Here is a 57,671-nt window from a genome sequence, read left to right on the forward strand (position 1 = left end):
TCGTGGATATACAACATTAGACTCTGGATAAAGTTGGTATGCCGTTGTTTTATTTTATCCAGAGTGATGAAAGAGCGGTAGTAACTCATCGGCGGAGTCCCTCTAGTAACTGAGAAAACGCAATGCTCTGATAACTTGCACGTCAAAGTGCGTGAAGCGCCGCTATCCCGTAGGGAATCGCGCATTAACAAAAAACATGGGAGCGTAACTCAACTGGATAGAGTATCGAGCTTCTACCTCGAAAGTTGTGGGTTCAAGTCCTACCGCTCCTGCTGTCTGGGTTCGTAGCTTAATTGGTAAAGCATCTAACTGGCTGTTAGAAAGATATCGGTTCAAATCCGATCGCAATCCACCACACAAATTTTAGATTTTAGATTTTAGATTTTAGATTTACTCCACAGGTGAATCTTTTACGCGGGGTCATAGCTCAATTGGTAGAGCGCTTGCTTTGCACGCAAGAGGCCAGGAGTTCGATTCTCCTTGACTCCACTTCCGGTGTCTGAAGTCGAAGCGGTCGAGACGCTAGCCCGTGAAGCTAGTTATTAGCGGGTTCAAGCCCCGTCAGACACCCCTTGGAAGATGCCGCTAAATGGTTGGCAACCAGTCTTGAAAACTGGGGTACAGGTAACTGTAAGGGTTCGATTCCTTCATCTTCCTTTTAACCACCGGAAGTCGAAAAGCGAGACACCGTGCTGATAACGCGGGGATAGGAGGGGCAGTACCTCCTCGGTGGATTGCTTATGATTTTATATATAAATAAGGGAGAATCATGGTCAATTTTTTACGAGATTTGCTATCATAGACTGAGAAAAATTGCGGGGAGGTCGCCTAACTGGAATGGCACCGTAAAAACTTTGGAAAAGCGGCTCCCAAAAGGACGATCGGGTTTGTTGAGTAGGGTAAAAAGTTGCTTCGCGACGTTCCCTGAAAACGCAAACTGGCAGCGGGTTGCGGAGGCACTGAAAGGAATTAACAGTCCGAGATGGGGGCAGTTCTCATCTGCTTGCGGGCAGTAAGGAAGCGCGTTTCCTGAAAGTTGCTGCCGATCGATGCGGGTTCGAGTCCCGTCCTCTCCATTTGTAGTCTTGTCAGTTTATCAAAAGAAAGGTTAAATATGAGAAAACTAAAATATTACGTTGCTTGCACCGTTGACGGATTTATTGCTCGCGAAGATGGCTCATTTGATTGTTTTCCTATGGAAGGAGAGCATTTCGCTGATTTATTCGATTCCTTTCCTGAAACTTTTCCCGCTCACTTTCAGCAAGCACGAGGCATTCGTGCAGAGAACAAGCAGTTTGATGCCGTTTTGATGGGACGGAAAACCTATGAGGTAGGGCTAAATGTTGGTGTAACTAATCCTTATCCCAGCTTGAAGCAGTATGTTTTTTCGCGCACTATGGAAGCCAGTCATGATGAGAATATTGAACTTGTTTCGGACAATCCTGTCGCATTGGTTAAGGAATTGAAAAAAGAAACGGGTAAAGACATCTGGCTCTGCGGTGGTGGCGCTTTAGCAGCAACTCTTTTTTCTGAGATTGACGAGATGATTGTGAAGTTGAATCCGGTAGTAATCGGAGCGGGAATTCCTCTTTTTTCCCGTGCACTCGATCCGACAAATTTGGAACTTGCCGATCGCAAAATCTATAGCAACGGTTTCATGTTACTTCATTATCGAGTGAAGCATTAGCAATCGGGACTTTAGGCGTTGCAATTGCTGGGGGCAAAAAAGGACTGAAGTGTTTACTACACAATAATTTTTTAGGAATTACACAAACGCTGAATTTTTAAGGGTGGTTAGCAAAGCGGTTATGCACCCGGCTTTTAACCGGTACCAGATAGGTTCAACTCCTATACCACCCACTTTCAATCTATCTGCCTTAATCAGCGTTTATCTGCGGTTAAAAATTCCAAAACTTGGAAAGTGCGGCTGTGTGGACGGCAACTGGTTTGGAATACCAGGGTGCAGCGAAAGCTGTAGAGGTTCGACTCCTCCACTTTCCTTTTTAATCATTAGTCATCAGTCCTTAGTCATTAATAACAGGCTAAGGACTCAAAACTCATGATTAGAAACCAAAAACAACTTTTAGAGGAGAATCAAATGTAATGTCACGCACCAAATTTGAACGGAACAAACCCCACGTCAATGTCGGTACGATCGGTCACGTTGACCACGGCAAAACAACCCTAACAGCGGCGATTACAATGACGCTGGCTGCACAGGGTCGGGCCAAGGCTAAAAAATACGATGAAATCGATGCTGCACCGGAAGAAAAACAGCGGGGAATCACGATTAATACGGCTCACGTTGAGTATGAAACAGGCGATCGCCATTACGCTCACGTTGATTGTCCGGGTCACGCTGATTACGTGAAAAACATGATCGTGGGTGCCGCTCAAATGGATGGTGCAATCCTCGTCGTGTCGGCTGCAGATGGTTCGATGCCTCAAACTCGCGAACATATCTTGTTAGCGCGGCAAGTGGGAGTGCCGAAGTTGGTTGTCTTTTTGAATAAGAAAGATATGGTGGAGGATGCGGAAATTTTGGAGTTGGTCGAGTTAGAAATTCGCGAACTCCTCAGTTCTTACGGTTTCCCCGGCGATGATATCCCAATTGTCGCAGGTTCGGCACTGAAAGCGCTGGAAAAGATGACTGCTAATCCGAAAATTCAGCGCGGCGAGGATGAGTGGGTCGATGGCATTTACGATTTGATGGATGCGGTAGATGACTGGATTTCTACGCCCGATCGCGATATTGACAAACCTTTTCTGATGGCTGTTGAAGATGTGTTCTCGATCAAAGGTCGGGGAACTGTCGCAACTGGCAAAATCGAGCGGGGTAAAATCAAAGTCGGCGATACTGTGGAATTGGTGGGAATCCAAAACACTCGCACGATAACTGTTATCGGCGTTGAAATGTTCCAGCAACTTCTGGATGAAGGAATGGCTGGAGATAATGTCGGTTTGTTGCTTCGCGGCATCCAAAAAGACGAAATTGAGCGGGGGATGGTGCTTGCTAAACCCGGTTCAATTAAACCTCACACTGAATTCGATTCTGAGGTTTACGTGCTGTCGGAAAAAGAAGGCGGCCGCCGAACTCCTTTCTTTGCGGGATATCGGCCTCAATTCTACGTGCGGACAACGGATGTTACAGGTACGATCGCATCTTTTACGGCTGATGACGGGGGCGAGATCAACATGGTAGTTCCGGGCGATCGCGTTAATATGACTGTGAAGTTGTTGCAGCCGATCGCGATCGAACAAAATATGCGTTTTGCCATCCGCGAAGGTAATCGCACTGTCGGCGCCGGTGTCGTCTCCCACATTCTCAAGTAGACGCTTTCGGAACCAATTAGAATCAGTAGGGTGGACAAAAGTCCACCTTACTCATTAATTCACAGCAAGTTTTTCTGTGTGGATGCAGTAGATCGCCAAGATGGAGTCAAGCGAATTGTCGAGATTGGAGATGGCCAAGTATCAGATTTGATTGGATAGTCGGCCACAGGTTTTGCACAACTCTGGCGCAGATAAGGTAGGATGGGAAAGACTCGTTATTTTATAATGTTGAGCCTTGGCGCTCGGTAGAATAAATTGTATACTGAAAAAATATGATTCAACTAACAGCGGTTAAATGCCTACCAACGCACAATTGAGGGGTTTGTATCGAATTGGCTACCAGTTGACGTATTTAATGTTTCAGCCCATTCACCTCATTTGCATTGACGATCGCACTCAAAATTTATTCATATTGGCAGGAAATAACGAGGAAATAGAGTTGGAAATTACACCGAATGGGGAGGTGCTGTAATGAGTCAAATTAACTACAGTGCAATGTCTTACCCAGAGTTAAGGCGGTACTTTCTTGACCACCGAGACGATCGAGCTGCTTTTCAAGCTTATCTAGCAAAACGTCGGGAACGATCGCCGAGAGTCATTACAACAGTTGACGATCCAGACTTTGATGTCAAAATTCAAACAGCAATTCGCCAGCAAATGGCACAGCATCAGAAGTAGCGCAGTACAGCGCCATAACACCGCATTGCAGCGAATAAACGAAAGCCGCTACTTAAGTTGCTTGAGCTTGTAATTGCGCGATCGCACTTGCGTTAAATATTGACCCTGGGCGATCGCCACAAATTTTTACAAAAATAGTTGAGTTTTCAGAACGGTTGTGTTATACTAGCTTAGATGCGGGAGTATAGCTCAGTTGGTTAGAGCAGGTGACTCTTAATCTCAAGGTCGAAGGTTCAAGTCCTTCTACTCCCATCCCAAATAACATACTACTCACAAGGCTTTGAGGCTTTAAACTGTCTCTAGTATGTCGTTTTTCGCCCATTTTGCGCTCACGATAGCAGCCAATGGCGGTAGCGGTTGGATTACTGTGAGTGTTAGCGTTGTCGGATTTTTAATGCCGATCGACCGATCGGATCAGTCGATCGATAAAAGTGCGATCGCCCAAGCTATTTTTAAACTGAATAAGAACAGGGAATGGTGATTAGCTATGATGGCAAGTCTCTCGGCGCGCTGCTATGCGGGCGATCGCGATTTAGATGCGATCGCCCATTTAATCAATACTTGCGAAGAAGTCGATCTGCTCGACGAAGGTACTTCCATCTCGGAATTGCAACAAGAATTTAACCAACCGTCCCTAGACAAAGCCCGCGATATTCGCCTTTGGGAAGATGTGGAGGGAAAATTAATCGGTTTCGCTCGGTTGTGGATTTCTGAACCTGGGGAAGTAATTGATGGTTGGCTGTGGTTTCGCGTTCACCCCGACGCGCGCGGTGGTGATGTGGAAGCAGCCGCGATCGCCTGGGGTGAAGTGCGGATGCGCGAGGTGTCTGCGATGCGGGGCGCGCGCGTGAAGCTGCGAACCTACGCGCGCGCTGAGGATTGCGATCGCATTTCTGTGCTGACAAGTTGCGGTTTTAAGGTCGATCGCTATTTTTACCGAATGGCGCGATCGCTTTCTGAACCGATCCCAGAACCGCAATTCCCACAAGGTTTTGCCCTCATTCAGTTCCCCGGCGAACAGGATGCGGCAGCTTGGGTAGAAATGTTCAACCAGTCGTTTATCGATCACTGGAATCATCACGATTTAACGGTAGATAAATTTAAGCACCAGTTAGCTAAACCCGATTACAGAAATGATTTAGACTTGATTGCTGTTGCTGATGATGGCACATTTGTCAGTTTTTGTTACTGCGAGATTAGTGTGGAAAAGTGCGATCGTACCGGGCGCAATGAAGGCTGGATTGCTTGTCTCGGCACTAGGCGCGGCTTCCGCAAAATCGGATTGGGACGAGCGATGTTGCTCGCTGGTTTGCATCGGCTCAAAGCTGCCGGTGTCGCTACTGCTATTCTCGGCGTGGATGCTGAAAATTCATCAGGTGCATTGCATCTTTACGAGTCTGCTGGCTTCCACAATATTCGCGATAGCATTTCTTATGTTAAGGACGTTTGATCGATGTTACAGTTCGCGATCGCGCTCGCACCCAAGAAACCGGGTTTTTTACTGAATCTGCGGGTTGCAACGAAGTATTTTCGTGAAAAAACCCGGTTTCTCGCCCCTCGTGTAAGTTTTATCTAAAAAACTTTTGCTACCCCCTTGACACCTGTGTAGTATTTATGTAGTATAAAAATATGGAAAGCGCAGGACAAGCAAAAACTTGTATTTTCCGTGCAAATTCTGAACCTTGACAACTGAATATTGCTCAAAATTTCAAGGAACATCAAGTTGGAAGTCTTGCAATACAGACTCGATGGTCATGTTGTTACTTTATACGAGACTGTTCGGTTACAAACTGACTCGACCAGAGTCAGATGCTGTAGGAAATCAGTCTAATTTCAATGAATTTCATGCGGATTCAGAACAGACAAGTTCGGCCAGAGTTCAAGCAACCAAAAAGGCTGAGGAAATCCGCAAAATCAAACAAGCTTATCACCTAGAACGGCGCTTCTTTCAGTAAAGGTTATCAGATTTCGTGAATCTTTACCGCTACTGGCAATTTGCTAAGTCTCACAAAAAGCCAAAGTCAAGAGCAGATAAGCTACCAATTCCAAATCCAAAATTGCTCTAGGAGGTATCGGTAATGGTTCACATTCGTTTTGAAGGACGTTCCTATGACTTGGCGGAAAACCAACTGGGTATCGCGGCAGGAATGAGCGACAAGGCTATTAAGGAACGTCTGGCAAAGCATTTTGATGTCAAGGGCGAGCGCTTCGAGTCTTACGTGCTCGATCGCCGTCCCAGCGGTGATTTAATTGTCCGCCCAGAAGCTGTTTACGGCTAGAAATTAACTTAAAGCACGTATTAGACAGCGCACCCCAACTAAAGAAGCTTACAAACTGGAAACGTTCAAGTTAAAATCCAATTGTAGGTTCAATTCCTACCGGCCCCTAGGCTGAAAAAAAGCTTCTCTGACTTGTGCGCTGCCTTTTATAGCTGAATTTTTTATATTTTTCAGGCGCTTAAAAGTTCCACTTCGCGCCCCAACAAAGGAAGCTTACATACTAGCTCATTGGTAGAGCATTTCTCTTTAACAGAAAAGGTCGCGGGTTCAACTCCTGCGTATGTGCCAACGGCTTTCTTAACTTGCGCGAAGTGACTTTTAATGCTATAAAAGGCAAAAATAATTGAGCAATTTAGAATAATCAAAAGTCAAAATTTTCTAGTTTAGAGATTAGAAAAATTTTGTTCCGCACCCTAATGAGTGAAGCGAATACACACATTCTAATCGATTTGTCGCAGGTTCAAATCCTGCCAGCCCCGTTTAAGGGGCTGTAGCTCAGGGGTAGAGCCATCGGACAGTCAAAACGCTTCGCAAACTTGTGCGGAACATCTCATCTTTATAAAAAGTTAGATATAAAAGTGGTGTGTGAGGAGCCTTAAATCATGACCAAAAAAACTATAATTTACCTATCGCCCAAAGGTAAGGATTCAGGTCACTGAACTCCTTGCTGGGCAAAGACTTTAGATCTGGAGCTTGATGCTAAATAAATCTCTATTCTCAATAAAAGACAAAAAATGACAGTTTTTCGTCCTTTATTGACAATCAACCACGAAAGGCAAAAACCCTTATTTTGCCCTACAACCCTTGCCAGACAAGCGTTGGAGCCGCAAGTTTTTAGACCTGAATCCTTACGCCCAAAGAGATAGACAGTGTGATTCATGCCTTCCAAGAATGCAACCTGTCGCGAAGTCAATGGACGCACGAGGCACATTTAACCGTTGCCCTTTGGTATCTGTTTTATGACTCCGAGCAAGAAGCAATCAATGCGATTCGCAATGGCATTAAACGTTACAACTCGGTTCAAGGAATTGAAACCACAAAAAACAGCGGGTATCACGAAACGCTAACGCTGTTTTGGGTGCGAACTATTCACCGATATCTCGCCGATGAAAGCCGGAATCGGTCGATCGTACATCTGGCTAACGGTTTGATTGCAAAATATGCCGATCGCACTTTACCCTTTCGCTACTACACGCGCGATCGGCTGATGTCTTGGGAAGCTCGAAATAACTGGGTTGAACCAGATTTGAGAGCGATCGAATTAGAAACAGTTTCCCTGAAATAGTTAATTTCAAATCGCAGTTTTTGCCGCGCCCCAATCGCGAGAGCTTACATACAGACCCTATTAGGTTTAGCCATAGGTTTACTAAAAAAAGCTCCCCAAACTTGCGCGGTGATTTTTAAATTTCACTCGCTAGCGTGCAACAACTGCCAACCACCGATTTTGAATACTTCTCAAATCCAACATCCAAAATCGAATAGGAAGGTAACACCAATGAATATGAATACAGCAGAACGCGATTTGCGTTTGGAAATGCTCAACAGTCTGCTCACCACTCCTCACCGTGTATTAGAAAAAGTAGCAGAAATTCACAAGTTAATTATCGAATTAGACCCCATTTTTTACGGTCATTTAGCAGTGTGGTATCAACGTAACGGCGACGTGCGCGATCACAAGGAAGTTTTTGCCGGAAATTTGCTGACTTCGGCGCTGACGGAACACCGAGATGCCGGTTTTATGATGCTGCAAGAGTTCCCTCCCTACGAGGTTTCGCGCATTGTGGACTTTATGAAGCGGCACCAGAATAAGATGCCCCGCAGCGCGCGCACTGCTGTCACTCGCTATCTGAAGTCGCGGGAAAAGAATCCGCAGTTTTTCGATCGCGCCGCCCTCCGCAACCGCAAGGCGATGAAGCATTTGTACGCAACGCTGCACGTCAAGCCGAGCGATCGCGCTAATGCTATTCTCTTCAAAGACAATCCCCCAGAAGACTCTCTGGCATTCGTTTTGAAGCAGTTGGCCAAGGCGACGACACCTGGGGAACAGGCGAATTTGATTGTTGAGTACAAGATTCCGTATACGATCGCAGTTGGTGCGATCAAGCAGCTAACGCCAACGGTTTTGGCCGCGCTGATTAACTCGATGTCGCCGCAGGAAGTCATCAACAATTTGAAATCGATTCAGTCGCGCGGGGCGATGGATCACGCGGAAGTCAAGCAGTTGATTGACTCGAAGCTGGATGAAGCGGCAAAGTGCGATCGGGTTTCTGCTTACAAAGCGAGTGTTGCGGGCGCGGGCGCGAACTTCGACGCAGCAACGGCGGCGAAGCTGGAAGCGGTGACAAACGAACAGGTGAAGAAGCGCGGCAAGATTGCGAAAGCAACCGGTTTGTTGATTGACAAGTCTGGTTCGATGGAAAGTGCGATCGAAGTCGGGAAGCGTCTCGCTGCTTTGATTTCGGGCATTTCCGAGGCTGCACTGTTCGTTTATGCCTTTGACACGATACCGTATCCAGTGCAAGCAAACGGCAGCGAATTGACAGACTGGGAAGGTGCTTTCAAGCACCTTCGCGCTGGCGGCGGCACAAGTTGCGGTTGCGCGGTGGAAGCAATGCGAATTAAAAAGCAGGTTGTCGAACAATTCATTATCGTAACAGATGAAGGCGAAAACGCTGCACCTTATTTTGCAGATGCTTATCAGAATTACTGCCGCAGTTTGGGGGTAATTCCTGATGTTGTGATTGTGCGAGTTGGCGCTTGGTGCGAATATGTCCAGAAGCAATTGAAGGACAAACAAGTATCGGTGGAAACCTTTACGTTTGCGGGTGATTATTACTCCTTACCGAATTTAGTGCCGATGTTGAGCCGTCCTTCGCGGCTGGAATTATTGATGGAAATTCTGGATACGTCGCTGCCTGTGAGGGATGATAAGTAAATTGTAGGGTGCGTACTCCGCACCTTACTTATTATATAGCTAAAATTGGCACGGAGCTGAAGGACAACACACTATGAAACTAGCTGAAGCTTTAATTTTAAGAGCTGACTGTCAAAAAAGAATGGAACAACTGCGAGCCCGATTGACAAGAAGTGCTAAAGTACAGGAAGGAGAAGAACCTCCCGAAAATCCCCAAGCACTGATTAGGGAATTAGATGCAGGGATGCAAGAACTGGAAGACTTAATTAAGAAAATTAACAAGACTAATTCGCTGACAACTCTGGAAGATGGAGTAACTTTATCGGATGCTTTAGCCCAGAGAGATGCTCTCGCGCTTAAGCGCGGCATTTACAATTCTTTAGTTGACGCAAGCGCTTTGAGGCAAGACCGCTATACTCGATCTGAAGTCAAATTTTTCAGTACGATCGACGTTGGTGAACTGCAAACGCAAATCGATCGAATGTCTAGGCAGTATCGGGAGTTAGATACTAAAATACAGCAAGCAAACTGGAATACTGAACTTATAGATTGAGCAAGTTGGTAGCCAATGCAATAGAAGCGAGCACAACCCCCAACAGGGTTAAGTTGGATGGTACGGATGAGGGGCCATAACCAAGCGGGTTCAAACCCCGTATCACAAATCAAGCCTTGCATTGTTACAAACGTACAGGGCATTGTTAAACTTACTACCGCGTGCTGGTCTATTGATATTGGTGAGGGTGGGGTAGGGGTTTATTGCTCACTTGCAAAAGGTATGGGGAATTCCTGAAGGCTGTGAGACTGTTAAAATTTCGATTTTTTTCATCTTCAACCGAAAGCGTTTTCCCTATTTTAAATTATTCTCTAGTTTGAGCGATAATTTCTTGTAATTCTGGATTAGCGATGGATGACACTAACTGGGAATCCGCACCAGCCAAAGCAGCGCGTAACTTTTCCGAAGTCAGTGCGGGATATTTTTCTAACACCTGCTGTTGAGTCCATCCCGCAGCAAAGAGCCCTAGCAAAAATTCTACAGACAATCGAGTTTCTGGCGCTGCTGGTTGACTTGTTGAAGCTTTCGGGTTGGGATGAATGAGCTTTCGCCAGTCCATTGTTTTACTTAAACGATTTGGGAATATTCAGCCAATTATACTGCATTTGGGCACAGTAGAAACACGGATCTCGTTGACTGATTGTGTAACATGATACGGCAGGTAATACCATTTTAGATTTTAGATTTTAGATTGGGAATCACTGATGCCAACCAGGGTTTGGAGTTTGGCGACAGTGGTATTTTTTTTGAGCTGGTGTCATTTCCCCATTTTGCGATTAAATTGTTATTACGATCGCAGTACAGCGCTTTCTTATAGACTAGAGTGATGGGGTAGCGACGGGGCGATCGCCCTTTTTGCTTCAGTCCGTTTCAATACCAAACGGCGAGCGCACTAGATCTCAACCCACTGTTCAACGAACTGTGCAACCCGCTGTGCAATCCACAATACAACTACTTTAACTTCTTAAAACTATGGGAAAAAAGTCGAAAGCCAAAAAATCCCAGGTCAAAAAATCCAGTTTGCTCTGCCAGCGACTCCAAGAAGCTCTCGATCGAGGCAGCAAAGTTTGGATTAAAACTAATAATAGCAGTTTCGGCGGCATCCCGATTAATTTGTTCGGGGAGTTTGTGGAACTTTTGGTGATAGTTCCCCCTAACGAACAGGCGGAACATATTGATGCTTACGGACAAGTTACGTGGCTGATTCGACTCTCTGATATTATTGCACTCGCTTACCCTACTGAATATTGGTCTAAAGATAGATTAGAAAGTTTGCTGCCACCCGATGCAGTTACTTCCGAAGTAGGAGATTAACTGCGTAGGGTGTGCATTGCGTACCCTAATTTTAGCTGAGTTGTATTTGGTATGGTGTGCATTGCACACCATACATTTACTATTTTTTAAGCTGTTTTAGCAGCAAACATATACACCTGTTCCACCGATTTTTATCCGTTTAATTAGTTGTTGCAAGCTGAAAGCTGCACTTTACAACTGCCGCCCTCTAGTTCGCTGCAACCGGCGAGAGCTTGAGCTTCTGCTGCGGCTTGATCGTCGCCCCAGCCCGCACCTGCTCCTCCTTTGCCTACTGCGATCGCTCCACAATTATTACTATTAGATGTCAGGGGTTCGCAGTCGTTCGCACCTCCGCTTTGTTCATTGCACACCGCTACTGCTGCGTTTAGTGCTTCTTTCTCTGTAGCATGATCCCAACTAATACCAGTGGCGTCAGAAGTCGGAGAATAAGCAGTAGCTCCATAGCTGTCCTGAGCTTTAGCTACCTGGACTGAGCCAAAAAGAGGAAGTGTCAAAGCTGTGACTACAACCCACTTAGAAAAAAGCTTTTGCAGCATATTTACTTAAGATATCTACAAGGTTAACTTGCGAGGTTCGCTCAATATTAGATTAGGATATTAATTCCTGTCAATAGTGTTGAGAAATCTTTATATTCTCTTAAACAAAAAGTGTCTTCGGTAACAAAAACTAAGATGACGGAGGTAAATTCAGTGGCAGATATCCGCAAAATCCTCAGCCAACTCGCTGCCCAAGAAGCGCACCTACTTGATACCCAATTTCTTGCGCCCTGCGTGCGCGGGGGAAGCGTGCGGATAAGAGTTAGCTCAATGATTTATACTTTTCAACCGCAGCCACGCAACTTTGAAGGATGGGCTATTTTTGGGCCAGTCAATGAGAAAATTGCTGCGGTGATTGAGGAACCTAGTTTGCCGCAAGTAGCCGAGTATTTGCAACTGCTCGTACCCGTTCGCTTGCAGTTGGCTTGCGTGCTGCAAGGGCAAACTTGGCTGGCTTATCCTGTTAACGAATCTGATGCTAAACAGCGCACGGGTGTTGCTAAACCCGTACCCGTGCATTTAGTAACTGAAGGTTCGCAGTTTGAGCCGATTGTTGCGCGCTGGGATGGTCATTGTTTGTGGTTTGAAGAGATTGACAGACGCGCCGATCCGCAGCCGTCTGAGGAATTGAAAGCAGCTTTGAAAAAGTTGATTTTGCCTCAAGAAGTTCGCTTTAAAGGGATGACACCGGAAATGCGAACAGTTTATGAGTTGGTGTCCCGAAATATTAAAGGTTTCGATCCGAAAGTGCGGGCAGAAAAGCGCTTGCAGGGGGCGTTGAAAATGGGTGGCGGTGAATTGCGAGATTTTTTCGATCGCGACAATTATTGGCTGGTTGAATGGACTAGCGGAACGGGAGAACACCACACTTCTGCGATCGCCAAAAATGACTTGACAGTTATGAGTGCGGGGATTTGTCTCAGCGGATTGGACAAAGACTTCGACTTGCATTCATTGGTTGGAGTCGTCGAAAATCGCTAATTCTTGATTACCATGAGTATATTTTTTCACGAACAACTTTACAGAAGTCCGGCAGTGATGTCGCTGATCAAAAATTTCCCGGTAACGGTGTGTGGCGCGGGCGCTTTGGGTGCGAATATTACAGAAAGTCTGGCGCGATCGGGCTTTTGTCAGTTAAAAGTCATCGATCACGATCGCATTGAGGAACGCAACCTTTCCACTCAACCCTATTATCGATCGGACATCGGCGCATTCAAAGCAAAAATTCTCGCCAACAACCTCTACCGCGCTTTGGGAGTCAGCATTGACGCGCACTCAAAAGAATTGACGCCCGCAAATGCCGATCGGCTGCTTGCCAACAGCGCCGCTGTCATCGATACTTTTGATAACAGTGTCGGGCGGCAAGCAGTCAAGGATTACTGTGCGAGTGCCTCCCTTCCATGCGTGCACGTCGGATTAGCTGCCGATTACTCTGAAATAATTTGGAACCAACACTATCGGGTTCCTTCAGCGGCGAATGATGACGTTTGCGATTACCCGCTGGCGCGAAACTTGGTAATCCTGACAGTTGCTGTTGCCTGCGAAGTTATTGTTACCTTTGCTGCTACCAAAGAGCAACAAAATTTAACTTGCACGATCGGAGATTTTGCAGTAAAGCCACTTATATTGTAGAATGTCGGTTGACTGTTGCCAGAAACCCGGTCAATCAAGATTGGATGCCCCCATCCTATAAACCCGGTTTCTCACCCTCAAACAATCGTCCAAATTACAAAAAACGCTTGAAAAATTAACAGGGAAAGTATGGCCGGATCGCAGACTTTTTATTATTTACTAGCAGTTCTCGCCCTATTAGTTTTGACGGGAACAAGTAGAGCAAACTATGCAGCGAGCTCCGCAGTTTGCTACACTGATGATTGCCATCGACCAGCAGTAAGACACCATAAAAGGATTTTAAAATGCGGCTCGAAAGGGCACGATGTGAAGAAACTGCAAAAGTTGTTGAACGCGCGGGGCTTGTCCCCACACCCGATCGTAATTGATGGCGTTTTCGGTCCGACAACCGAAAATGCAGTGAAAAGATTTCAGCGACAAGCGGATATTCCTGTAGACGGAGTGGTGGGAGGCAAAACTTGGGACAGACTGTTTGCTAGTTCCTAACTTTAAGCACTGCACAACAAAGGTTCCTAAGTCATTATTGCTAATCATTAATCGCTGTGGTTGGTAGTTGCACAGATAGCACGTTTTGTGCAACTACAGACACAGAAGCTTTAATCAACAATCAATCGCATACTAGATTGCTAATGAATGAAGTTTTAGATTTTTGGTTTGGTCGATCGCACTATCCAGAGTTTAGCAAAGTCCAAAAGAAATGGTTTGAAAAAAATGCGGATTTTGATGCAGAAGTGCGATCTCGATTTCTCCCGCAATACGAACTCGCCGCCTCCGGTCAACTCGACTCATGGCAAGATTGCCCCGACAACTGCCTAGCATTAATTCTACTGCTCGATCAATTTCCGCGTAATATGTTTCGGGGAACGCCCCAAGCATTCGCCACAGACAGCCAAGCTTTAGCCACCGCCGAATACGCTGTTAATCATAACTTCGATCGCGAATTGCTGACTGTACAAAAATTATTTGTTTATCTGCCTTTTCAACACAGCGAAAACTTAGAAAACCAGCAAAAATCTGTCGAACTATTTAGCCAACTCAGCGGCGAACCTGACAGCGATTCATTCATTGAATACGCGATGCAGCATTTGGAAATAATCGAGCGTTTTGGGAGATTTCCCCACCGCAATGAAATTCTCGGACGCGAAACAACCCCCGAAGAAGCCGAGTTTCTGAGACAACCCGGTTCTGGATTTTAAAGCGCGATCGCAAAATCTCGATCGTTCTGATATATTCGAGGTTGTAGAGGCGGTTTGAGGGCGCAATCAGAATCAACAGCAGACAATCTCTGTACAAAACCCGCCCCAACCCAGCGTATCTCAAATTGAATAGTGAAATTAGAAAAGAAGATAAATTCTTGATTCAACAAAAAGTATACGGGGGTTAAGAATTTATCTATCGCCCAATCCTCAGCCGCGATACTGCACTCGATAAATCCGGTTATTCGCTTCCTCGGTAAATAGCAAACTCCCGTCAGGTAAAACCAGCAAACCAACCGGCCTTCCCCAAGTTTTCGGGCCCGACGGATCTGTCAGAAAACCCGTCAGAAAATCCTCATAATAACCTTGAGGGCGTCCGTTCGCGGCATTAAAAGGTACAAACACGATTTTATAACCAGTTCCAGCGTTCCGATTCCAACTGCCGCGAAACGCCACAAATGCCCCGTTGAGAAATCTTTTGGGAAACGTTTTGCCGTCGTAAAACTGAAGCCCCAAAGCGGCAGAGTGCGCCTGAAACAGCACGTCCGGCATTAATGTTTTAGCCGCTAAATCAGGTCGATCGCTATTGCCATTTCTGGCGTGGCGCGGGTCGAGCAAATTCGGCTTAAAATAAGTGTAAGGCCAGCCATAAAACTCGCCTTGACGAATCCTTGTCAAGTAATCCGGCACCAAATCATCTCCCAAACCATCGCGTTCGTTGACTGTTGTGTAGAGTTGATTGGTTTTTGGGTGAAAATCCAATCCCACCGGATTTCGCAAACCGGAAGCGAAAATTTGCTTGTTCTGACCGTCCAAATTCATCACTTGAACAGATGCCCTCGGCAGCGGTTCGACATCGGCATTAGACTGCGATCCAACTGATACGAAAAGCTTGCTCTTGTCGGGGGAAACGACAACATTTCGCGTCCAGTGTTGGTTGTAGCCACCGCCCGGTAAATCGGCAATTTTTTGACCAGTACCGCTCAATTGTTCCTGCCCTTTTGTGTAGGGAAATCGGCGGACTTCAGCGGTATTTCCGAGGAAAAAATAGCGATCGGCAAAAGCCATACCAAAGGGAATATTTAACCCGTTTTGGGCACTTGCAAAAGTTTTGCGAACCTCAGCAACCCCGTCGCCGTTGGCATCCCGCAACAGCGTAATCCGATTCTGCCGGGTTTCTGTTACCAAAACATCGCCTGTCGGCGTCAAAGCCAGCCATCGCGGAGCGTCTAAATTGTCAGCAAAAACGTTAACTACAAAGCCACGAGGGACTTGCAGCACTGGCGATGCGGGAATCGGTACTACTTGAGGAGGTTTTGAGGCGCTATCGCTGGCTCCTGGCTGCGGCAAAGTAGTTGCAACAATACGGATTGGCTGCGGCGAAAGCGGTTTGGTCGGTACAATTTGATTTGTCCCAACATTTGTCAGCGGTGCACGAGAGGGAATTTGGGACACGGGGCCGTTGTCGCCCACAGCAGGGGCGATCGCATCTGTAGCTCGATCGCACGCAATCATCGGCAACAGCAGAATTAGCAGCAAGAAACGCAGGTAATACATAGCAGCGATTTCTCCACAATTGCTGGACAATTCTATTATTCTAGCTGCTATTAAATAGCTAAGCCACCGGCGGCGCGGTGGCTTAATTCCATTTACTGATACCAGTTGCAAAAAATAATGCAAGTGTAGGCCAGTGCTCCAAAGTTTGAGCTCGATCAGTCAATCGATTTTAGGTTTTAGATTTTAGATTTTAGATTGAAGAAAGCGACCCCACTGATAACTCCGAGGGCTTGCGATCCGGAGTCGAGCTTTTTTCTCGCTCCGCAAATGAATCACGGGGCTTGTGACCACATTGCTTTTGGTCATTCGCAATTCTCTAATCGAAAATCGAAAATCTAAAAAGGTATAACCTAGCTCTACCAAAGTCCTCTCACAGGAGCCGGACGGGGAGCCGGAGCTGGAATCGGACGGGGAGCCGGAACCGGAGCCGGAGCCGGAGCCGGACGAGGAGCCGGACGCGGTGGCGGTTCTGGAGCCGGACGCGGTGCCGGTGCTGGGGTTGCGGGACGAGCAACTGTTGTGGCTACCACTTTATAATCGGGGATCACCGCGATATTTTGTATCTGAGATCCAGCGACTGTGGCTCTGACTTTCATTCCCGGTACGAGGCCAATAATTCTCAGGACGCATCTTTGAACCCTGAGAGTCCTGTACGGCGCGCTTTCTTCGCGAATAGTTACTACATCGCCGACAATACTTTTGACAAAACCGACAATGGTTCTAGCGTTTGCTGTTGTGGTGGTTTGCGTTTGGGCTATTTGAGTTGCAGGGTTAGCCATCGCAGGATGTACTGAGACCGCCGAAATTACCACCGACAGTGTTGCACCTGTCAATAATTTGATGTTCTGAAGACGCATTGAAACCTCACATTAACTGCTATTCAGGGTCGGGTTTGCTTCCGCTGCACGAAAGTCCCAACCTCTATACCTAATCCAGTTTAATCCCCAGAGTAGGAAATTTATGACAATCTCAAAAAAAGATTATCGAACAAGTATTGAAAGACTAAATTTTACATCATAAGTTCCCGATTTACAACAAGTTCAGCGGTTCGCATCTCTAGAGTGTTGCCGTGATATATTGAGTTTATTCGATCGACCGTAGCAGTTTTTTTCCGCCAACCTAACTGTTGCTGGGGCCAACTCTACCCAAAGACAGATTGTGCTTGCCGGATACAGCAGCGCCCTAGTTTGAATACTCGATCCCCAGTCGGTCATGGCTAAAAAATCAAATTAGTCGGAGGTATAATTTAATCATTTTCTGGCAATATTTACGCATAAACCGGGTTTTATCACGACATTCTCTTGCGTAAGTCCACGGAGCCGGTTATAAAAACCTTGTTTTTTTCGTACTATTATTGCCTAAGCTTTGTGTTGAGTTACAAGTTATCAGTGGTGGAATTTCAACTAAAAACTGTGCAGCGCAGTGGCAGTCAAAAAGCCATCTCAAAATTTTTCTGATCGGGTGCGGTTGGCGGATAATTAGATAGGAACTTTGTAGGAACTGCTGGTGAGGAGTTTAGCGAACAAAACAATGGTGAAGAGCAAATTTTTGTTTGACAAGTTAATTGTACTGAGTTTGAGTGCAGCGGCGCTGTCGGTGGGCCTACAGCAGCAGGCGACTGCCGAACTGGTGGCTAATTCAAGTAATAGTGCGATCGCGGCGCAGCGGCCCACACCCGAGACAAAATTGCCGAATCTCGGAACCCCAGAACTGCCGCCCCTGGGAGAACCATTTCGTTATATTCCCCAGGAACCAAAGCCTGCGGTAAATCCTATTGAGGAAGTGCGTTTAGTGCTGAAATTGCGAGAACGCCGCGTCTATGTTTACCGACAAAATAAGGTGCAAACCAGTTTCCCGGTTGCTGTAGGAAAAGGCGGGTGGGAAACTCCTACAGGCAATTTTAAAGTTATGCAAATGATCAAAGATCCTGTTTGGCAAAATCCTTGGACAGGAGAACTTATTCCTGCTGGGCCAGACAATCCATTAGGGAGTAGGTGGATGGGGTTTTGGACGGATGGCAAGAATGTGATTGGTTTTCACGGTACTCCGAATCCAGAGTCGATCGGGGGGGCGGCTTCTCACGGCTGCGTCAGAATGTTTGATAAAGACGCACAGGCTTTATTTGAGAAAGTCGCAGTTGGCACACCGGTGATAGTTGAGCATTAATTATTTCGAGGTTGGGGTGCATAAAAACACATGAACAGGCAAGATGCCTGTTCCACAAAGACCTTAAATTTGGTTGGGGGGTGGGCAGGAGAGCCCGCCCATGAAAGACTTATTGATAATGCAGCTATTGGCTGAGTTAAAACTTACATTTGGCACCCCTCTCAGCAACAGGCTTTCCGGCCTGTTCCACAAAGAGTTAAATAGATTGCTGATATTTTTCCAGCAACTCCGGGATGTAATCGTAGCCGTCAACACCGATCGCCGGAATGATATTCGCTCGACTTTTAGCCAAAGATTGTTTAAAAGATTCCGCCCCCATTTGACCCCGCAAAATTGTCAACAAACCAGCCGATTGACGCCACTCCATCGCGCCAATTTGCTCCAAAGTATACATCCCCAAACTGCCTGCAAATATCGCTTTTTCTAGTGAGTTGATTCTGTAATAAGCTTGAGCCAAGTAAGCCAAATTCAGACCTTGCAAATATAAATCCCCTGAGAATTGAGCCGCTTGCCAACCTTTGAGCAAATATTCGATCGCAGCTTCAGCATTTTCTAGGGCGATTTTAGCGATACCGAGACTGCTGGAACAAAAAGCTTGACTTTGGCGATCGCCCAATTTCTCCGATAGCAACAAACCTTGTTCCAAATAACCGATCGCACTCTCGTAAACCTCCAGTTCCACCTCCTCCAACTGCCGCGCTTGAAACACTTCACTGTAACCCAAATTAGCCAGAGCATTTGCCTCGCCTTGTCGCTCTCCCGCTTGTCGTGCCATAATTAAAGCCCGCTGGCTGTAATTAATTGCTTCCTGATAATTTTTTTGAGCAACATAGTTGCGGCTGATGTGATTGAGATTGGCAACTTCGCAAGCTTTGTCTCCTTCGGTACGGGCAATTTCCAGCGCTTGCTTGTGCAGCAAGAGCGATCGCTCGTAGGCCCCAGCCGCCTGCATCGAATAACCCAAAAGCGTTAGAATCCGAGCTTTGGCTTGAGTGCCTTCAACTCGCCGCAGCGGTTCGTCTAAATAATCCAAAGTATGCCGCAGGGCTTTACCATCAAACGAAGCAAAAATTCCCCCGTAAAGCGGAAAATATTCACGCTGAGAAAAAGCACGCAAAATTTGCAAAGTTACTTGAAAACAAGCATTTGCCAACTGCTCGCCACTCTTGGTAGAATTATTAAACCCACTAGCTAGCTGACTCCAAATTACCGCAAAAGTAATGTAAGTAGAAATTGAAGCTTTTGTTGACACTTTGGAATCATAAACTTGCTTGTCAAACCATGTCGCCAACGCCCGCTGCAAGCACTGCAAAATAATCGCCGCTTCCACCAATATGCCTAAATCTAAACTCGATTGCTGGGCTGCGAATTGAACTACAGATTCACCGAGCGCAATAGTATTCAAAAGAGCCTGGGGAAAGGGACTGTTAACTTTTTTTGCCCAAAAAGCCCAAGGTCCATTTTGTTCGGGACTACCGGCAAATCCTAGCTGCTGCGGCTGATAAATCCAGCCCACGAGTTCCGGTTCCAACCGCTGCCAAGATTCTAAACCTTTAGCGATGCCGGCAGTGATTTGCTGCAAATCTTGTTCGGTTTCAGGATTGGCAGTTTGCAGCATTTGTTGGTGCAGGGATTTTGCCAATTGCTGCAATTGAGCCAGAGTCAGCGGATGTTCTTTATTCGGATCGATTACTTGCAATAATGCCAGGAGACGGGCGTTAGATTCTGCCGTAACGATTTGTTGGATTGAGGATGCAATTGCGCGATCGACGCGGTTATCTTTCTGCCAGCGTTCCCATTCTCCTTGGATGGTTTTGAGAGCTCGGAGGGTGCGATTTGCCTTTGCTTGTTTGATTTCGTCTTTTTCATTTCTGACTTGATTTTCGGCGGCATCAAGGCGTTCGCCGAAACAGCGTTCAAAGATTTCGCCAGTACCCGTACTAATGTCTTGCACCAGCATTTGATAAACTTGTTCTTTGGAGCGAATTTGACCTTTGAGGGTGATTTCGACAATTTTGTCGATTAGGGCTAGGTAGCGATCGCGCAATGAGGTAGATTCAGGCATAAGTTATTTTTAGTTAATAAATTTTTATGGACAGCGCTTGCAGCTTGCACCATTTCATGCTGCTACTTAATTTTACAGCTCATCTGGATTAATGCCCATTGCTCGGAGTCGATCGGCTAATGGATTTGCCCGCTGACTTTCAGATTCGGCTCACTGCCTTTCCAATTGAGATCGCTGTCTTGCAAATTCTTCTGGAGTCAGAACTCAATTCCCATTAACATCATACCAGTTACAACCTCTGATGTTGCAAGAAAGAACCTTACCACAAACCCAAACTCAACTTTATTTCCAGTATCCATAATCGAGAACGTGTTAACACTTGTTCGCGGTAAAGGTTGCCCACTAAGCGAACTACTTTCAATTGGTTGTTGTATTCGCTAAAACTAAATTAATAACGAATTTTCAAAATTCTCTCGTAAATAGGCAACTTGGTCGGCGGTTGATTTGGTTCCGATTCTGTCAGGCTCAAATCTTCATCTTCCCTACCTAGTAACAGAACTTAAATGGCGATTAAACGACTTACTGCTTTGTAACAAATGACGTAATTTTCGCCCAAGTCTCTGTCTCGGCAAACTCTCAAAACATGGACAACTAAATACCAATCGGGTCTTTTGTACCAATTGGGAGGATTGGAGTCGTAGTAGAGATTTATATCGCTGACAGAGAATACGCGATCGGCTGGATAATTAGGGAGAAATCAACTATCTCAAAAATTTTGTGATTGCCAAGGTGATATTCGTCAGGCAAGCCTGGGAGATTCGAGCCTTCACTTGGTAGAGCGTAAATCGTCAGCAGCACTTTTGTTTGCGTTGGGCGAATCTGTTATGTACATTGTTATACAATTATCCCTGCGAGATGTTAAGGAGATTCAGGCGGTATGGTAATTCTTACCATTATAACGCGATGTGATTTGTCGTGGCAGAACGTCGCTATCCTTTGCACCGGAAGTTTTTGCTAAATAACGATGATCGCCCACACCTTTTCTTAATAAATATTCTCATTTTGCTATGACGGTCGGTTTGAGATTTTTTTGGAGAGCTATAACGTATTTTAGTATGTAATGCAGGTAACATTTTTAAGTGCAATCGCTCAATTTTTTGAGTTTGATGCTGCGCCGAATTCGAGCGACCAAAAAAGATGACGACTGGCAATAACAACAGGTTGACATAGATGAGGTATTTGTAGTATGGTAGGTGGGATCATTTATTGCACATCTGCCACCCAATATCTGCGACACAATTAGTTGTGGCTCTGCGGACTTTTTTATGAGTACAGAAGCCGTTTTCGGTCAACGCTTAGACGGCTACACCAAAACTCAATTAAGACTCTGTTAGTATCTTTACTGTTTACATCTACTGATTTTGAGGTAACAAACAATGAAAGACTTAATAATGGGTTATGCAACCAACTGCAAATTCGATGATTTCTACAGATTCGTTGTATCCACTCGTCAGCATTGTGATCCAGATAAAGTTGATATTGTTGTGTTTATTAATGCTTTAGGAGATGAGTTTGCAAAGGTAGCTCTAGAAAAAAATATCACCCTTATACCAATTGAAAATGTGTGGAAGTGGGTTACTAGCTCAAAGATCCTAAATCTCATCTATCACGCAAAGATGGTGGGACTGCAAGCTTTAATTCGACTAAGTTCAGGGTCTAACCGTACCTACTTAGAGGAGGATTATAGGAGTACGGTTGCCAATTGGATTCATCCACTAGCAGGTCGGTGGATTACTTACCATACATTCCTTAAGGTTAACTCCAGTTATCGAATGGTTATGACTTCAGATGTGCGTGATGTTGTTTTCCAAGCTTCTCCCTTCGATGACTTAGACTCTAGTAAGCTTCACGTTTTTGAAGAAGCAGGTATTTATTTTGGAGCGCCCACTCCAGAAAATGTAGATAGTGAATGGGTGAGTGGTGTTTATGGAAAAAAAACTCTTGAAAAACTGTTGGGAAAACCTATACTCTGTGCAGGCACAGTATTAGGAGGAAACCATCTCATGATGCAATTAATTGAATTAATGGTGGTGGAGGCTCAACGCCATCGTCGTAAGCCTCTAGATCAAGCAATGTTCAATAAGGTGATTAACTATGAATTTCCCAGTAACCAAACAGTGAGACATAATTTGAAGAGTGGTGCCGTCCTCACACTGTGTGGAGATCATGAGAGATGTTGGGAGATTGAAGATGGCAAAGTGATGGTTGATAATCGACTTGTTCCTGTTATACATATGTACGATCGCGATTCTCGGACTAAGGAATTATTTCTGAGCAAGATTCCAAGTCCACAGAAGTAACCTCTAACCTGATTTGCTTAGGAATTACCTAACTCGCTTACCTTAATCGGACTCTGCTATTTTCTCAAGTCTTAGTTTAAACCCCTTGAACGGTTACATCCGTGGTGTTCTAGTCGATGAAATTCTGTAATCGCTTCGGAAGTTGAGTTAAACTTCCCCGTGGGGGGAAGTTGAGCTTAAACAGGGAAACTTTAATAACATTCCGCTTTCGTTTTTCTTTAACGCCTTAGTTTTACACTAGAAATCCTGCCTTCTCTCAGACTTGACGACGGCACACCATTCTTGAAATAACACCAAGCTCGATCGCCCTCCACTCCCGGCCTCACCAAAGTAAAAGCCTGACATTGTTCATCAAACGCACCGATTTGTTTGCAAAGATCCGGGTCGGGTTGGCTAATGTACATATTGCTATAATCAGCGCCGATTCTGTCAGTATTTAACTCAAAATTCCACTTTGTCAACAGCCACTAGCTGCGGCACAACAGTTTTAGCTTCTGCACAAATTTTATTCAAAGCAGAGGCTGCACTACTACGCACATTTGAATTGGAGTCTTTCAGCAAGACAATTAGCTGCGGCAGTACAGTTTTAGCTTCTGCACAAATTTTATTCAAAGCAGAGGCTGCACTACTACGCACCTTTGAATTGGAGTCTTTCAGCAAGACAATTAGCTGCGGCAGTGCAGTTTAAGCTTTTGCACGGATTTTATTCAAAGCAGAGGCTGTACTACTACGCACAGTTGCATCTGAGTCTTTCAGCAAGACAATTAGCTGCGGCAGTGCAGTTTTAGCTTCTGGACCGAAACTTCCCAAAGCATTGGCTGCACTACTACGCACAGTTGCATCTGAGTCTTGAAGCAGGGAAATTAGCTGTGGCACAGCAGTTTTAGCTTCTGCACCCATCCTTCCCAAAGCATAGTCTGCACGGCTACGCACCTTTGCATCGGAGTCTTTCAGCAACAGAATTAGCTGCGGCACAGCAATTTTAGCTTCTGCACCCATCCTTCCCAAAGCATTGGCTGCACGGCTACGCACAGTTGCATCGGAGTCTTTCAGCAACAGAATTAGGTGTGGCACAGCAGTTTTAGCTTCTGCACCCATCCTTCCCAAAGCATAGTCAGCACGGCTACGCACAGTTGCATCGGAGTCTTTCAGCAAGAGAATTAGCTGCGGCAGTGCAGTTTTAGCTTCTGCACCAACCGACACATCTGAGTCTTTCAAGATTTTGACAAAGGCAGGAATAGCAGGAAGAGCAATTTGTCTTAGAACCTCAGCAGCACTCTGGGGGACTGACAAATTCTTATCCTGCAAAGCTTCCATCCAATCAGGGATGGCTGGTTCACCTATTTTTCGTAACAGCTTAATAGCTGGATCAAGTGCGGTTTCATCGTTACTCTTTAACTTCTCGGTGAGGGAGGCAATCTGTTTGGGATTAGCTGTGGGTTCGTCCCCAATTCCAGCCGCAGCATTGCGAGTCAACAGCAAAGGGGAGGTGAAAGATAGAAACGAGAGGGCAATTACGGCAACTAATCTTTGTCGGTAGTGCTTCGTCATGGGCCAGAATCCTTGTATTTGATGAGCCGTCTCAGCCATTTGAATAATTGTGTATACATTCTCATCAAAATGTTTCAGGACTCCGGGCGATCTAAATTTGTGCTTGTCTGTGGTGAAATCGATCGCCCTAAATACTGCTTAAAAAGCGCCACTTTAAGAAGATTCTGGTTCTTTCCTGGAAAAACCCTTCTTTAGGTGTAACTCTTGCTGGGAATTTGAATATACGAATCCGGCATTTCATTCTGCTGGTGAATCGCAAAGAAACGGCGCTCAATTTCTTTGAGAACTGCTGCATCATAATAAATCATGGCACAATCAACACAAATCTCTACTGGCGTGTTAGGAACTAGCAAGTATTTACCTTGATGGCTGTAAAGGTAATTGATTCTACGTTCCTCATAGCGGTTGCTGCCTCCGGTATTGCATCGGATTTCTCGCATGGGTTTATCCTCATTATCCCGGATTTCGGATTCTCAATCGACCTAATTCCGCAGTGATAATAGCACCTGACTGGAGTTCTTGTCCGTGAAGTGCGATCGCCTGCAAGCAAACTTCTGCTTGCTGTCTCGCCGCTAGATTAACTAAACGGATAATCCCGCAGTGAGCTACGCCCCGGACTATTGCAAGTTCGCCAAAATCTTTGTCTAAGGTTACTAGAATACGACCCTCATTATATGCACGAGAAAGAAGCTCTTCGTCGCCCGGATCTTCTGGCAAATCTCCCGTCCATATTGCATCATGTCCCGCGATTTCCAGTTGTTGGCGGGAGCCGCCCCAAACACAAGTATCCAAAAGAATTTTCATTTGCCAGCTTCTGCCAAGAGAGGTTCGATACGCTCGTGACTAACCAGTCGGTGAGCATAAACTAGACAAGCCTGAATATCTTCTCTTTCTAGCCAGGGATAGCCTTCTAGAATCGTTTCAGGAGTGTCGCCTGCAGCTAACATTCCTAGAATATGCTCAACTGCAAGACGGCGACCCCGAATAATGGGTTTTCCGTTAAATATCTTGGGATTTACTGTGATTCGTTCTAAGAGTTTTTGAGCATCCATAATTTGAGGCATAATTAGATAATCACTATTTTATCATATTTGATGATTTCCGCACCCCTTACCCTCTCAACAAGCAATCCGGTTTTAGCAGCCAAAGGATTAACTCGTCGTTTTGGTGGTTTAATTGCTGTAAATAACGTATCTTTTACAGTTGAAAAACACGAAATTTTTGGATTAATCGGCCCTAACGGCGCGGGCAAAACCACTCTATTTAATCTAATGACTGGACTGATACCTGCTTCTAGCGGCAACCTGATTTATCAAAAGGAAAATATTTCCCAATTGAAGCCTTATCAAATTGCTAATAAAGGTATTGCCAGAACTTTTCAAAATATCCGGTTGTTTGGGGAACTTTCTGCCCTAGAAAATGTCGCGATCGCCCGACACATCCACAGTCGATCGGGCAATCCTGTTTTATCGGTGCTGGCGGGGATTTTCGGCTTGCCAGCATCTAACGCAATGGAACGCAAAACCCAGCGAAAAGCCTTAGAATTGTTGGATTTAGTCGGATTGGGCGATCGCGCGGGCGAACAAGCCAAAAACTTGGCCTACGGCGACCAGAGGCGCTTAGAAATTGCCCGCGCTTTAGCCTTAGAACCGCAAATACTCTTGTTAGATGAACCGGCAGCAGGGATGAATCCCAGTGAAAAGCACAAATTAAGCGAATTTATCCGAGAAGTGCGCCAACAATTCAATTTAACTGTAATATTGATCGAGCATCATGTACCGCTAGTTATGGGGTTGTGCGATCGAATTGCCGTCTTGCATTTCGGTCAGCTTATTGCTTTGGGAGAACCTGCTGTTGTGAGGAATGACCCAGCGGTAATTGAGGCTTATTTGGGAGATGAAACGTAGAAATTGTAAATGTTTCCCGGCTCAGGCGGGGAACGAGTAAAATTAATAGTTAGCCTTAAATGAATCTTTCAGCCCTCTTAAGAGGAATTAAGCTAGGAGCCAGGTTTCAACCCCTGGAGGAATGCTGAAAAAGAGACAGTTTGGTCATCAAAAATCAAGTCACAAAAAATGCAACATAGCCCACCCAAAACAACCCAAAACATCCTCTTAGAACTCAAAAATGTTTCTGTAAGTTATGGGGGAATTCAAGCCATACAAAATATTAATCTCACGATTAATGCAGGCGAGGTTGTCAGTCTCATCGGTGCCAACGGTGCGGGCAAAAGTACCACCCTGAGAGCGATTTCTAAAATAGTTAATTTGCGGCAAGGACAAATTATTTATAGCGGGCGCGATATTAGCCGCCGCCAAGCTCACGAAGTTGTGAAATTGGGAATCGCCCACAGTCCAGAAGGGCGGCGGGTTTTGGCGCAGCAAACGGTGTTGACTAACTTGGAATTGGGGGCCTATATTCGATCGGACTCGGCGGCAGTAAAAGCCGATTTAGAGCGCCAATTTGAGATATTTCCGCGCCTAGCAGAAAGGCGCCGCCAGCTAGCAGGAACCCTCAGCGGCGGGGAACAGCAAATGTTGGCGATCGCCCGCGCTCTGATGAGTCGCCCGAAGCTGCTATTATTAGACGAACCCAGTTTAGGCTTAGCACCCGCGATCGTCAAAGAAATTTTTGCAATTATTCAAAACCTCCGCTCCACAGGCGTTACAATCCTCTTAGTCGAACAAAATGCTAGTTTAGCACTGCAAATTGCCGATCGGGGTTACGTACTAGAAGCTGGTAATATTACCCTCACAGGTATAGGAGCGGATTTGCTAAACGACGAGCGAGTCAGGAGCGCATATTTAGGTTGACTTGGTTAATTTTTGGAATTTTGACCGCTTTCTTTGAAGCCGTCAAAGACGTTTTTGGCAAACAAAACCTCAAAAAAAGTGACGAATATGTCGTCGCTTGGTCTCTGTCATTTTTTTCAGTCATCTGTTTGATTCCCTGGGTATTTTATACAGGAATTCCGCCATTAAACTCTCAATTTTGGCTCGCCCTATTAATCGGAGGTAGCATCAACGCTGTCACAGCCCTCCTCTACATCAAAGCCATCAAAGTATCAGATTTATCCCTGACACTACCGATGGTAGCTTTGACACCTTTATTTATGTTGGTAACTTCACCGTTAATTGTCGGTGAATATCCCAAATTATTTGATTATATTGGCATTTTACTAATCGTAGCAGGCTCTTATTTATTAAATATCAAAGAGAAATCTAAAGGATATTTAGCCCCATTCAAAGCACTGCTGGATGAACCCGGGCCAAAATTGATGTTAATCGTCGCATTACTATGGAGTATTGCAGCAAATTTTGACAAAATAGGAGTTACAAATTCCTACCCTATTTTTTGGGTATTCTCTTTGTTTGGTACCATGAGTGTTTTGCTACTGCCAGTTTTATTGCACAAAACCCCAAATCCAGGGCGACAAATTCTCAAACAATTACCAATGCTAGCGGCTATGGGGTTTATCAATGCTATTGGAATAATTTTTCAAATGCAAGCTTTGACATTAACTTTCGTAGTGCGAGTGATCGCGATTAAGCGTACTAGCGTGTTAATGGGTGTATTGTTCGGTCATTTCATTTTTAAGGAAAAAGATATTCAAGAAAGATTATTAGGGGCCGGAATCATGATTGTGGGAGTTTTATTTATCAGTTTATAAGTTGAGATTTCCCGGACTTTGACGCTCATTCTCCCCCCGAATGTAAGGGCGGTGCCCCCGTACCCGCCCTCTCTCGGTTGGGCGGGGATGTCTGGGTGGGAAACAAGCCCTAGCCTCTATTGATGTATAGGTCATGTTATACTCAAGGCGATCGCACTTTATCTCACTATTTATTAAAATAAAAAAAATTAATGCACAAAATAGCAGCCACACCCGGAGGTTGGAACCCTCAAGCAGAAGGAGTAATTTTTATTCAGCAAACCCCAGCACCAATAGTATTTATTAGTGCTGCTGACACCGACATTCAAACTCTCGCAGCCGCCGCATCCAAAATGCCGGCAAAATTTCCCAAAGTGCGGGCAGTAAACCTGCTTCAGTTGCAGCAACAACTAACAATTGATACTTATGCCGAGGAAGTTTTAGAACGCGCCGAGGTTATAATCTTAAGACTGTTAGGAGGGCGTTCTTATTGGTCTTACGGGTTAGAAATTCTGCGGGAAACTGTGCAGAAAACTAACGCATCACTGATTGTAATGCCGGGAGAAGACAGCCCCGATCCCGATTTAATCAGCCATTCCAATGTATCGCTGTCAGCAGTCAATAAACTGTGGCGCTATTTCACAGAAGGCGGAGTCCAAAACTTTGTTAATGCACTAAAATTTGCCGCCGATACTTGCCTGAAGACTGCTTATAATCCGCCCCTACCTCAAACAGTTTCCCGCGTCGGAATTTATGATTGGAAAAAGCCAATTGACTCGTCCCCAACTTGCGGACACGGGGACATCACTTCTAAATCTAAAGTAGGAATTTTATTTTATCGTGCTCATTATTTATCAGGAAACTTAGCACCAATTGATGCACTGTGTCAAGCTCTAGCAGAGCGAAACTTAGTACCAGTTCCCGTATTTGTGTCTTCTCTTCGGGAACCGGATTTGCAAATAGAATTGCTGGAATATTTCCAGCCTAAAGAATCAGAATCCATTCAATTATTGCTCAACACCACAAGTTTTGCAGTCTCCGGTTTCAGCAGCCAAGAACCGGAACAAAACAGCTTAAAATCCTTAGACGTTCCCGTATTGCAAGCAATCTTCAGCGGTGGCGGTTTGGAACAGTGGGAAACTGAGTTACAAGGACTTTCGCCCCGCGATGTAGCGATGAATGTAGCATTGCCGGAAGTAGACGGAAAAATCATTACTAGGGCTGTTTCTTTTAAAGCGGTACAGACTTGGAACAGCGAATTAGAAACAGATGTAGTAGGCTATGTAGCAGCGGGCGATCGCATTTCATTTGTAGCAGATTTAACCGCGAATTGGGTGAAGATGAAACAAACCCCAGCCGCCAACAGACGCATCGCCATAATTCTAGCAAATTACCCCACTCGCAACGCCCGCTTAGCCAACGGTGTCGGCTTAGATACGCCCGCTAGCTGTGTCGAAATCCTCAAAGCTATGCAGCAAGCTGGCTATAAAATTGAAAACATCCCCGCTAGCGGCAACGAGTTAATTGAACTGTTAACTTCTGGTGTTACAAATGACCCCGAAGGACGCGAATTGCGACCTGTTCATCAATCTTTGGATTTGGTTGAATATGAAGAATATTTTGCTACTTTGCCGCAAGAAGTGCAAGATGGGATTTGTAAAAGATGGGGGCTTCCCGGAAGCTATGCACAAGATTTTATAAGTAACAATACGTCTTTCCCGATTCCGGGGATTCAGTTCGGTAATGTATTTGTAGGAATTCAACCATCGCGGGGATACGAACTTGACCCCGCGTTAAATTATCACGCACCGGATTTAGAACCAACTCACAATTATCTAGCTTACTATTATTGGCTGCGAGAAAAGTTGGGAATTGACGCTATAATTCATGCCGGAAAACACGGCAATTTAGAATGGCTTCCCGGTAAAAGTATAGCATTGTCTAACAAATGTTATCCAGAAGTAGCGTTAGGCGCGATGCCGAATTTTTATCCCTTCATTGTCAACGATCCGGGGGAAGGTTCCCAAGCAAAAAGACGATCGCAAGCTGTGATTATCGACCACCTGACACCGCCGATGACTCGCGCCGAACTCTACGGGCCTTTGCAGCAGTTGGAAACCTTAATTGATGAGTATTGCGAAGCCCAAAGTTTAGATCCGTCCAGATTGCCCATGATTCGCGATCGCATTCTCGCCCTCACCAACAAAGAAAACTTAGATAAAGACTTAGGAATACAACTAAATAAATCGGAATTTACAGAATTTATCACCCGCACAGACGGCTATCTTTGCGAACTCAAAGAATCCCAAATCCGGGACGGATTGCACATTTTCGGTCAGTGTCCCGAAGGTAGACAGTTGAGAGATTTGATAATTGCGATCGCCCGCCATCCCACCAACGGGCGATCGGGCTTAACCCGCGCCCTAGCAGAAGACTCAGGCTACGATTTCGACCCCTTAACCTGCGATCCAACCTCGATAATTCAGAACCGCACAGCAGGCGATTTAACAGCAGAACTCGAAGAAAAAGCCGCTGAATTAGTAGATAAATTAATCGAAAACATCCGCGTTAATCCGCGTTCATCTGCGGTTAAAAATATCCAACTAGGAGAAGCAACCCAACAAGAATTAGACTGGATAAGTAACTATCTTTTACCTTCACTCCTCCAAACCGATCAAGAAATTACCAACCTTTTGCGCGGACTAGATGGGCGGCACATACCAAGCGGCGCATCCGGCGCGCCCACTCGCGGCAGACCAGATGTATTGCCCACCGGTCGGAATTTTTACTCAGTAGATATCCGCGCCATTCCCACAGAAACGGCCTGGAGAGTTGGCAGAGTTGCTGCAGAAACTTTAATCGAAAGATACACCCAAGAAAATGGCGAATATCCTAAAACTTTGGGTTTGTCAGTGTGGGGAACATCCACCATGCGGACCGGGGGAGACGACATCGCCGAAGCCTTGGCGCTGATAGGAGTTCAACCAGTTTGGGATGGCCCTTCGCGCCGGGTTGTAGATTTTGAAATCTTGCCAGTTTCTGTTTTGGGGCGGCCGCGCGTTGATGTTACTTTGCGAATTTCTGGCTTTTTCCGCGATGCTTTTTTTAATTTAATTGATTTGTTTGACAGTGCGGTAAAAGCTGTGGCAGATTTAGACGAATCGGCAGAAAATAATCCTTTAGCAGCACAAGTTCAAGCAGAGATTCAGTATTGGGAATCTACAGGTCTGAGTCAGGAAGAGGCGCAAGGGCGATCGCAATTTCGAGTGTTTGGCTCAAAACCGGGTGCTTACGGCGCAGGACTTCAAGGCATAATTGAAGCTCAAAACTGGACAGACGACAGCGATTTAGCAAAAGCTTACATTAATTGGAGCAGTTACGCCTATACCTCCTCTAGTTCCTCAAATTTGCCGGGAGATGTAGCAGGAGTTAAACAGAGTGAATGGGGATGTTCTGCACCCGAAGCATTTGAAAAACGCCTCGGCCAAATGCAAATAGTTCTGCAAAACCAAGACAACCGCGAACACGACATCCTCGACTCCGACGATTATTATCAATTCCAAGGGGGAATGACGGCCGCAATCCGCAATTTGCAAGGCAAAAATCCTGAAACCTATTTCGGAGATAACTCGATTCCCGAAAATCCAAAAGTGCGACAACTGAGAGAAGAAATTGCGCGGGTTTATCGCAGCAGGGCTGTGAATCCCAAATGGATAGAAGGTGCGATGCGCCACGGTTACAAAGGTGCTTTTGAAATTGCAGCAACAGTTGATTTTTTGTTTGCTTACGATGCTACGGCAAATTGTGTAGAGGATTTTATGTATGAAGGAATCGCAGAGGCTTACATTTTTGATGAGAAAGTGCAGACATTTATTCAAGAAAACAATCCTTGGGCACTGCGAGATATGGCGGAAAGATTGCTAGAAGCCCGCCAGCGGGGGTTATGGCAGAGTGCGAAGCAGGATACATTGGATAAATTGAGGTCGATCGCCCTGCAAGCCGAAGCAGTCATCGAATCCCATACATAAATACGCAATTAACGTCACGATCGCGGCTGGAGACCAAAGGCAGTTTGCGGTAATATCTAGTAATATTTTGACCACGGTGAAAGCTGTATGATTCGCCGCTACATTGCTAGCCTCAGTACCAGCATCCTCAAACGTACCTGTGCCGCTGCCGCCGTGCTCGCGCTAACAGTCGGATCTTCCCCCCCCAAGCCGCCCAACACCGCAGCGGCATCGGGTTCGAGCCAATCCGCCGTCCTAGCGCAGTCCCCAACGTCTCTGTTAGCTAAAAACGCCAACCAAACCAAAAAATCCCTCAGCGTTTCTTCATGCCCCCAAAACGATGGCTTCACGGAGGCAGTTAACTTTGCCACCCAAGCTTCTAATTTGGCTCAATCAGCCAATTCAAAACAAGACTGGGACGAAGTAGCCGCCCTGTGGGTGCAGGCCGTAGCCTGGATGCAAGCGGTTCCCCCAGGCAGTCCCAGACGGGTGTTTGCGGAGAAAAAAGTAATCGAGTACATGAGAAACCTGGTTTATTCCCAACAGCAAGCGGGCGCAACCCGATCGCAAGCCAGTACAGTCAGCTTCAGCAGCGATTTGCTCAACGAACAACTAGAACTTTACCTATCCTACGTTGCTGCCGTCGGGCCGCCAGATGTTTTGATAGTCGGTAGTTCCCGGGCATTGCAGGGCGTCGATCCCAAACAGCTAAAACAATCTTTGGCCCAAAGGGGCCGTCCGGGCTTAAAAGTATTTAACTTTTCAGTCAACGGCGCAACTGCACAAGTAGTTGACTTTCAACTGCGGCGGCTTTTGAAGCCGGGTCATTTGCCTCAAATGATTGTCTGGGCGGATGGTGTGCGTGGATTTAACAGCGGCCGGGACGATCGCACTTTTAATTCGATCGTCGATTCTGAAGGCAGCCAACTTTTAGCAGCAGGCATTCGCCCCGAACTGGAGTTGGATGAACCCAACGAGATTCCGCTGTGTTACAGATTCCCGCAGCCCTGCGCTAACAACACTTTCCGCAAAGCATTGGCATCTGTCGATCGACCTTTCAGGGGCGGGCAAGATGCCCACCCTACAATCAAATTCCTGTCTAGTGGAACGGGCATCTTGCCCGTTGCTGACACCCACCCCCCAATCAAATTCCTGTCTAGTGGAACGGGCAAGATGCCCGTTGCTGAAAATGCTGCAAGATATGAGTTAAAACCGATCGCAGCGAATGCAGCAACCCAAAAAGCACAATTGATTCCAGTGTCGCGACGCACAACAGTAGCCATCAGACAACTCAACCAATTGGCAGATTCGATCGACTCCAACGGATTCATGGCTATGTCGGGCAGGTACAATCCCAACACTTATTATCGAGAACGCGCTTACGTTTCAGGCCAGTACGATCGCGACTACGAAAACTTCAACCTCGGAGGCAAACAAGCAACAGCCTTTAATTCAGTTGTAGCATTTACCAAAGCTCGAAAAATTCCCCTTATTTTCGTCAATTTGCCCCTCACAGACGACTACTTAGACGGGACTCGCCTGTGGGCAGAACAGCAGTTTCGGCAGCGAATGCAGCAACTCTCGCGGCAAAAAGGCTTCGCTTTCCGCGACTTGTCGCAGCGGTGGCCGGGCCGTAACGACTATTTTGTTGACCCCAGCCACCTCAACCGCTTTGGGGCGATCGCAGTTTCTCGCCTACTCGCGGCCGATTCCAGCATTATCTGGCCGCGGGCAAAATCCAGCCGCAGCGAGGGATAATACCATTTTCGATTTTCGATTTTCGATTAAAGAATTGGGAATGACAGATGATATCAAATCCGCCCTTCATCGGAATTATTCATCTCTCCTCCCTTCCTCTGTATCCTCTGCGTCCTCTGTGGTTTAATCATTCCGATATAACCGGAATTGATATGAGATAAGGGTTTGCAGCTTGCCCAAAATTGGATTACTTTTTGGAATTGCTATAAACCAGAGGCAGAGTCTCCGAGGGGAGATGCCCTGCGGCATCGGAATAATATTTTTCCGAGTACAGTGCGATCGTCCCGCTCGCGGCAATTCAGTCTAAAATCTAATCATCTAAAATCCAAAATCTAAAATCTAAAATCGATAGGTTGTGCAACTAAAACAAGTAATTATCGCCCACAAAGCCAGAGATACCCTCAGCCAGCGGTGGGCTGAACAGTGTTCCCGCCAATTAGAAAGTCGCGGGTGTCAGGTTTTAATGGGGCCCAGTGGCCCGAAAGATAACCCGTATCCGGTTTTTTTAGCTTCTAGTAACAGCCCAATTGATTTAGCGGTGGTGCTCGGCGGCGACGGTACGGCCTTAGCTGCCGCGCGGAATTTGGCGGCTGATGGCATCCCGATTTTGGCAGCGAATGTGGGGGGACATCTGGGGTTTTTAACCGAGTCTTTTGAGGATTTCCAAAATACTGAGGAGATTTGGGACAGACTTTCGGAAGATAGGTATGCTGTGCAGAAGCGGATGATGTTGCAGGCAACAGTTTTTGAGGGAAACAGAAGCAATCTCGAACCCCAAAGCGATCGATTTTTGGCACTAAATGAAATGTGTGTCAAACCTGCTTCAGCCGATCGAATGCCGAGCTGTATTCTAGAAATGGAAGTTGACGGCGAAGTAGTCGATCAGTATCAAGGCGACGGTTTAATTGTGGCAACTCCCACCGGTTCGACTTGCTACACCGCATCTGCCAACGGGCCGATTATGCACTCGGGAATGGAGGCGATCGCAGTTACTCCGATTTGCCCTTTGAGTTTATCTAGTCGGGCGATCGTCCTGCCGCCCGGTTCAGTCGTCAGCATTTGGCCTTTAGCAGATTATGAACTCAGTACAAAACTCTGGACAGATGGCATTTTGGGTACTGCAATTTGGCCAGGACAGCGCGTAGACGTGCGGAGGGCAGACTGCGAAGCCCAGTTTATCATTTTGCGGGAAAACTATTCTTATTTCAACACTTTGAGGGAAAAACTTCACTGGGCAGGAGCCCGAATTCGGTACAGCAACAATCACCGCAATTAATCCGAATCATCCACCATGAAACTGCATTAACCCCTAGGACACGTAAGCGTGAAAAAACCTGTTAAATCACCAACAATCTAGATACAAAAACCGCCATCAGCCAACCCATAATGTCTGTACTTTGTTAAGATCGCTCAATATCTTGACAAACAGCCTGATCTATGCAGATTTTCAAAAAATCAACCCGACCTTTCAACCCTCAAGATACATATCCCTGTCCCGTGTGCCGCACCGGTCAAATTTCCACCCTAGCGCTGATGGACGCCCTAGCTTGCAACTTCTGCCAGCACATTTATACCGCAAGTGTTGAAAGACAATCGCTCCAAATGGCCGATCGCCAACCACCCGTAACTTGGCACTGGAACGGCAAACAGTGGATAGGAGCCCACCTCGAAGGCGTAGAATTCGGATGGCCCTACTTTGCAGCGGCTATTGGTCTAATTTTCCTTCCCACTACCTTGCTGGGACTTTCAGCTTACTATTTTCCCCCGGTTCCCGGCAGCCGGTTGTCGTGGCTGCCCGTAGCTTGGACAGGCTTAGCTTTTTTGTCGCATTTAGGCATCGTGCTGTGGTTGGTAGGTGAATTTTATCAATTCCCGCTGGTTACTTACTTCAGAGCTTGGGGGCGCAGGATTAGCCGGCGCTAGCTTAAATGCTCTCTAACAGCCGATCGCCCCCCGGCGGCCCACCGACATCGATCCAGGTAAAATTAGAGGCGATCGCAAAATTCAATTCCCAATCAGCACTGAAACAGCTATAATCGTTAGCTATTCTAAATAGTCAAAAGCAAACGCATTGCGATTTGTGAGGAGAGCGATGAACATACTTGGAATCTCGGCGTACTATCACGACAGCGCCGCAGCCTTAATTCGCGACGGAGAAATTATAGCAGCAGCGCAGGAAGAAAGATTTTCCCGCAAAAAGCATGACGCCAGATTCCCTAAGAATGCGATCGCTTATTGCTTGAAAGAAGCGCAAATAGATTTGCGGGAAGTCGATCACATAGTCTTTTACGACAAACCTTTAGTCAAATTCGAGCGCCTTCTCGAAACCTATTTAGCCTACGCACCCCAAGGTTTTCGCTCTTTCCTAGCCGCCATGCCGATATGGCTCAAAGAAAAGCTTTACCTCAAAACCATGCTCAAAAGAGATTTGGCAGCAATAGCAAACTGCAAAACGAATAAACTGCCATCTCTGCTATTTACCGAACACCACCAATCCCACGCAGCATCGGCATTTTTCCCCAGCCCCTTTCAAAAAGCAGCCGTTTTGTGCCTCGACGGCGTGGGCGAGTGGGCAACAACCTCGGTTTGGTTGGGAGACGGGAACCAACTGACACCTCAGTGGGAAATCGATTTTCCCCACTCCTTGGGTTTGCTTTATTCAGCTTTCACCTATTACACCGGCTTCAAAGTTAACTCTGGTGAATACAAACTCATGGGTTTAGCTCCTTATGGCGAGCCCAAGTATGTAGACAAAATTCTCAACTATTTAATCGACCTCAAAGATGACGGAACTTTTCGTTTGAACATGGATTATTTCAACTATACAGTTGGCTTAACCATGACAAACAAGAAGTTTGACGAACTGTTTGAAGGGCCGCCGCGTCAAGCTGAAGGAAAATTGACTCAACGAGAAATGGACATTGCAGCTTCCATTCAAGTTGTTACCGAAGAAGTTGTTTTGCGGCTGTGCAGAACAGTTAAAAAAGAATTGGATGTCGATTATCTTTGTATGGCCGGCGGCGTTGCTCTCAACTGTGTTGCTAACGGGAGACTGTTGCGGGAAGGTATTTTCAAAGATATTTGGATTCAGCCGGCGGCGGGAGATGCTGGCGGTGCTTTGGGCGCGGCTTTGGCGATTTGGTATCAGTATTGCGAACAAACTCGCACTGTCAGCGCCAACTCCACAGCAAATAGTATAGAATCCCTCAAAACTGAACTTATCACTACAAACGCAGCGGTTGAGGAGAGGACTGAAGTTCTCACTGCCAACCAAGCGGTGGCAACTGTGGCGAAGTCGGTTGCTCATTTAACTTGTCACGATCAAATGCGGGGCTCTTATTTGGGGCCCAGGTTTACTGACGCAGAAATTCTCGAATATTTGGATGCTGTCAAAGCTAGCTATCACCGATTGGACGATGCCGAATTAATGCCGCAGTTGGCGGAAATTTTGGAACAGGGAAATGTGGTGGGATGGTTCCAAGGGCGGATGGAATTTGGGCCGCGGGCTCTGGGCGGTCGATCGATCATTGGCGATCCCCGCAGTGCTAAAATGCAGTCCGTGATGAACCTGAAAATTAAATATCGGGAATCATTTCGACCTTTTGCGCCGTCAATCTTAGCCGAACGAGTTGCGGATTATTTCGAGATTGACCATTCTAGCCCTTATATGCTATTAGTAGCACCTGTCAAGTCCAGTCTCCGTATTCCGATGACTCCCGAACAAGAGCAGTTGTTTGGCATTGAAAAGCTCAACATTCCGCGCTCGGAGATTCCGGCTGTCACCCACGTCGATTACTCGGCTCGCATTCAAACTGTTCACAAAGAAACCAATCCTCGCTACTATGACTTAATCAGCCATTTTGAAAAGCGATCGGGCTGTTCTATTGTGGTAAATACTTCTTTCAACGTCCGAGGCGAACCCATTGTTTGCACTCCAGAGGATGCTTACCGCTGTTTCATGCGAACCGAAATGGACTATCTGGTTTTGGAAAATTACTTGCTTCCCAAGTCCGAACAAATTCCTTGGAAACAAGATGATGCTTGGAAAAATGAATTTGAACTAGATTAGTCATTAGTTATTAGTTATTAGTTATTTGTTGGAACGAATAACTAATAACTAATTCCCAATTCCCCATTCCCAATTCCCAATTCCCCATTTCTAATGAGCGACGAAATTAAAAAACTCGACAAAAAAGGCTTGCGCGATTTCGGGCTGCTAATTGGTGGCTTGATTGCAGTTATCTTCGGTTTAGCAGTACCTTTACTGCGGCGGCATTCTCTACCTTGGCTGCCCTGGGCAATCGGCGCAGTCCTAATCGTGCTAGGATTGGTTGCGCCAAAATCGCTGAATCCCGTTTATCACGCATGGATGCGCTTTGGACTGCTCCTCCACAAAATCCAAACGCCGATCGTCCTAGGGATAGTTTTTTACCTGATAGTTTGGCCGATGGGAGTTCTCAAAAACATTTTCGGCGAAGATGCAATGCGGCGCAAACTCAATCCGAAAATGGATACTTACCGCATCCCAAGTAAAGCAAGAACAAAAGTTAGTATGGAGCGTCCTTTTTAAGTGTTTGAAGCAACTTTAGATTTTCTCAAAGATTTGTGGGCGTTTATGAGAGAACGCCAAAAGTATTGGCTGTTGCCGTTAATTGTGACTTTAGTCTTTTTAGGAGCTTTGATTGTATTGAGTCAGGGTTCTGTGATTGCTCCATTTATTTACACGCTGTTTTGAAATAATGAGCAAGTTGAAAAATTTGGGTGTCAATTTGGGTTTGACACTCGGCGGTTTATTGATGGGGGTGGTAATTGGTGAAGTTGGGTTGCGAGTTGCTAGAGTTGAGGGCTATCAAAAAATAGGAGATTTCGTAGAGTCGGCGCCAACTCGTTTCCACACTTCCGATCCGAATTTGGGCTGGAAGCTGAAACCGGGCGCGTCAGGGGAGTGGAATGGGGAAGGTGCGAGTTTTGTGCAGGTGAATAGCGAGGGTTTGCGCGATCGTGAACACACAAAAGCAAAACCTCCAAATACTTTGCGCGTTGCGGTTTTGGGCGATTCTTTCACCGAAGCAATTCACGTACCTGTCGAACAAACTTTCTGGTCGAAATTGGAACGAAAGTTAGGCAACTGCGAAGCTGTTAAGGGACGCAAAAATGTTGAGGTCATGAATTTCGGGGTGCAGGGCTACGGTACTGCTCAACAATTGATAATGCTGCGAAAAAAAGTGTGGGATTACAGTCCTGATATTGTAATTCTTGCTTTTTTTATTGGCAATGATATAATTAACAACTCGCCGAAATTGGAATACGATCGCTATCGACCATTTTTTGCTTATGATGCTAGCGGCAAGTTAGTACCGGATATGTCTTTCCGCAATCTGGCGCCGATTGACCGCAACGAAAGAGCAGTTTCCTTCGTAGACCGGATGCCTAGTTTCCTCGTAAAAAATTCGCGCATTTTGCAGGTTATTAAAAAAGTAGACTTAGAAAGGAAAAAGCGCGAGTTATCTGAGGATTTTACCACTTTAAGTACCCAAAACCTCAAGGAACCTCCGAATGCAGCTTGGCAAGAGGCTTGGAGGGTGACAGAGGGTTTGATTGTGACGATGCGGAATGAAGTTGTGCAGAAAAATGCTGATTTCTGGGTTGTGACGATCGGCGATCCGATGCAAGTTAGGCCCGATGCCGAGAGGCGAAAAAATTTTATGAGAAAGAACAACATTCAGGATTTGTTTTATCCCGATACGCGGCTGGAAAAGTTGGGCGCGCGCGAGGGTTTTCGGGTACTGAATTTATCCGAACAGATCCAAGGTTACACTGAAAAATATCAAGTTTGCGCCCACGGTTTTGATAATTCTGTACCCTGTGGGGGTCACTGGAATGAACTCGGACACCGGCTGGCTAGTATCCTGATTAACCGAAATTTGTGCGAAAATTTGAAGCAGTCTCAAGTCCCCAAAAAACAACCGTAAGCAGTCAAATTTCATGAAAGATTCAACGGCGCTGAAAAAAAGCCAAAATATATTAATTCTAATCGCAGTTAATTTGGTGATCGCCTTTATTTGTCTGGAAGCTTTATCGCTAGCTTTTTATTTTATAAACCAAAAGCAGTTTTTTTATACCAGAACTAAAGTCAAAGAAAAAGTAGTAGAAGATATTGAAAGGATCGGCATTAGACTTGATGAATCTATCGTAGAAAGACTGCACCCACTTTTTGGCTATGTACTCAAACAAGGTGCCTTCACCAATGAAAAATTAAAGTTAAAAGTCAATAAACACGGCTTTTTCTCTCTCTACGAATATCCGTTTATTAAAACAAATAAAAATCAAGTTATTATCGGAATTTTTGGGGGTTCAGTTGCGAATAATTTTGCAGTGGATGAATACGTAGATCGCAGATTGTCTAACAAATTGAAGGCTTATCCAGAATTTGCGAACAAGGAAATTATTGTTTTAAATTTTGGGAATGGCGGCTACAAACAGCCCCAACAATTATTGGTTTTAAATTACTTTTTGGCCTTGGGTCAACAATTAGATTTAGTCATCAATATAGACGGTTTTAACGAAGTAGCACTGTCAAATTTAAACAACAAAGCCCAAGTAGAAATAGGAATGCCCAGCGTTCAGCACATACAGCCTCTGACGGGTTTAGCCAACAACAACTTGTCACCGGAAGCGATGAGTTCGATCGTTAAAATTAACGAAAACAAAAAACAATTGAAAGCAGGTATTGACAAATTGCAAACTTGTCAACTTGCTTTGTGTCACGCTGTCACCTCGCTACAGGTGAAACAATTAGTCAACAATTACCAGCAAGCAGTTGTCAAGTACGATCGACAAGTCAAACAATCTAACCCAGACACGGCAAATAGCGGTATAGTATACATTCCCAAAGCTGACTTTGTTTTGCAGGATGCCGCTGCTTTTGACAAAATGGCATCGATTTGGTATGAATCGTCGATCGGCATGAATCAAATTTTATCAAGTAGAAAGATTAAGTATTTTCACTTTATCCAGCCCAACCAGTATTATCCCACTAAGCGAGTGTTTACCGCCAAGGAAAACGAAATCGCGATCGACCAGAAGAGTCCTTACATTGAAGGTGTGAAAAAAGGTTATCCAGTATTGTTGTCCAAAGTCGATGATTTGCAAAAAGCTGGGGTTAATGTGTTTAGCGCAGTGAATATTTTAGACAATACAAAAGAGACGGTTTACAAAGATGCCTGCTGCCACTATAATTCAGTCGGAGAGGAAGTATTGGCAAACTATGTTTCTAGTTCCATTATTAAAGTAGTAAGAGAGTCGAAATAGAGGTTTATGAAAGATTTAAAATTCCTCAAAAAAGGACAAGAATTTATCAAGATTGCTTTTATTAATTTAGTGATGTTACTGTTTTTTCTAGAACTTGGCTCTTTGGCATGGTATTTTGTCAAGCACAAGCAATTTTTCTATACGAGAGAAAAAACGCAAGATAAGTCGGCTTTAGGAATTAATTTAGAAGGAGTGCGGCTGAATCAGTCTATTGTTGAAAGGTTTCATCCTTTTTTAGGATTTATCCAACAACCTGGCCCCGATTTTCGCCCTGGTTTTAAGGTTAACAACTACGGATTTATCTCTCCTTACGATTACCCTTTGAAGAAAACAAAGAAAAATCAATTTATTATCGGAGTTTTTGGCGGTTCTGTGGCTTCTAATTATGGAGTATTTGAAGTTCAAAACAAAATTTTACCTCAATACCTCAAGCAGATTCCGGGTTTGAAGGATAAAGAATTTGTAATTTTGTCTTTTGCTACCGGAGGCTACAAACAACCCCAGCAATTATTAATTCTAAACTATTTTTTGGCTTTAGGGCAAGAACTGGATCTGGTCGTCAATATAGATGGTTTTAATGAAGTAGCACTTTCTAACTTAAACAATAAAAATCAAGTCGATTTGGCGATGCCAAGCATTCAGCATATTTTGCCGCTGACTAACTTGGCGAATAATAGCCTTTCTACAAAAGCGATGAAAGCAACTATCAGAATCCAAGAAAATAAAGCTAGGATTAGTCAGGGTTTGGAACGTTTGCAACACTGCTATTTAGCTGCGTGCGATGCTTTGACTTCTGTTTACGTTCAAAATCTAGTTAATAACTATAAAACCGATGTCATTAAGTTTGAAAAAGAACGGACTAAACAAAAAAAAGATGACAGTGGCAGCGTTATTTATATCAATACTAATAAGTCAGTTTTACAGGATTCAGTAGCTTTTCAAGAAATGGCATTGAATTGGGCGAAAAGTTCAATTTTTATGCACAAAGTTCTGTCTGCTAGTAATGTGCCTTATTTTCATGTTCTTCAGCCTAATCAATATTATCAGACGAAAAGGGTGTTTGGTGACGCCGAAAAGCAGATTGCTTTTAACAAGGATACTCCTTATGCTAAAGCTGTGCAAATTGGATATCCGGCTCTTTTCAAAAAGTGGCCTAATTTGGAAAAAAATAATATCAATCTAGTGAATGCTGTCAATGTTTTTGACAAGACTAAAGATGCTGTTTATGTAGATAGCTGCTGCCACTACAATCAAGCTGGAGAAGTAGTTTTTAGCAATTATGTGGGCCGTTCTATTCTGGAATCTTTGCGGAAAGATCAGCCTAGGAGCAAAAAGAATTAGGTCTGAAATACCCGCTGAATGGTTGATGTAAGGTGCGCCTAGCGCACCTTACCACTGAGTTCAAATTTTAGGTTTTTGGTTCGGTTCTAGCTCGATCGCCCGCTGAGTCGATCGGCATTACCAATATCTTATCAACTCGGTTCCCGTCCATATCGACTACTTCCACGCGCAAACCGTTCCACTCAAAATGCTCGGCTGCTGTGGGAATTTTGCCCAAATTGGTAATTACAAAACCGCCCATTGTGTGGTAACTTCCTTTGTGTTCTGCTGACAATTCTTCGATTCCAAACAGCTCAAAAAAATCTTCGACTGCTAGCATTCCGTCTAACAGCCAAGAACCATCTTCGCGCTGCACAGCTTCCGGTTCGTCAGCATCTTCTATTGAAGGAAAATCACCAACAAGTTCGACTAAAATGTCGTTAACTGTAACCAATCCTTGAATGACGCCGTATTCGTCTACTACCAAGGCAATTTGATTGCTAGATTGTTTGAAAAGTTCTAATACTTTTAAACCCCGCGTGCTTTCCGGTACAAATAACGGTCGTCGTAAAGAAGCGCTTAAATCTAGGGGTTGACCAGTTAAAGTCCGAGAAAGCATATCAGTAACGTGTACTAAACCGACAACGTTGTCGAGCCCTCCCTGACACACGGGAAACCGAGAGTGACCACTGCCGAGCATTTTTTGGCGGTTTTCTTCCACGGAGTCGTCGAGGTCGAGCCAGGTAAGATCGGGACGCGGGGTCATTAACGCGCTGACTCGCCGATCGCCCAAACGAAACACTCTTTCCACCATATCTTGTTCGGCTTCTTCAAAGGTTCCGGCTTCGGTGCCTTGCTCGATCAAAACTTTAATTTCCTCTTCTGTAACTTGCGGTTCTGTCGAGGGCGATATCCTCATCAGTCGCATCACTAAGTCAGTGGAATGACTTAACAAATAAACCGCAGGAGCGCCAATTTTTGAGAGCATTCGCATGGGAATTGCTACGCTTGAGGCGATCGGCTCCGGGTTGTTGAGCGCCAGCCGCTTCGGCACAAGTTCGCCGATAATTAGGGTTAGATAAGTGATGGTTAAAACTGCTACTACTGAGGCGATCGTCTGAGAATAGGGCGCGAGGGCAGGAATCAGCCGCAACAAAGGCTCTACTCTTCTAGAAATCGTCGTTTCTCCGAAAGCGCCCGACAGAATGGCCAGCATCGTAATCCCGATTTGAACTGTCGGCAAGAACTGATTGGGGGCATTAGCCAGATCCAAGGCTACGCGGGCATTGGCTGAACCTTGGTTGGCCATCTGTTGCAGTCTCACCTTCCGTACAGAGATGATGGCCATCTCTGACATCACAAACAAGCCATTGAGGAAAATTAGCAGGAGAACAATCAGAATATCGGTACTTGGGGACATTTCTAAAATTTTCGGTAGTAACGGCGAAGCGCTCTGCCCGGTTAAAGGAGAGGTCTGGAAGCTGCTAATCTCGATCGCAAAATCGAAATTTTTTCTAAACCTGTCACTAGATTAACGGAACTGGCTCAATCGCGATCGCAGGATCGACATATTAAAGCAGAAATCTATCTCCAGTTAAGTTCCCAGGCGTCAACAGCAGAGCGGCACAATCATGGATGTTTGTCGTACAATCTCCTTAACAGGCAAAGGGAAAGAGCCTTCGCCGATCAGGGATTAAAATTAAAAGCGCATGACTTTCTCTTCAATAATTCGTACCCTCGGGCGATCGCCCCTAGCCACAGAACTCCTCAACAAGCTCAAGCGCCATCGCTGCTTGCAACTGTCCGGCATAGCTCGCTTGCCCAAAGGTTTAGTAGCTTCCGCCCTCGCACAGCAAGAAGGGCGGAGTTTACTGGTAGTGACGGCAACTCTAGAAGAAGCCGGTCGTTGGGTGGCAGGGCTGGAGGCGATGGGCTGGCAAACCGTACATTTTTACCCGACTTCGGAGGCTTCGCCCTACGAGCTATCTTACTCCGACGAGAATGAAATGACGTGGGGGCAAATGCAGGTGCTGGCGGATTTGGTGGATAAGGAAGAAAAAACCGCCAATCAGTCGAAGCCAATCGCGATTGTAGCTACCGAAAGATCTCTCCAGTCTCACTTGCCGCCACCTGATGCTTTTGAACCCTACTGTCTGACGCTGAAGCGAGGTGCGGTTCAAGACTCGAAGATACTCGATCGCCAACTCGTTTCGATGGGGTACGATCGGGTGGCTCTGGTGGAAATGGAGGGTCAATGGAGCCGTCGGGGTGATATTGTCGATGTATTTCCGGTGGCGGCTGAGTTGCCGGTGCGGCTGGAGTGGTTTGGGGATGATTTGGAGCAAATTCGGGAGTTCGATCCGTCTTCCCAGCGATCACTCGATAAGGTCGATCGCTTAGTTTTAACTCCTACTAATTTTAACGCAATTATTAAAGCAGTTTTAGCAGAAAAAAATATTGACGAAATTAACCAACTAGGCTCTGTAGACACAGAAAATGAAGCCGAAAAATTTGTCCGCAGGCTGTTGGGCTTAGCTTTCGAGAAACCTGCATCTTTGTTAGATTATTTGCCAGAAAATACTTTAGTTGTAGTTGACGAACCGCAAGGGTGCGAAGGTCACAGCGACCGCTGGTTTGAGAATGCACAGGAACAGTGGAATAGTTGTAATCGCGAATCGGAAGTTGCTGGTGAGGGAACAGAAAAGTTGCCAATTGCTAACTTGAAAGTTCCGAAAATTCACCGCACTTTTGCAGAATCTATGGCAGATGCCGCAGCTTTCGACAGGCTAGAACTTTCAGAATTAGCAGAAGATTCTACTACTAAAAAAATTCAAAACTCTGCGGAGGGCGACCAGCTACCATCTGCGATTAATTTGGCTTCTCGGCCTGTGCCGGTGATGCCTCACCAATTTGCAAAGCTGTCTCAAATGCTCAGGGAAGAGCGCGATCGAGGTTTTACCATTTTTCTGGTTTCTGCTCAACCGAGTCGATCGGTTTCTCTGCTTTCGGAACACGACTGTCCGGCTCAGTTTGTGGTAAATCCGCGCGATTTTTTGGCGATCGACAAGTTGCAATTGCAGCACGTTCCGGTTGCTTTGAAGTACAGCGGGCTGGCAGAATTGGAAGGTTTTATTCTGCCGACTTTTCGGATTGTTTTAATTACCGATCGGGAATTTTACGGTCAGCATTCTCTCGCTACTTTTAGCTACGTCCGCAAGCGCCGCCGCGCTGCCTCTAAGCAAGTAGACCCGAATAAATTAAGCCCTGGTGATTATGTGGTTCACCGCCAGCACGGAGTGGGTAAATTTATCAAGTTGGAACGTTTGACGATAGATCGGGAAACTCGCGAATATTTATTGATTCAATACGCTGACGGTACTCTGAGGGTGGCGGCAGATCAATTGGGGGCTTTGTCGAGGTTTCGGACTGTAGGCGATAAAGTACCGGATTTAAACAAGCTGACAGGCCAAACTTGGGAAAAAACTAAAACAAAGGTTCGCAAAGCTGTTAAAAAATTGGCAGTGGATTTGCTGAATCTTTATGCTAAAAGAGCTAAACAAACAGGTTACGCTTTTCCTCCTGATATGCCTTGGCAACAAGAATTAGAGGATTCTTTTCCTTACCAGCCAACCCCGGATCAGTTAAAGGCAACTCAGGATGTGAAACGCGACATGGAGGGCGATCGACCGATGGATCGCTTGGTCTGCGGCGATGTCGGTTTTGGCAAGACAGAAGTGGCTCTGAGAGCGATTTTTAAGGCGGTCACGGCGGGCAAGCAGGTGGCTTTGCTCGCGCCGACAACGATTTTGACCCAACAGCACTATCACACGCTCTCGGAGCGTTTTTCCCCTTATCCGATCGAAGTTGGTTTGCTCAATCGCTTTCGCACTGAAACCGAGCGCCGGGAGATTCACAAGCGTTTGGCGACTGGGGAATTAGATGTGATTGTCGGTACTCAAGCTGTTTTGAGCAAAGCGATTAAATTTCGGGATTTGGGCTTGTTGGTGGTGGATGAAGAACAGCGGTTTGGAGTTAAGCAAAAGGAAGCGATTAAAGCTCTCAAAACAGAGGTAGATGTTCTGACTTTGACAGCAACGCCGATTCCCCGGACTTTGTATATGTCGCTGTCGGGGATTCGCGAGATGAGTTTGATTTCGACTCCGCCTCCTAGCAGACGCCCGATTCAGACGCATTTGGCTCCCTATAACCCGGAAGTGGTGCGATCGGCAATTCGTCAAGAATTGGACAGGGGCGGTCAGGTTTTTTACGTGGTGCCCCGGATTGAGGGGATTGATGAGTTGGCCGCTCAGTTGCAGGAGATGGTTCCGTCTGCCAGAATTGCGCTCGCCCACGGTCAAATGGAGGCTTCGGAACTAGAATCAATCATGCTGACTTTCAGCGCGGCGGAGTTTGATATTTTGGTGTGCACGACGATTATTGAGTCGGGTTTGGATATTCCGCGAGTCAATACCATTTTAATTGAAGACGCGCAGAAGTTTGGTTTGGGTCAGCTTTACCAGTTGCGGGGACGGGTGGGACGCGCGGGGATTCAAGCTCATGCTTGGCTGTTTTATCCCAAGCAGAACAAGCTGTCTGATGCTGCAAGGCAGAGGCTGCGGGCAATTCAAGAGTTCGCGCAGTTGGGTTCAGGCTATCAGTTGGCTGTCCGAGATATGGAAATTCGCGGTTCGGGTGATGTTTTGGGTACTGAACAATCTGGTCAAATGGAGGCGATCGGTTTTGATTTGTATGCAGAAATGTTAGAGGAGGCTATTCGGGAAATAAAGGGTCAGGAAATTCCGAAAGTGGAGGACGCGCAAATTGACCTCACTTTGACGGCGTTTATTCCTGCCGATTACATCGCAGATTTGGATCAAAAGATGAGCGCTTACCGGTCTGTGGCTTCTGCTAATACTCCTGAAGAATTACAGCAGATTCAGGCTGATTGGTGCGATCGTTATGGGCCAATTCCTCTTCCAGCCCAGCAACTTATCCGTGTGGTCGAACTAAAACAAATTGCTAAAAAAATCGGTTTTTCTCGGATTAAACCGGAGAATAAGCAGAACATAGTTTTGGAAACTGCGATGGAAGAGCCTGCTTGGAATTTGCTCAAGGCTAATTTGCCGGAACATTTGCGATCTCGTTTTGTCTACAGCAAGGGGAAGGTTACTATTCGAGGTATGGCGGTTTTGACGGCCCAAAAGCAATTGGATAATTTGATTGATTGGCTGGGTAAAATGCAGGGCGCTTTGCCGGAAGCAAATGTTTGATTTTAATATATAATCCCCAAATCTCGCGCACCGCCGAAACCACAGAATAATACCGATGGAACCATAAAAAATATTACTGCTGTTTTCATGATGGTTTTAGCGACAGAAAGGATTAAAATCGTGAAAAAGTTAGTGAGTATTTTTTTGGCGATCGCGCTAGTGCAAGGAGTCCCCATGGCGGTTCAATCTCAACAAATAATTGACCCGATCGATCGGGTTGTGAGTGCAGGATTGATGAATAAAGATGCTAGTGGTAATTTTAATGCTGAGGGCCTTGTAAGTCGCGCCGATTTGGCGATGATTTTAGTGAAAACTTTTGGTTTGGAACGGCGGAAAACTGCTCAGAAACCGGATAGGGAAGTGCCGGACGTACCGAAGAGTTACTGGGCTTACAGTGCGGTTCAAACTGCTTTGAAAACGGGAACGATGAGTGGATATCGCGACGGAATGTTTTTCCCAAATCAAAGGGTGACTCGCGCTGAAGCTTTGGCGATTTTTGCTCAAGCTTACGGGGTTTTTCAGTTTCCCGATCCCAGCATTTCCGAGATTTTAGCTAAGTATCCAGATGCAGGCGAAATTCCTAGTTGGGCTAGAAAGTCTATAGCTACTGCACTTTATGAAGGGTTTGTTAATGTTGATATCGCAACTAATAAGATTAATCCTTTGAAACCGATGACTCGTGGGGATATCGCTTACGCTTTGAGCAAGTATTTGGAGCGGCAGGTAAGACCGAGTTCTTTGCCTGTCCCGGACGAGGAGCCTCCCGATCGCGGCGTGGGAAGGTGATAGTGTTGAGTTGTGATATCAAATCCGGTAGCATCGGAATTATTCCTCTCTGTATTCTCTCCCTCTGCGTTCTCTGCGCCCTCTGCGGTTAAATCATTCCGATACAACCGGAAACTATATGAGTTAAAAAGTCGATCGCCCGCAATTGAAACATCATGCAAAATCCCGGAGATTTGGTGACTGTAAAAGCAGCCATCAAACCCCCAGGATTTAAGTTTTTCCTCTTAAACGAGGCTCAAATTATCCCCAGTGAGCTTTAACTTAATCAGCAGTAGCCAATTCGGTACTGCCACCACCGCGCTTCCGCGTCAGGGTATTGAAAAGCATCTGACCAACTGCTTTAATCAAATTGCCTTCTAACTCCATGAACATCTTCATGTTCATGCCAAAAGCTGCATTAGCTTCGTCAACAATTCGCTCTGCTGTTGCTTCGTCAATCGGCAGTTCATTCATTGCCTGACGGTAGTTAGCCTTGAATTCTTTTTCATCAGGAATATCCTGGAATTCATAGAAAGCAGTGCCTTCTCCCTCGGAAAGATTCATCCCGCGCTGGGCAATTCCCTTCAGGATTTGTCCGCCAGATAAATCGCCAAGGTAGCGAGTGTAAGAGTGAGCTACTAACAGTTCCGGTGCCGTCGCCGAAATTTCGTGAATGCGCTGCACATAAGCTTTAGCTGCGGCTGACGGAGCTACTTGTTCGCGCCAATTCGCACCGTAGTAGTAAAATAAATCTTGCTCTAAGCTTTGTTTGCGATTCAACTCAGAAAAGTAAATTTTTGAAACAACCGGATGCTGCTTTTGGCGTTCCATTTCCTCTTCGATTGCCGAGTAGACAAAGTAGAGGTTTCCTACTAACTTCCGGTAAGAAGTTTTTTCTACAACGCCTTTTAAAAAACACTTGACAAAACCGACGTTTTCTGCCATTGTGTGGGACTTTTTGGTTCCCTCACGCAATTTGGTCGCTAAATTGATGCTCATGCTATACTGTCCAACCTTCTATTTTTGTGGTAGCTGATGGATGCGCCAAAAATCTAAAATTTACCTAAGCATTTACCTTAGATCGATTTGATGAGAGATTGTATTAATTTTTATAACAAAATCTACCTACCTCAAACAGCAGAAACCCTTGTGCCTCGGAAGGCACAAGGGTTCAAACTGCTGAAAAAGTTTAGTCGTTAGTCGTTCCTCATCGACAGTTAGCTAATGATTAATTTAGATGTCCAAGTCGAGGAGGTTGAGTTTGGGGCCGTAGGTTTCAATGAATTCGCGGCGAGGGGCGACACGATCGCCCATTAAGATCGTAAAGATGCGATCGGCCTCAGCAGCGTCTTCAATCTCCACCCGTTTCAGCGTCCGAGTTTCTGGGTTCATCGTCGTATCCCACAACTGTGTCGGCATCATTTCACCCAAACCTTTGAACCGCTGAATGGTGTAATTAGCATTCGCCGGAAATTCATTGCGGATGAGATTGTTCATTTCGCGATCGCTGTAACAGTAGTAATGATTGCGTCCGCGTTCCACTTTATAGAGAGGAGGACAAGCAATATAGATGTAACCTTGGTCTACAAGTGCGCGCTGATAGCGGTAGAAGAAAGTCAGCAACAGCGTGCGGATGTGAGCACCATCTACGTCAGCGTCAGTCATAATTACGATGTGGTGATACCGCAATTGACCCGGATCGAATTCTTCGCCTTTGATGCCCAAACCCAGGGCTGTAATTAACGATTGAATTTCGTTATTTTTGTAGATTTTGGCGTCGTCGGTTTTCTCAATGTTGAGAATTTTACCGCGCAAAGGCAGGATTGCTTGGAATTGGCGATCGCGCCCTTGTTTTGCCGATCCGCCTGCAGAATCCCCCTCCACCAGGTATATCTCAGACAGGGCAGGGTCTCTGGAACTACAGTCCGCCAATTTTCCAGGCAAAGGAGATGATTCTAAGACAGATTTTCGGCGCACTAAATCGCGGGCACGGCGGGCGGCTTCAGCGGCCTTAAATGCCTGAATTGCTTTTTCCAAAATAGCGTCAGCTACTTGGGGGCGAAACTCCAAATATTCTGTTAATACTTCGCCTACCAAGGAATCAACAATTCCCCGAACTTCTGTATTTCCCAACTTAGTTTTAGTTTGACCTTCAAATTCCGGGTCTGGAACTTTGACCGAAATTACTGCTGTCAAACCTTCGCGCACGTTTTCGCCGGCGAGGTTGGGCTCATTTTCTTTAATTTTGTTGCGCTTGCGGGCGATCGAATTCATCGTCCGCGTCAAAACAGCCTTCAAACCTTCTAAGTGCGTGCCACCGTCGATCGTCCGAATGTTGTTAGCAAAACCTAGAACGTTGTCGCTAAAAGCATCAACGCACCACTGCAAAGCCACTTCTATCTGCACGTTGTTGCGTTCTCCTTGCACGTAGATCACTTCTTCGTGCAGAGGCTGCTTTTCGCGGTTCATGTAGGCGATATATTCCTTGATTCCGCCCTCATAACAGTATGTTTCGACGCGAGGTTCGCTACTTTTAAGCAGTTCCAAACGGTGGTCGCTAAACGTAATTCTCACGCCCGCATTCAAGTAACCCAATTCTCGCAAGCGCCCGGCGAGTATAGTGTAATCAAATTCAATGCCAGTGCTAAATATTTGAGTATCTGGCAAGAAAGAAACTGAAGTGCCGGTGCGAGTACCTTTGTTGGGCTTGGCAGTAAGTTCAGTAACTGGATTGCCTCTTTCGTAGCGCTGTAAATGTTCTTTTTGGTCGCGCCAAACTGTCACTTCTACCCACTCGGACAGCGCGTTAACAACAGAAATACCTACACCGTGCAATCCTCCAGAAACCTTGTAGCCACCACCGCCAAATTTACCCCCGGCGTGAAGTACAGTCATTACTGTTTCTATTCCTGATTTGCCAGTCTTGGCAACGATGCCGGTGGGAATGCCCCGGCCGTCGTCTGTCACGGTAACGGAACCGTCGGCGTTGATGTCAATCTCGATGTGAGTGCAGTGGCCAGCCAGCGCCTCATCTATGGAATTGTCCACAACCTCGTAAACTAGATGGTGGAGTCCTCGCGGCCCGGTGGTACCGATGTACATCCCCGGTCGTTTACGGACTGCTTCGAGACCTTCGAGAACTTGAATCTGGTCGGCGCTGTAGCTGCTGGTCATACAAAAATAGCTCCAATAATGAGGCCTAAAGCCCCGAAAGCTTCTAAAATGGGAAAACTCCTAAAATTATAGCACAAAACCGTTAAAGGCGATGCTAGGGCTTTCTGAAGGGAAATTTATTGGGGGGACGGAGGGGAATAGTTTTGAGATTGCTGGAGGACTGCCCTGGTTGATCGCCGTGAATCAGTGTAGGGAGAGAGGGGAAAGCATGGAGAGGAGAGGATTTGAGAGTTTTTATAGGGAAATGTGCGACACCTTATGCCTAAATTAATTACGATTTGCGGGGCGACGGCGACGGGGAAGTCGGGAGTGGCTTTGGCTTTGGCTTCGCGACTGCAATCCTCGATCCTGAGTGCGGACTCGCGTCAAGTGTACCGCGAATTTGACATCGGAACCGCAAAACCGACGGCGGTCGATCGTACTTGTGTACCGCATCACTTAATTGACATCTGCGAGCCGACAGAAACTCTGACACTAGCAGATTACCAGCAACAAGCTCAAAATTTAATTGCTGCTGTCGATTTTCCTGTTTCTCCCCCCCTGTTGTTGGTTGGAGGGACGGGCTTATATATTAAATCGATCGTGCGCGGTTTAAAAATTCCGAGGGTAGCACCGATGCCCGAATTGCGATCGCAACTTGCAGAACTCGGACAATCTCAATGTTACGCGATGTTGCAGCAGGTCGATCGGTCTGCGGCTGAGAAAATTCACCTCAATGACCCAGTAAGAACTTTAAGAGCACTGGAAGTATTTTATGTCACCGGTCGCCCTATTTCGGAACAGCAGGGCGAAAATCCTCCCAATTATCCTATTTTACAAATTGGGTTGGATTGCGCGATCGATGTTTTGGTCGATCGGATCGCACAGCGCACAGAACAAATGCTAGAACGCGGTTGGATTGCTGAAGTAGAATATTTGTGTAAAAAATACGGCTGCGACTTGCCACTGTTGAACACGCTGGGCTATCAGGAAATGAAACAATATTTGGCGGGCGACATTAAGCTTGAAGAAGCCAAAGAATTAACAATTTTGCACACGCGGCAATTTGCGAAGAGACAGCGGACTTGGTTTCGAGCTTATCCTGAAATTGAATGGTTTGATGTTAGCGCACCGGATTTATTGGAGCGAGTTTGGCAGAGAGTGCAGGAGTTTATCAGTTAATTTTATATCGAGATTAAAGATTTTTTAACCGCAGATGAACGCTAATTAACGCTGATGTAATAATTTAAATTTATTTGCTAGTTTTTAAGCTACAGTAATTCTGATTTTTGCGTTAACTTTGACTCGGTAAGATTTCTCTAATTCTTTCCCGAAACAAACGCACAGCCGCACGCTGTCCGATTGTTCTGCTTTGTTCGATGAAACCTGGAATTTCGGCAACTGGTAAAAATGGAAAAGCTAAACTGTGAGCGCACATTTCATATTTTCCCTCCCGAAGCTGATAAACTTGCAGAGATTCCCGCCGATACCTCCACAGTTCGGGAACACCAAGAGCAGCATATATGGAATCTTTATTAACTGAAGAATTCGTGTAATCCGACTCTATTGCTAAATCAGGCGGCGGGTCATTTGGCAAATTGATATTTCTGCCTCTAACTAAAGATTCATTTTGAATATAGAAACAGGAATCAGGTTCTACAGCACGAGTTAAATCTTCTCGTTCAAGAGTCAGCGAACCAAGACTCCTAAGTTCAATTTCCAGCTCATCTACAATGGCTTCCACAAAGCTTTCTATAAGTCGTTTGGGTTCTTCGTGTTCTTCCAGCGGCATCCTGATTTCTAATACTCCTTCATCGTAAGCAATTCTCCAAGCTCTATCGTCCCCAACATCTGCCAGCAATGCTTTAAAAGTTGACCAACTGACACCTTTTAAAACAACTCGGTTTTCTGCTGGGGTAGTTTGCTGCTCGATGGGAGTTGATGTTGTTGTTACCATTTAACAATTCCTTGGTAGCTTCATCAATTTTTATTATAGAGGATAATAGGAGGTTTTTTTTCTCGTTCCCAGGCTCTGCCTTTTTCTCGTTCCCAGGCAGAGCCTGGGAATGCCTGAATCCGAGGCTCTGCCTCGCGGTAATAAGGAGGCAGAGCCTCCGGATCTGCGTTCCTAGGCAGAGCCTAGAAACGAGGGGAATTACATCTCGTGTAGTTAATTAACTGTACAAACCCGCCACATATTCGCCGTAACCGTTATAGGGCAAAGTTGGGCGAGTTTCCCACGACCAACTGTTACCGGGACCGACTATCCGTTCACTGGCCTGCGACCATCTGGGGTGCGGCTTGTCGGGTTCGACATTTGCTTCAAAAGCGTATTCGTTGGGGCCAATTGTATTCCAAAAAGTGGCGGGCTGTTGTTCGACAAATTCAATTTTTACGATCGACTTTGCGCCCTTAAAACCGTATTTCCAAGGAATCACTTGCCGCAGAGGCGCACCATTTTGCTTAGGTAGCCTTCGGCCATACAAGCCTGTGGCAAAAAATGCTAAATCGTTCGCCATTTCTTCAATTCGCAGACCTTCGGTATAAGGCCAAGGATAAAATTGCGACATTAAACCGGGACCGGGAGTAATTTTGGGGTCGTAAAATGAGGTGAAGCGAACGAATTTAGCCTTCGATTGCGGTTCGACATCGGCCATCAGTAATTTCATGGGAAATCCGACCCAAGGAACTACCATCGCCCACGCTTCTACGCAGCGAAATCGATAAACTCGTTCTTCGATTGGAAATTTTTTGTAGAGGTCGTCAATATCATAAGTGCGGGGATTTTTTACTAAACCGCTTACTTCTACTTTCCAGTTTTCTGTTGGCAAAGCTTGAGCGGCTTGCCAAATAGATTTTGTGCCGCCGTATTCGTAAAAATTGTTGTATTTTGTAGCTAAGCCTTCGTCCGTAATTGCTCGATCAACTTTTGCAAAGGCGGGATTCCGGCTCAATTCCGAATAGGCTTGGGTTGAGCTTTGATCCAGAGCAGTTTTTGAGCTAGCATTGCTTTGGCAGCCGGTCAGCGGCAGCAGCGAAGCAGTCACGCCGGCGCCAATTAAATTTGTCATGAAGCGGCGGCGGTTGATAAAGGCTGTTTCTGAGGTAATTTGTGGGTTGAGAATTTCCCAAGACTTGGGTACACGAATTAAGGGCATAAGTAATAGTTAAAAGTTAGTAGTTAGTTGGGATAATTTTGCCTAATTTTTAATCGGTTAGTCGATTTGAGGTGGGAAATGGGAAATTTTAGATTCACTCCATAGAACAAAGAATCGCCGATATTTGGCAAGGTCTCGCGATTGCTTAGGTGCGATCGCTCTGAAAGTATTCGCAATGACAGTATAACGTAATTCGGTAACAGCAAATCCCGCCGATCGCTCGAATGAGCTCGGTACGATCAACCTATTAAACCTCGCTCGCAGGAAAGTCAGCAATAATTTACGCGCGATCGACGGCAGCAATTGTGGCGAAAATCTGGGAAACAATTATGATCAAGCAAAGATTCCAATTATTTAATTTGTCCACAGGAAGCGGCACGCACCGCCCCGCTTTCCTCCCCCACCAGCAATAATGTCGGACGGGGGTCTCCAGCGGAAAGACAAATGAGTTACTGCACCAATCCCCATTGCCAGAATCCCCAAAATCTCGATCGCGCGACAATCTGCAAAAGTTGCGAGTCGAACTTGTTGCTAAAAGGCCGCTACCGAGTCTTTCATACCCTCGGTCAAAGTCTCACTTGCCGCACCTTCTTAGCAGTCGATGAAGACCAACCTTCGCAACCCCGCTGCGTCATTCAACAGTTCTGCGCGCCCGCGGCCGTCGCCGACGGTCGCACACAGCAAAACCGGACATTTCGCGGCTCAGCCTCAGTTCTCGACGAGTTGGGGAAACATCCACAAATACCGAAATTGCTGGCATCTTTTGAACTCGAAGGCTGCCAGTATTTAGTGCAAGAATACATCGAAGGCCGTAATTTAGCCGATCGGCTTTCAGAAAAAGGTGTTGTTAAAGAAATTCAAATTTGGTATCTGCTGAGCGAATTGTTGCCAGTCCTGCAATTTGTTCACGAACATCAACTGATTCACCGAGATATCAAACCGTCGAATATTATTCACCGCAAAACTCCCCAAGCATCCCCAGCTTTGGCAGGGAAAGAGGATTTACATTCCGTGGCCCAAGAAAGTGCCTCTGGGCTAGTTTTAGTCGATTTCGGCGCGGCAATTCCGGCTAATAGCGGGCCTCTCAAAACAGAAACGGTCACAGGTTCTGCGGAATACGCGGCCCCGGAACAAATTAAAGGTCAAGCGATTAAGAGCAGCGACATCTACAGTTTGGGCGTCACTTGCATTCACTTGTTAACGGGAATGTCGCCCTTTGATTTGTTTGACATCAAAGCCGAAAGTTGGACCTGGAGACATTATTTGAAAGTACCAGTTTCGGCGCGACTCGGCCGCATTCTGGATAAAATGGTGCAGCGAGAACCATCAAAACGCTATCGCTCGATCGAGGCAATTCTCACAGACATGAAATACGGCCCGGCACCGGTAGACGTGATTCTCAGCAAACCCAAGTGGACTTTGGCCATGTGGGGAGCAAGTACGGTTGCCCTGCTGTCCGTATTGCTGGGTGTTCGCTTGCCCTCTCCTGCACCGCAGGCTTTCACTTCTGGTGAGCCTGTTTCTAGCATTCCCGAAATTCGGTTCAATCCGCCCCCGATGCAGGATTTTAACGGTGAGGCATCGCAGTCGCGGCCAGCAGTGCGGACTCTGGCGGATCAAGACAAAAACCCGGTTTGGGCGGTAGCAGTTGCTCCCCAAGGCCGCGTGATCGTCAGCGGGAATAACGACGGCACAATTCACCTGCTGCACAAGCGTCACGGCAAGCTGCTCAAGGTTTTAGCAGGACATTTGGGGCCGGTGTGGTCGGTGGCCGTCAGTCCTGACGGCAGGAAGATCGCCAGCGGTGGCGTTGACGGTACGATTAAATTGTGGAATTTCTATTCGGGCAAGTTAATTCAGACTTTGGACGGACACCAAAACGGCGTGTTCTCGGTGGTTTTCAGTCCCGACGGCCAGACCCTGGCCAGTGTCGGTAAGGACAAAACTTTGAAGTTGTGGCAAGTAGAAGGCGGCGCCGAGTTGGAAACTCTCAACCGGGTGTTTGACGAGGTGCAGTCGGTGGCTTTCAGTGCCGATCGAGAAACTTTGGCGATCGGCAGCAGCGACGGTAAGATCAGCCTGTGGAACTGGCAGACTGGGGAATTGAAAGAAACTCTTTGGGGTCATTCCGAGGCGGTTTGGTCTTTGGCCATCAGCCCGGACGGTCAAACTCTCGCCAGCGGCAGTTGGGACAAGACGGTGAAGTTGTGGGATATCAGCACAAATAATCAGTCCCAGCAACCCAGCGGTTCTCTGCTGCGGACTTTGATCGGCCATTCCGACAAGGTTAAGTCCTTGGCTTTCACTCCCGACGGAGACAAACTCGCCAGCGCCGATTTGAGCGGGACTATCAAGCTGTGGCGGATGAGTTCCGGCGAAATGGCGGGCACCCTGAAGGGTCATTCTACCTGGGTGGATTTGGCTTTTAATCCTCAAGACAAAACTCTGATCAGTGGCAGTTTTGACGACACGATTAAGGTGTGGCGACTGTCTCCTTAATTTGTTCGATTGTCCGCGCGATCGAAGTATAAGAGTCTCCAACCACAATCAAAGATTTTGGTTGGAGATTCTTATACTAGGCGATTAAAATCGCTGGTATACAAACGAAGTCCCCTTCAAGCGGACTAAAGTATATATTTAGGCAGTCCCGCCGTTAACGCAAATATTTTGTCCGATAATCCACCGGGCTTGGTCGCTGCACAAAAAAGCCGTTACATCGGCAATATCTTCAACTTTTCCGAGTCTTCCCAAAGCAGTTATTTGGGTAAATCTTTGTATTTGTTCGACGGTTTTGCCGACAGTGAAGAGTTCTGTATCCGTGGGACCCGGAGAAATTACATTGACTGTATTTTGGCGATATCCCAATTCCTTAGCTAGCGATCGAGTTAGCTGTTCGACCGCGCCTTTTGTCGCCACGTAAACCCCGTAAGTTGGCAGTAGCATCGCCGTTGTCGAACTGGAAAAATTGACAATTCTTCCTCCGTCTGCCATCCGTTTAGCAGCTTCTTGACAAGCAAAAAACGTGCCTTTGACGTTAATTGCAAAAAGATTATCAAACTCTGCTTCGGTAACTTCCGCTACAGGTTTGTAAAGAATTACTCCTGCATTATTGACTAAAATATCGACTTGTGAATATGTTTCCTGAGTGCGATCGAACAAATCGCGAATTTCTGCGGTTTTGCTGACATCGGCTTGCACGGCTAATG

General features: G+C 46.0%; 54 protein-coding genes and 8 tRNA genes (1 of these 62 running past the window's edge). 44 read left to right on the forward strand and 18 right to left on the reverse strand.

The annotated features are described in order from the left end of the window. The first annotated feature begins 198 nt into the window (after positions 1 to 198). From QUA25_RS14655 to QUA25_RS14750, 20 genes are all read left to right on the forward strand, one after another. A tRNA-Arg gene (locus tag QUA25_RS14655) sits at positions 199 to 272 on the forward strand. Between the two features lie 6 nt (positions 273 to 278). Beyond that, positions 279 to 355 (forward strand) — tRNA-Ala (locus QUA25_RS14660). 61 nt (positions 356 to 416) lie between these two features. Continuing rightward, positions 417 to 489: transfer RNA gene (locus QUA25_RS14665), tRNA-Ala, on the forward strand. Positions 490 to 495: 6 nt separating this feature from the next. Next, a tRNA-His gene (locus tag QUA25_RS14670) sits at positions 496 to 570 on the forward strand. 4 nt (positions 571 to 574) lie between these two features. Next, positions 575 to 657, forward strand: a tRNA-Ser gene (locus tag QUA25_RS14675). A gap of 457 nt (positions 658 to 1,114) precedes the next feature. Further along, positions 1,115 to 1,687, forward strand: a complete 573-nt coding sequence (locus QUA25_RS14680; protein ID WP_333039004.1) for a dihydrofolate reductase family protein — start codon at positions 1,115 to 1,117, stop codon at positions 1,685 to 1,687. 101 nt (positions 1,688 to 1,788) lie between these two features. Beyond that, positions 1,789 to 1,860: transfer RNA gene (locus tag QUA25_RS14685), tRNA-Lys, on the forward strand. Between the two features lie 56 nt (positions 1,861 to 1,916). Then, positions 1,917 to 2,001: transfer RNA gene (locus tag QUA25_RS14690), tRNA-Ser, on the forward strand. 102 nt (positions 2,002 to 2,103) lie between these two features. Beyond that, positions 2,104 to 3,333, forward strand: a complete 1,230-nt coding sequence (tuf, locus tag QUA25_RS14695) for an elongation factor Tu (RefSeq protein WP_333039007.1) — start codon at positions 2,104 to 2,106, stop codon at positions 3,331 to 3,333. A 30-nt stretch (positions 3,334 to 3,363) separates the two neighbouring features. Beyond that, positions 3,364 to 3,492, forward strand: coding sequence for an ATP-grasp domain-containing protein (locus QUA25_RS14700; protein ID WP_333039009.1), 129 nt, complete (start codon positions 3,364 to 3,366; stop codon positions 3,490 to 3,492). A 136-nt stretch (positions 3,493 to 3,628) separates the two neighbouring features. Next, entirely contained in the window at positions 3,629 to 3,805 is a 177-nt protein-coding gene (locus QUA25_RS14705; protein ID WP_333033723.1) for a DUF6888 family protein, read from the forward strand. Further along, a complete protein-coding gene (locus tag QUA25_RS14710; RefSeq protein ID WP_333039010.1) occupies positions 3,805 to 4,011 on the forward strand; it encodes a DUF6887 family protein in 207 nt (68 codons plus the stop codon). Before QUA25_RS14705 ends, QUA25_RS14710 begins: the two co-directional genes overlap by 1 nt. 178 nt (positions 4,012 to 4,189) lie before the next feature. Beyond that, a tRNA-Lys gene (locus QUA25_RS14715) sits at positions 4,190 to 4,263 on the forward strand. A 52-nt stretch (positions 4,264 to 4,315) separates the two neighbouring features. Continuing rightward, a complete protein-coding gene (locus QUA25_RS14720) occupies positions 4,316 to 4,492 on the forward strand; it encodes a hypothetical protein (RefSeq protein WP_333039011.1) in 177 nt (58 codons plus the stop codon). 6 nt (positions 4,493 to 4,498) lie between these two features. Continuing rightward, positions 4,499 to 5,461 carry a GNAT family N-acetyltransferase gene (locus tag QUA25_RS14725; RefSeq protein WP_333039012.1) on the forward strand — a complete coding sequence of 321 codons (963 nt, stop codon included), beginning with the start codon at positions 4,499 to 4,501 and terminating at the stop codon, positions 5,459 to 5,461. Between the two features lie 304 nt (positions 5,462 to 5,765). Then, the gene (locus QUA25_RS14730; protein WP_333039013.1) at positions 5,766 to 5,966 is read left to right on the forward strand and encodes a radical SAM protein; all 201 of its coding nucleotides are present in this window, start codon (positions 5,766 to 5,768) and stop codon (positions 5,964 to 5,966) included. 123 nt (positions 5,967 to 6,089) lie between these two features. After that, positions 6,090 to 6,290, forward strand: a complete 201-nt coding sequence (locus QUA25_RS14735; RefSeq protein ID WP_333039015.1) for a hypothetical protein — start codon at positions 6,090 to 6,092, stop codon at positions 6,288 to 6,290. Between the two features lie 871 nt (positions 6,291 to 7,161). Next, on the forward strand, positions 7,162 to 7,575 hold the full coding sequence (locus tag QUA25_RS14740; protein WP_333039017.1) for a hypothetical protein: 414 nt from the start codon (positions 7,162 to 7,164) through the stop codon (positions 7,573 to 7,575). A gap of 210 nt (positions 7,576 to 7,785) precedes the next feature. Further along, the gene (locus QUA25_RS14745) at positions 7,786 to 9,225 is read left to right on the forward strand and encodes a hypothetical protein (RefSeq protein WP_333039021.1); all 1,440 of its coding nucleotides are present in this window, start codon (positions 7,786 to 7,788) and stop codon (positions 9,223 to 9,225) included. Positions 9,226 to 9,298: 73 nt separating this feature from the next. After that, a complete protein-coding gene (locus tag QUA25_RS14750) occupies positions 9,299 to 9,757 on the forward strand; it encodes a DIP1984 family protein (protein ID WP_333039022.1) in 459 nt (152 codons plus the stop codon). A gap of 304 nt (positions 9,758 to 10,061) precedes the next feature. On the opposite strand, the gene QUA25_RS14755 is transcribed toward QUA25_RS14750, so the two are convergent. Further along, a complete protein-coding gene (locus QUA25_RS14755) occupies positions 10,062 to 10,316 on the reverse strand; it encodes a DUF433 domain-containing protein (RefSeq protein WP_333039025.1) in 255 nt (84 codons plus the stop codon). A gap of 413 nt (positions 10,317 to 10,729) precedes the next feature. Here QUA25_RS14755 and QUA25_RS14760 point away from each other — a divergent pair, with 413 nt between their 5' ends. After that, on the forward strand, positions 10,730 to 11,071 hold the full coding sequence (locus tag QUA25_RS14760) for a hypothetical protein (RefSeq protein ID WP_333039029.1): 342 nt from the start codon (positions 10,730 to 10,732) through the stop codon (positions 11,069 to 11,071). Positions 11,072 to 11,214: 143 nt separating this feature from the next. Here the strand turns inward: QUA25_RS14760 and QUA25_RS14765 are convergent, their stop codons facing one another. Beyond that, complete coding sequence (locus QUA25_RS14765; RefSeq protein ID WP_333039031.1) at positions 11,215 to 11,607, reverse strand: DUF4189 domain-containing protein; 393 nt, start codon at positions 11,605 to 11,607, stop codon at positions 11,215 to 11,217. Between the two features lie 153 nt (positions 11,608 to 11,760). Here QUA25_RS14765 and QUA25_RS14770 point away from each other — a divergent pair, with 153 nt between their 5' ends. The 4 genes from QUA25_RS14770 (at position 11,761) to QUA25_RS14785 (ending at position 14,435) form a co-directional block, all read left to right on the forward strand. Then, a complete protein-coding gene (locus QUA25_RS14770; protein WP_333039033.1) occupies positions 11,761 to 12,588 on the forward strand; it encodes a hypothetical protein in 828 nt (275 codons plus the stop codon). 12 nt (positions 12,589 to 12,600) lie between these two features. Further along, positions 12,601 to 13,239 carry a ThiF family adenylyltransferase gene (locus QUA25_RS14775; protein WP_333039034.1) on the forward strand — a complete coding sequence of 213 codons (639 nt, stop codon included), beginning with the start codon at positions 12,601 to 12,603 and terminating at the stop codon, positions 13,237 to 13,239. A gap of 129 nt (positions 13,240 to 13,368) precedes the next feature. Further along, entirely contained in the window at positions 13,369 to 13,725 is a 357-nt protein-coding gene (locus QUA25_RS14780; protein ID WP_333039035.1) for a peptidoglycan-binding domain-containing protein, read from the forward strand. A 143-nt stretch (positions 13,726 to 13,868) separates the two neighbouring features. Then, complete coding sequence (locus tag QUA25_RS14785; RefSeq protein WP_333039039.1) at positions 13,869 to 14,435, forward strand: DUF924 family protein; 567 nt, start codon at positions 13,869 to 13,871, stop codon at positions 14,433 to 14,435. Between the two features lie 210 nt (positions 14,436 to 14,645). Here QUA25_RS14785 and QUA25_RS14790 read toward each other — a convergent pair whose 3' ends face one another. The 3 genes from QUA25_RS14790 to QUA25_RS14800 form a co-directional block, all read right to left on the reverse strand. Beyond that, positions 14,646 to 15,992, reverse strand: coding sequence for a sorbosone dehydrogenase family protein (locus QUA25_RS14790; protein WP_333039043.1), 1,347 nt, complete (start codon positions 15,990 to 15,992; stop codon positions 14,646 to 14,648). 356 nt (positions 15,993 to 16,348) lie between these two features. Continuing rightward, positions 16,349 to 16,849, reverse strand: a complete 501-nt coding sequence (locus tag QUA25_RS14795; RefSeq protein ID WP_333039046.1) for an autotransporter — start codon at positions 16,847 to 16,849, stop codon at positions 16,349 to 16,351. A 183-nt stretch (positions 16,850 to 17,032) separates the two neighbouring features. Beyond that, entirely contained in the window at positions 17,033 to 17,206 is a 174-nt protein-coding gene (locus QUA25_RS14800) for a hypothetical protein (RefSeq protein ID WP_333039049.1), read from the reverse strand. A 316-nt stretch (positions 17,207 to 17,522) separates the two neighbouring features. On the opposite strand from QUA25_RS14800, the gene QUA25_RS14805 reads away from it, so the two are divergent. Further along, positions 17,523 to 18,158 carry a L,D-transpeptidase gene (locus QUA25_RS14805; protein ID WP_333039050.1) on the forward strand — a complete coding sequence of 212 codons (636 nt, stop codon included), beginning with the start codon at positions 17,523 to 17,525 and terminating at the stop codon, positions 18,156 to 18,158. 196 nt (positions 18,159 to 18,354) lie between these two features. Here the strand turns inward: QUA25_RS14805 and QUA25_RS14810 are convergent, their stop codons facing one another. Further along, positions 18,355 to 20,223: a tetratricopeptide repeat protein gene (locus QUA25_RS14810; RefSeq protein WP_333039051.1), complete on the reverse strand. Its 1,869-nt coding sequence runs from the start codon at positions 20,221 to 20,223 to the stop codon at positions 18,355 to 18,357. A 1,376-nt stretch (positions 20,224 to 21,599) separates the two neighbouring features. Between QUA25_RS14810 and QUA25_RS14815 the strand changes: the two genes are divergently transcribed. After that, positions 21,600 to 22,523 (forward strand): hypothetical protein, encoded by a 924-nt coding sequence (locus QUA25_RS14815; protein ID WP_333039054.1) that lies wholly within the window; start codon positions 21,600 to 21,602, stop codon positions 22,521 to 22,523. 218 nt (positions 22,524 to 22,741) lie between these two features. Here QUA25_RS14815 and QUA25_RS14820 read toward each other — a convergent pair whose 3' ends face one another. The 6 genes from QUA25_RS14820 to QUA25_RS14845 form a co-directional block, all read right to left on the reverse strand. Continuing rightward, the gene (locus QUA25_RS14820) at positions 22,742 to 22,984 is read right to left on the reverse strand and encodes a PAN domain-containing protein (RefSeq protein ID WP_333039055.1); all 243 of its coding nucleotides are present in this window, start codon (positions 22,982 to 22,984) and stop codon (positions 22,742 to 22,744) included. Next, positions 22,965 to 23,201, reverse strand: coding sequence for a HEAT repeat domain-containing protein (locus tag QUA25_RS14825; RefSeq protein ID WP_333039141.1), 237 nt, complete (start codon positions 23,199 to 23,201; stop codon positions 22,965 to 22,967). Before QUA25_RS14825 ends, QUA25_RS14820 begins: the two co-directional genes overlap by 20 nt. Before the next feature lie 6 nt (positions 23,202 to 23,207). Next, positions 23,208 to 24,074 carry a HEAT repeat domain-containing protein gene (locus QUA25_RS14830; RefSeq protein WP_333039056.1) on the reverse strand — a complete coding sequence of 289 codons (867 nt, stop codon included), beginning with the start codon at positions 24,072 to 24,074 and terminating at the stop codon, positions 23,208 to 23,210. A gap of 191 nt (positions 24,075 to 24,265) precedes the next feature. After that, positions 24,266 to 24,514 (reverse strand): type II toxin-antitoxin system MqsA family antitoxin, encoded by a 249-nt coding sequence (locus QUA25_RS14835; RefSeq protein ID WP_333039057.1) that lies wholly within the window; start codon positions 24,512 to 24,514, stop codon positions 24,266 to 24,268. A gap of 13 nt (positions 24,515 to 24,527) precedes the next feature. After that, entirely contained in the window at positions 24,528 to 24,878 is a 351-nt protein-coding gene (locus tag QUA25_RS14840) for a DUF5615 family PIN-like protein (RefSeq protein WP_333039058.1), read from the reverse strand. After that, positions 24,875 to 25,138 (reverse strand): DUF433 domain-containing protein, encoded by a 264-nt coding sequence (locus tag QUA25_RS14845; RefSeq protein WP_333039059.1) that lies wholly within the window; start codon positions 25,136 to 25,138, stop codon positions 24,875 to 24,877. The genes QUA25_RS14840 and QUA25_RS14845 overlap by 4 nt, the downstream gene beginning before the upstream one ends. Positions 25,139 to 25,168: 30 nt before the next feature. On the opposite strand from QUA25_RS14845, the gene QUA25_RS14850 reads away from it, so the two are divergent. The 13 genes from QUA25_RS14850 to QUA25_RS14910 all read left to right on the forward strand — a co-directional run bounded on the left by QUA25_RS14850 (position 25,169) and on the right by QUA25_RS14910 (position 42,140). Then, positions 25,169 to 25,981, forward strand: a complete 813-nt coding sequence (locus QUA25_RS14850) for an ABC transporter ATP-binding protein (RefSeq protein ID WP_333039060.1) — start codon at positions 25,169 to 25,171, stop codon at positions 25,979 to 25,981. 168 nt (positions 25,982 to 26,149) lie between these two features. Next, complete coding sequence (locus tag QUA25_RS14855) at positions 26,150 to 26,887, forward strand: ABC transporter ATP-binding protein (protein WP_333039061.1); 738 nt, start codon at positions 26,150 to 26,152, stop codon at positions 26,885 to 26,887. After that, on the forward strand, positions 26,884 to 27,744 hold the full coding sequence (locus QUA25_RS14860; RefSeq protein ID WP_333039062.1) for an EamA family transporter: 861 nt from the start codon (positions 26,884 to 26,886) through the stop codon (positions 27,742 to 27,744). The genes QUA25_RS14855 and QUA25_RS14860 overlap by 4 nt, the downstream gene beginning before the upstream one ends. Before the next feature lie 191 nt (positions 27,745 to 27,935). After that, complete coding sequence (cobN, locus tag QUA25_RS14865) at positions 27,936 to 31,751, forward strand: cobaltochelatase subunit CobN (RefSeq protein WP_333039063.1); 3,816 nt, start codon at positions 27,936 to 27,938, stop codon at positions 31,749 to 31,751. A gap of 87 nt (positions 31,752 to 31,838) precedes the next feature. Next, positions 31,839 to 33,488, forward strand: coding sequence for a hypothetical protein (locus tag QUA25_RS14870; protein WP_333039064.1), 1,650 nt, complete (start codon positions 31,839 to 31,841; stop codon positions 33,486 to 33,488). A gap of 355 nt (positions 33,489 to 33,843) precedes the next feature. Then, entirely contained in the window at positions 33,844 to 34,764 is a 921-nt protein-coding gene (locus QUA25_RS14875) for an NAD(+) kinase (protein WP_333039065.1), read from the forward strand. 161 nt (positions 34,765 to 34,925) lie between these two features. Next, on the forward strand, positions 34,926 to 35,411 hold the full coding sequence (locus tag QUA25_RS14880; protein ID WP_333039066.1) for a hypothetical protein: 486 nt from the start codon (positions 34,926 to 34,928) through the stop codon (positions 35,409 to 35,411). Positions 35,412 to 35,580: 169 nt separating this feature from the next. Then, positions 35,581 to 37,557 carry a carbamoyltransferase gene (locus tag QUA25_RS14885; protein ID WP_333039067.1) on the forward strand — a complete coding sequence of 659 codons (1,977 nt, stop codon included), beginning with the start codon at positions 35,581 to 35,583 and terminating at the stop codon, positions 37,555 to 37,557. Between the two features lie 93 nt (positions 37,558 to 37,650). After that, a complete protein-coding gene (locus QUA25_RS14890; RefSeq protein ID WP_333039068.1) occupies positions 37,651 to 38,058 on the forward strand; it encodes an SxtJ family membrane protein in 408 nt (135 codons plus the stop codon). Continuing rightward, positions 38,059 to 38,223 carry a DUF5989 family protein gene (locus tag QUA25_RS14895; protein ID WP_333039069.1) on the forward strand — a complete coding sequence of 55 codons (165 nt, stop codon included), beginning with the start codon at positions 38,059 to 38,061 and terminating at the stop codon, positions 38,221 to 38,223. It begins immediately after the preceding gene. Between the two features lie 4 nt (positions 38,224 to 38,227). Beyond that, positions 38,228 to 39,460 (forward strand): SGNH/GDSL hydrolase family protein, encoded by a 1,233-nt coding sequence (locus QUA25_RS14900; protein WP_333039070.1) that lies wholly within the window; start codon positions 38,228 to 38,230, stop codon positions 39,458 to 39,460. A gap of 13 nt (positions 39,461 to 39,473) precedes the next feature. Further along, positions 39,474 to 40,799: a hypothetical protein gene (locus tag QUA25_RS14905; protein WP_333039071.1), complete on the forward strand. Its 1,326-nt coding sequence runs from the start codon at positions 39,474 to 39,476 to the stop codon at positions 40,797 to 40,799. Between the two features lie 6 nt (positions 40,800 to 40,805). Then, entirely contained in the window at positions 40,806 to 42,140 is a 1,335-nt protein-coding gene (locus QUA25_RS14910; protein WP_333039072.1) for a hypothetical protein, read from the forward strand. Between the two features lie 67 nt (positions 42,141 to 42,207). Here the strand turns inward: QUA25_RS14910 and QUA25_RS14915 are convergent, their stop codons facing one another. Next, entirely contained in the window at positions 42,208 to 43,539 is a 1,332-nt protein-coding gene (locus tag QUA25_RS14915; RefSeq protein WP_333039074.1) for a hemolysin family protein, read from the reverse strand. 289 nt (positions 43,540 to 43,828) lie between these two features. Between QUA25_RS14915 and mfd the strand changes: the two genes are divergently transcribed. Further along, a complete protein-coding gene (mfd, locus tag QUA25_RS14920) occupies positions 43,829 to 47,389 on the forward strand; it encodes a transcription-repair coupling factor (RefSeq protein WP_333039076.1) in 3,561 nt (1,186 codons plus the stop codon). A gap of 120 nt (positions 47,390 to 47,509) precedes the next feature. After that, positions 47,510 to 48,175, forward strand: coding sequence for an S-layer homology domain-containing protein (locus QUA25_RS14925; protein WP_333039077.1), 666 nt, complete (start codon positions 47,510 to 47,512; stop codon positions 48,173 to 48,175). 261 nt (positions 48,176 to 48,436) lie between these two features. Here QUA25_RS14925 and QUA25_RS14930 read toward each other — a convergent pair whose 3' ends face one another. Then, positions 48,437 to 49,153, reverse strand: a complete 717-nt coding sequence (locus QUA25_RS14930; protein ID WP_333039079.1) for a heme oxygenase (biliverdin-producing) — start codon at positions 49,151 to 49,153, stop codon at positions 48,437 to 48,439. 234 nt (positions 49,154 to 49,387) lie between these two features. Continuing rightward, positions 49,388 to 51,328 (reverse strand): DNA topoisomerase (ATP-hydrolyzing) subunit B, encoded by a 1,941-nt coding sequence (gene gyrB / locus QUA25_RS14935; RefSeq protein ID WP_333039081.1) that lies wholly within the window; start codon positions 51,326 to 51,328, stop codon positions 49,388 to 49,390. A 258-nt stretch (positions 51,329 to 51,586) separates the two neighbouring features. Between gyrB and miaA the strand changes: the two genes are divergently transcribed. Beyond that, positions 51,587 to 52,489, forward strand: coding sequence for a tRNA (adenosine(37)-N6)-dimethylallyltransferase MiaA (gene miaA / locus QUA25_RS14940; RefSeq protein WP_333039084.1), 903 nt, complete (start codon positions 51,587 to 51,589; stop codon positions 52,487 to 52,489). Positions 52,490 to 52,601: 112 nt separating this feature from the next. On the opposite strand, the gene QUA25_RS14945 is transcribed toward miaA, so the two are convergent. After that, positions 52,602 to 53,264 (reverse strand): Uma2 family endonuclease, encoded by a 663-nt coding sequence (locus QUA25_RS14945; protein WP_333039086.1) that lies wholly within the window; start codon positions 53,262 to 53,264, stop codon positions 52,602 to 52,604. A 217-nt stretch (positions 53,265 to 53,481) separates the two neighbouring features. Then, on the reverse strand, positions 53,482 to 54,465 hold the full coding sequence (msrP, locus tag QUA25_RS14950; protein WP_333039089.1) for a protein-methionine-sulfoxide reductase catalytic subunit MsrP: 984 nt from the start codon (positions 54,463 to 54,465) through the stop codon (positions 53,482 to 53,484). Between the two features lie 444 nt (positions 54,466 to 54,909). Here msrP and QUA25_RS14955 point away from each other — a divergent pair, with 444 nt between their 5' ends. Further along, a complete protein-coding gene (locus tag QUA25_RS14955) occupies positions 54,910 to 56,964 on the forward strand; it encodes a serine/threonine-protein kinase (protein ID WP_333039090.1) in 2,055 nt (684 codons plus the stop codon). 138 nt (positions 56,965 to 57,102) lie between these two features. On the opposite strand, the gene QUA25_RS14960 is transcribed toward QUA25_RS14955, so the two are convergent. Further along, positions 57,103 to 57,671 carry the 3' portion of an SDR family oxidoreductase gene (locus QUA25_RS14960; protein WP_333039092.1) on the reverse strand. The gene runs 172 nt beyond the window's last position, so 569 of the gene's 741 nt are visible here — the last part of the coding sequence; its start codon lies beyond the right edge, outside the window; it ends in the stop codon at positions 57,103 to 57,105.

Origin of the sequence: Microcoleus sp. Pol17C6 (genome assembly GCF_036701145.1) — a bacterium.
Taxonomy (GTDB): Bacteria; Cyanobacteriota; Cyanobacteriia; order Cyanobacteriales; family Microcoleaceae; genus Microcoleus.

What these genes read in the sequence shown, in the direction of transcription:
- QUA25_RS14775 (WP_333039034.1), top strand. Translation starts at nt 12,601, where the DNA reads ATGAGTATATTTTTTCACGAACAACTTTACAGAAGTCCGGCAGTGATG.
- QUA25_RS14705 (WP_333033723.1), top strand. Translation starts at nt 3,629, where the DNA reads ATGCCTACCAACGCACAATTGAGGGGTTTGTATCGAATTGGCTACCAG.
- gyrB (WP_333039081.1), bottom strand. Translation starts at nt 51,328, where the DNA reads ATGACCAGCAGCTACAGCGCCGACCAGATTCAAGTTCTCGAAGGTCTC.
- QUA25_RS14855 (WP_333039061.1), top strand. Translation starts at nt 26,150, where the DNA reads ATGCAACATAGCCCACCCAAAACAACCCAAAACATCCTCTTAGAACTC.
- mfd (WP_333039076.1), top strand. Translation starts at nt 43,829, where the DNA reads ATGACTTTCTCTTCAATAATTCGTACCCTCGGGCGATCGCCCCTAGCC.
- QUA25_RS14835 (WP_333039057.1), bottom strand. Translation starts at nt 24,514, where the DNA reads ATGCGAGAAATCCGATGCAATACCGGAGGCAGCAACCGCTATGAGGAA.
- QUA25_RS14710 (WP_333039010.1), top strand. Translation starts at nt 3,805, where the DNA reads ATGAGTCAAATTAACTACAGTGCAATGTCTTACCCAGAGTTAAGGCGG.
- QUA25_RS14765 (WP_333039031.1), bottom strand. Translation starts at nt 11,607, where the DNA reads ATGCTGCAAAAGCTTTTTTCTAAGTGGGTTGTAGTCACAGCTTTGACA.
- QUA25_RS14900 (WP_333039070.1), top strand. Translation starts at nt 38,228, where the DNA reads ATGAGCAAGTTGAAAAATTTGGGTGTCAATTTGGGTTTGACACTCGGC.
- QUA25_RS14790 (WP_333039043.1), bottom strand. Translation starts at nt 15,992, where the DNA reads ATGTATTACCTGCGTTTCTTGCTGCTAATTCTGCTGTTGCCGATGATT.
- QUA25_RS14915 (WP_333039074.1), bottom strand. Translation starts at nt 43,539, where the DNA reads ATGTCCCCAAGTACCGATATTCTGATTGTTCTCCTGCTAATTTTCCTC.
- QUA25_RS14845 (WP_333039059.1), bottom strand. Translation starts at nt 25,138, where the DNA reads ATGCCTCAAATTATGGATGCTCAAAAACTCTTAGAACGAATCACAGTA.
- QUA25_RS14785 (WP_333039039.1), top strand. Translation starts at nt 13,869, where the DNA reads ATGAATGAAGTTTTAGATTTTTGGTTTGGTCGATCGCACTATCCAGAG.
- QUA25_RS14735 (WP_333039015.1), top strand. Translation starts at nt 6,090, where the DNA reads ATGGTTCACATTCGTTTTGAAGGACGTTCCTATGACTTGGCGGAAAAC.
- tuf (WP_333039007.1), top strand. Translation starts at nt 2,104, where the DNA reads ATGTCACGCACCAAATTTGAACGGAACAAACCCCACGTCAATGTCGGT.
- QUA25_RS14850 (WP_333039060.1), top strand. Translation starts at nt 25,169, where the DNA reads ATGATTTCCGCACCCCTTACCCTCTCAACAAGCAATCCGGTTTTAGCA.
- QUA25_RS14870 (WP_333039064.1), top strand. Translation starts at nt 31,839, where the DNA reads ATGATTCGCCGCTACATTGCTAGCCTCAGTACCAGCATCCTCAAACGT.
- cobN (WP_333039063.1), top strand. Translation starts at nt 27,936, where the DNA reads ATGCACAAAATAGCAGCCACACCCGGAGGTTGGAACCCTCAAGCAGAA.
- QUA25_RS14800 (WP_333039049.1), bottom strand. Translation starts at nt 17,206, where the DNA reads ATGACCGACTGGGGATCGAGTATTCAAACTAGGGCGCTGCTGTATCCG.
- QUA25_RS14930 (WP_333039079.1), bottom strand. Translation starts at nt 49,153, where the DNA reads ATGAGCATCAATTTAGCGACCAAATTGCGTGAGGGAACCAAAAAGTCC.
- QUA25_RS14805 (WP_333039050.1), top strand. Translation starts at nt 17,523, where the DNA reads ATGGTGAAGAGCAAATTTTTGTTTGACAAGTTAATTGTACTGAGTTTG.
- QUA25_RS14905 (WP_333039071.1), top strand. Translation starts at nt 39,474, where the DNA reads ATGAAAGATTCAACGGCGCTGAAAAAAAGCCAAAATATATTAATTCTA.
- QUA25_RS14730 (WP_333039013.1), top strand. Translation starts at nt 5,766, where the DNA reads ATGTTGTTACTTTATACGAGACTGTTCGGTTACAAACTGACTCGACCA.
- QUA25_RS14720 (WP_333039011.1), top strand. Translation starts at nt 4,316, where the DNA reads ATGTCGTTTTTCGCCCATTTTGCGCTCACGATAGCAGCCAATGGCGGT.
- msrP (WP_333039089.1), bottom strand. Translation starts at nt 54,465, where the DNA reads ATGCCCTTAATTCGTGTACCCAAGTCTTGGGAAATTCTCAACCCACAA.
- QUA25_RS14910 (WP_333039072.1), top strand. Translation starts at nt 40,806, where the DNA reads ATGAAAGATTTAAAATTCCTCAAAAAAGGACAAGAATTTATCAAGATT.
- QUA25_RS14815 (WP_333039054.1), top strand. Translation starts at nt 21,600, where the DNA reads ATGAAAGACTTAATAATGGGTTATGCAACCAACTGCAAATTCGATGAT.
- QUA25_RS14840 (WP_333039058.1), bottom strand. Translation starts at nt 24,878, where the DNA reads ATGAAAATTCTTTTGGATACTTGTGTTTGGGGCGGCTCCCGCCAACAA.
- QUA25_RS14955 (WP_333039090.1), top strand. Translation starts at nt 54,910, where the DNA reads ATGAGTTACTGCACCAATCCCCATTGCCAGAATCCCCAAAATCTCGAT.
- QUA25_RS14890 (WP_333039068.1), top strand. Translation starts at nt 37,651, where the DNA reads ATGAGCGACGAAATTAAAAAACTCGACAAAAAAGGCTTGCGCGATTTC.
- miaA (WP_333039084.1), top strand. Translation starts at nt 51,587, where the DNA reads ATGCCTAAATTAATTACGATTTGCGGGGCGACGGCGACGGGGAAGTCG.
- QUA25_RS14750 (WP_333039022.1), top strand. Translation starts at nt 9,299, where the DNA reads ATGAAACTAGCTGAAGCTTTAATTTTAAGAGCTGACTGTCAAAAAAGA.
- QUA25_RS14755 (WP_333039025.1), bottom strand. Translation starts at nt 10,316, where the DNA reads ATGGACTGGCGAAAGCTCATTCATCCCAACCCGAAAGCTTCAACAAGT.
- QUA25_RS14810 (WP_333039051.1), bottom strand. Translation starts at nt 20,223, where the DNA reads ATGCCTGAATCTACCTCATTGCGCGATCGCTACCTAGCCCTAATCGAC.
- QUA25_RS14880 (WP_333039066.1), top strand. Translation starts at nt 34,926, where the DNA reads ATGCAGATTTTCAAAAAATCAACCCGACCTTTCAACCCTCAAGATACA.
- QUA25_RS14725 (WP_333039012.1), top strand. Translation starts at nt 4,499, where the DNA reads ATGATGGCAAGTCTCTCGGCGCGCTGCTATGCGGGCGATCGCGATTTA.
- QUA25_RS14885 (WP_333039067.1), top strand. Translation starts at nt 35,581, where the DNA reads ATGAACATACTTGGAATCTCGGCGTACTATCACGACAGCGCCGCAGCC.
- QUA25_RS14745 (WP_333039021.1), top strand. Translation starts at nt 7,786, where the DNA reads ATGAATATGAATACAGCAGAACGCGATTTGCGTTTGGAAATGCTCAAC.
- QUA25_RS14780 (WP_333039035.1), top strand. Translation starts at nt 13,369, where the DNA reads ATGGCCGGATCGCAGACTTTTTATTATTTACTAGCAGTTCTCGCCCTA.
- QUA25_RS14830 (WP_333039056.1), bottom strand. Translation starts at nt 24,074, where the DNA reads ATGACGAAGCACTACCGACAAAGATTAGTTGCCGTAATTGCCCTCTCG.
- QUA25_RS14680 (WP_333039004.1), top strand. Translation starts at nt 1,115, where the DNA reads ATGAGAAAACTAAAATATTACGTTGCTTGCACCGTTGACGGATTTATT.
- QUA25_RS14945 (WP_333039086.1), bottom strand. Translation starts at nt 53,264, where the DNA reads ATGGTAACAACAACATCAACTCCCATCGAGCAGCAAACTACCCCAGCA.
- QUA25_RS14760 (WP_333039029.1), top strand. Translation starts at nt 10,730, where the DNA reads ATGGGAAAAAAGTCGAAAGCCAAAAAATCCCAGGTCAAAAAATCCAGT.
- QUA25_RS14795 (WP_333039046.1), bottom strand. Translation starts at nt 16,849, where the DNA reads ATGCGTCTTCAGAACATCAAATTATTGACAGGTGCAACACTGTCGGTG.